32 protein-coding genes, 1 other RNA gene and 1 pseudogene (1 of these 34 running past the window's edge) are annotated in these 43,997 nt (G+C 38.4%); 8 read left to right on the top strand and 26 right to left on the bottom strand.

Features of this window, described 5'->3' with window-relative positions:
- Together WMO31_RS03570 and rnpB are read right to left on the bottom strand one after the other, a co-directional pair.
- Nucleotides 1-320, bottom strand: partial view of a starch-binding protein gene (locus tag WMO31_RS03570; RefSeq protein WP_367999213.1) — the beginning only. Its footprint begins 2,281 nt before the window's first position; only the first 320 of its 2,601 coding nucleotides appear in the window; the start codon lies at nucleotides 318-320; its stop codon lies beyond the left edge, outside the window.
- A gap of 228 nt (nucleotides 321-548) precedes the next feature.
- An RNA gene (gene rnpB, locus WMO31_RS03575) (RNase P RNA component class A) lies at nucleotides 549-894 on the bottom strand.
- Nucleotides 895-1,010: 116 nt separating this feature from the next.
- Here rnpB and WMO31_RS03580 point away from each other — a divergent pair.
- From WMO31_RS03580 to WMO31_RS03590, 3 genes are read left to right on the top strand one after another with little or no spacing between them, the layout of a single operon-like run.
- The gene (locus WMO31_RS03580; RefSeq protein WP_367999214.1) at nucleotides 1,011-2,183 is read left to right on the top strand and encodes an NAD(P)-dependent malic enzyme; all 1,173 of its coding nucleotides are present in this window, start codon (nucleotides 1,011-1,013) and stop codon (nucleotides 2,181-2,183) included.
- Nucleotides 2,184-2,231: 48 nt separating this feature from the next.
- Nucleotides 2,232-3,758 carry an ABC transporter substrate-binding protein/permease gene (locus tag WMO31_RS03585; RefSeq protein WP_304017984.1) on the top strand — a complete coding sequence of 509 codons (1,527 nt, stop codon included), beginning with the start codon at nucleotides 2,232-2,234 and terminating at the stop codon, nucleotides 3,756-3,758.
- Nucleotides 3,748-4,488, top strand: a complete 741-nt coding sequence (locus WMO31_RS03590; RefSeq protein WP_021883029.1) for an amino acid ABC transporter ATP-binding protein — start codon at nucleotides 3,748-3,750, stop codon at nucleotides 4,486-4,488. Before WMO31_RS03585 ends, WMO31_RS03590 begins: the two co-directional genes overlap by 11 nt.
- 52 nt (nucleotides 4,489-4,540) lie before the next feature.
- Here the strand turns inward: WMO31_RS03590 and WMO31_RS03595 are convergent, their stop codons facing one another.
- Nucleotides 4,541-5,887, bottom strand: a complete 1,347-nt coding sequence (locus WMO31_RS03595; protein ID WP_367999215.1) for a CCA tRNA nucleotidyltransferase — start codon at nucleotides 5,885-5,887, stop codon at nucleotides 4,541-4,543.
- Nucleotides 5,865-8,252, bottom strand: a complete 2,388-nt coding sequence (locus WMO31_RS03600) for an HAD-IC family P-type ATPase (RefSeq protein ID WP_367999216.1) — start codon at nucleotides 8,250-8,252, stop codon at nucleotides 5,865-5,867. Before WMO31_RS03600 ends, WMO31_RS03595 begins: the two co-directional genes overlap by 23 nt.
- Nucleotides 8,253-8,427: 175 nt before the next feature.
- Here WMO31_RS03600 and spoIVB point away from each other — a divergent pair, with 175 nt between their 5' ends.
- A complete protein-coding gene (gene spoIVB, locus WMO31_RS03605) occupies nucleotides 8,428-9,450 on the top strand; it encodes a SpoIVB peptidase (RefSeq protein WP_187299881.1) in 1,023 nt (340 codons plus the stop codon).
- 148 nt (nucleotides 9,451-9,598) lie between these two features.
- Entirely contained in the window at nucleotides 9,599-10,369 is a 771-nt protein-coding gene (gene spo0A / locus WMO31_RS03610; RefSeq protein WP_367286174.1) for a sporulation transcription factor Spo0A, read from the top strand.
- Nucleotides 10,370-10,405: 36 nt separating this feature from the next.
- Here the strand turns inward: spo0A and purD are convergent, their stop codons facing one another.
- The 13 genes from purD to WMO31_RS03675 all read right to left on the bottom strand — a co-directional run bounded on the left by purD (nucleotide 10,406) and on the right by WMO31_RS03675 (nucleotide 28,913).
- Complete coding sequence (purD, locus tag WMO31_RS03615) at nucleotides 10,406-11,671, bottom strand: phosphoribosylamine--glycine ligase (RefSeq protein ID WP_367999217.1); 1,266 nt, start codon at nucleotides 11,669-11,671, stop codon at nucleotides 10,406-10,408.
- 13 nt (nucleotides 11,672-11,684) lie between these two features.
- Nucleotides 11,685-12,863: a phosphoribosylaminoimidazolecarboxamide formyltransferase gene (locus WMO31_RS03620; protein WP_117950870.1), complete on the bottom strand. Its 1,179-nt coding sequence runs from the start codon at nucleotides 12,861-12,863 to the stop codon at nucleotides 11,685-11,687.
- A 26-nt stretch (nucleotides 12,864-12,889) separates the two neighbouring features.
- Nucleotides 12,890-13,606 carry an IMP cyclohydrolase gene (locus tag WMO31_RS03625; protein ID WP_015523912.1) on the bottom strand — a complete coding sequence of 239 codons (717 nt, stop codon included), beginning with the start codon at nucleotides 13,604-13,606 and terminating at the stop codon, nucleotides 12,890-12,892.
- 12 nt (nucleotides 13,607-13,618) lie between these two features.
- Entirely contained in the window at nucleotides 13,619-14,245 is a 627-nt protein-coding gene (purN, locus tag WMO31_RS03630) for a phosphoribosylglycinamide formyltransferase (protein ID WP_367999218.1), read from the bottom strand.
- On the bottom strand, nucleotides 14,245-15,282 hold the full coding sequence (gene purM / locus WMO31_RS03635; RefSeq protein WP_367999219.1) for a phosphoribosylformylglycinamidine cyclo-ligase: 1,038 nt from the start codon (nucleotides 15,280-15,282) through the stop codon (nucleotides 14,245-14,247). Before purM ends, purN begins: the two co-directional genes overlap by 1 nt.
- A 13-nt stretch (nucleotides 15,283-15,295) precedes the next feature.
- Nucleotides 15,296-16,750: an amidophosphoribosyltransferase gene (gene purF / locus WMO31_RS03640; RefSeq protein WP_303663338.1), complete on the bottom strand. Its 1,455-nt coding sequence runs from the start codon at nucleotides 16,748-16,750 to the stop codon at nucleotides 15,296-15,298.
- Nucleotides 16,747-17,244, bottom strand: a complete 498-nt coding sequence (purE, locus tag WMO31_RS03645) for a 5-(carboxyamino)imidazole ribonucleotide mutase (RefSeq protein WP_046432059.1) — start codon at nucleotides 17,242-17,244, stop codon at nucleotides 16,747-16,749. Before purE ends, purF begins: the two co-directional genes overlap by 4 nt.
- Nucleotides 17,245-17,473: 229 nt before the next feature.
- Nucleotides 17,474-18,985, bottom strand: a complete 1,512-nt coding sequence (locus tag WMO31_RS03650; RefSeq protein ID WP_367999220.1) for a putative ABC transporter permease — start codon at nucleotides 18,983-18,985, stop codon at nucleotides 17,474-17,476.
- A gap of 79 nt (nucleotides 18,986-19,064) precedes the next feature.
- Nucleotides 19,065-19,970, bottom strand: a complete 906-nt coding sequence (locus WMO31_RS03655; RefSeq protein WP_294039176.1) for an SPFH domain-containing protein — start codon at nucleotides 19,968-19,970, stop codon at nucleotides 19,065-19,067.
- A 10-nt stretch (nucleotides 19,971-19,980) separates the two neighbouring features.
- A complete protein-coding gene (locus WMO31_RS03660) occupies nucleotides 19,981-20,421 on the bottom strand; it encodes an NfeD family protein (protein WP_117979251.1) in 441 nt (146 codons plus the stop codon).
- Nucleotides 20,422-20,865: 444 nt separating this feature from the next.
- Nucleotides 20,866-21,450, bottom strand: a complete 585-nt coding sequence (locus WMO31_RS03665) for a hypothetical protein (protein ID WP_367999221.1) — start codon at nucleotides 21,448-21,450, stop codon at nucleotides 20,866-20,868.
- Between the two features lie 652 nt (nucleotides 21,451-22,102).
- Complete coding sequence (locus WMO31_RS03670) at nucleotides 22,103-28,249, bottom strand: amidase domain-containing protein (protein ID WP_367999222.1); 6,147 nt, start codon at nucleotides 28,247-28,249, stop codon at nucleotides 22,103-22,105.
- A 355-nt stretch (nucleotides 28,250-28,604) separates the two neighbouring features.
- Nucleotides 28,605-28,913, bottom strand: coding sequence for an NfeD family protein (locus tag WMO31_RS03675; protein ID WP_367999223.1), 309 nt, complete (start codon nucleotides 28,911-28,913; stop codon nucleotides 28,605-28,607).
- A 266-nt stretch (nucleotides 28,914-29,179) separates the two neighbouring features.
- Here WMO31_RS03675 and WMO31_RS03680 point away from each other — a divergent pair, with 266 nt between their 5' ends.
- The gene (locus WMO31_RS03680) at nucleotides 29,180-30,571 is read left to right on the top strand and encodes a restriction endonuclease subunit S (protein ID WP_195231951.1); all 1,392 of its coding nucleotides are present in this window, start codon (nucleotides 29,180-29,182) and stop codon (nucleotides 30,569-30,571) included.
- Here the strand turns inward: WMO31_RS03680 and WMO31_RS03685 are convergent.
- On the bottom strand, nucleotides 30,568-31,101 hold the full coding sequence (locus tag WMO31_RS03685; RefSeq protein ID WP_366556816.1) for a restriction endonuclease subunit S: 534 nt from the start codon (nucleotides 31,099-31,101) through the stop codon (nucleotides 30,568-30,570). The genes WMO31_RS03680 and WMO31_RS03685 overlap by 4 nt on opposite strands.
- 153 nt (nucleotides 31,102-31,254) lie before the next feature.
- Here WMO31_RS03685 and WMO31_RS03690 point away from each other — a divergent pair, with 153 nt between their 5' ends.
- A complete protein-coding gene (locus WMO31_RS03690; protein WP_117972041.1) occupies nucleotides 31,255-32,064 on the top strand; it encodes a tyrosine-type recombinase/integrase in 810 nt (269 codons plus the stop codon).
- A 36-nt stretch (nucleotides 32,065-32,100) separates the two neighbouring features.
- Here the strand turns inward: WMO31_RS03690 and WMO31_RS03695 are convergent, their stop codons facing one another.
- From WMO31_RS03695 to hsdR, 3 genes are read right to left on the bottom strand one after another with little or no spacing between them, the layout of a single operon-like run.
- Nucleotides 32,101-33,690: a restriction endonuclease subunit S gene (locus WMO31_RS03695; RefSeq protein ID WP_117972042.1), complete on the bottom strand. Its 1,590-nt coding sequence runs from the start codon at nucleotides 33,688-33,690 to the stop codon at nucleotides 32,101-32,103.
- Complete coding sequence (locus WMO31_RS03700) at nucleotides 33,690-35,195, bottom strand: class I SAM-dependent DNA methyltransferase (RefSeq protein ID WP_367999224.1); 1,506 nt, start codon at nucleotides 35,193-35,195, stop codon at nucleotides 33,690-33,692. The genes WMO31_RS03695 and WMO31_RS03700 overlap by 1 nt, the downstream gene beginning before the upstream one ends.
- Nucleotides 35,192-38,464: a type I restriction-modification system endonuclease gene (hsdR, locus tag WMO31_RS03705; protein ID WP_367999225.1), complete on the bottom strand. Its 3,273-nt coding sequence runs from the start codon at nucleotides 38,462-38,464 to the stop codon at nucleotides 35,192-35,194. The genes WMO31_RS03700 and hsdR overlap by 4 nt, the downstream gene beginning before the upstream one ends.
- A 555-nt stretch (nucleotides 38,465-39,019) precedes the next feature.
- On the opposite strand from hsdR, the gene WMO31_RS03710 reads away from it, so the two are divergent.
- Nucleotides 39,020-39,274, top strand: coding sequence for a hypothetical protein (locus WMO31_RS03710; RefSeq protein WP_195231947.1), 255 nt, complete (start codon nucleotides 39,020-39,022; stop codon nucleotides 39,272-39,274).
- A gap of 535 nt (nucleotides 39,275-39,809) precedes the next feature.
- On the opposite strand, the gene WMO31_RS03715 is transcribed toward WMO31_RS03710, so the two are convergent.
- The 5 genes and pseudogenes from WMO31_RS03715 to WMO31_RS03735 all read right to left on the bottom strand — a co-directional run.
- On the bottom strand, nucleotides 39,810-40,094 hold the full coding sequence (locus tag WMO31_RS03715) for a hypothetical protein (protein ID WP_195231946.1): 285 nt from the start codon (nucleotides 40,092-40,094) through the stop codon (nucleotides 39,810-39,812).
- A 161-nt stretch (nucleotides 40,095-40,255) separates the two neighbouring features.
- A complete protein-coding gene (locus tag WMO31_RS03720; protein WP_195231945.1) occupies nucleotides 40,256-41,311 on the bottom strand; it encodes a hypothetical protein in 1,056 nt (351 codons plus the stop codon).
- A gap of 455 nt (nucleotides 41,312-41,766) precedes the next feature.
- Nucleotides 41,767-41,901, bottom strand: coding sequence for a hypothetical protein (locus WMO31_RS03725; protein ID WP_279310033.1), 135 nt, complete (start codon nucleotides 41,899-41,901; stop codon nucleotides 41,767-41,769).
- A gap of 82 nt (nucleotides 41,902-41,983) precedes the next feature.
- Complete coding sequence (locus WMO31_RS03730; RefSeq protein ID WP_367999226.1) at nucleotides 41,984-43,279, bottom strand: ATP-binding protein; 1,296 nt, start codon at nucleotides 43,277-43,279, stop codon at nucleotides 41,984-41,986.
- A 505-nt stretch (nucleotides 43,280-43,784) separates the two neighbouring features.
- A pseudogene (locus WMO31_RS03735) lies at nucleotides 43,785-43,994 on the bottom strand (SPFH domain-containing protein); the annotation flags it as partial.
- Nucleotides 43,995-43,997: the final 3 nt, after the last annotated feature.

The following is a 43,997-nucleotide window of genomic DNA, read 5'->3' on the forward strand; positions in this document are numbered from 1 at the left end:
CCGATACTGAATGAAATTGGCTGATATAACCAATACCAAGTACCTGTTCCGTTTGGCTGTGCCGGAGAAGTCTGTATACTTGTAAATCCGGCTTTTGCAATTTTAGGCAATTCAGCCTTAATATCGTTATAAGTCCAGTCAAAACAATGTAAAATTACACCGTCCTGAATATTATCTTTGAGTTTGTACTTATTAGCCGATACGGTTGGCGAGCTTTCTGCCGCCTGAACACCGAGTGAACCGGATACAAAGGCAGATAGGCTTGCCGACAGGATGCTCACGCTCAATATTGCGCTGAGTATTTTTGATTTTGTTTTCAAATTTTTACACACCTTTCAAATTAATTTCAAAACTCTACTATGTGTCGAATCAGTCAGCTGAAACTAATCAAATTAAATCAATTTCAATAGATTTCAGCATAAAGCAAAGTACAATAAATAGCAGCATAAATGCAATGCATTTTTAAATTAATTGCAAATGTGCATAATATTTGTACAAATTGCTAAAATTCGACAATAATATTAAAGCACCCATAAAAGGTGCCTTAATATGCGACTGTGTCTGTAAGCCGGGTTTTGTCGTGAACAGCCATCTATCTTGGCAGACCGTTACCGAATCTGCTCGATGCCACCTCCTAAGGACACGCCGAGCAAGCGTATAATGTCCTACCACGGTGTTGCTTCAAATAGGGTTTACACGGCAGAGCAGTCTCCTGCCCTCCGGTGAGCTCTTACCTCACCTTTCCATCCTTACCATATAATGGCGGTAATTTTCTGTTGCACTATCCCTGGAGTCGCCTCCGGCGGCCGTTAGCCGTTATTATTGCTCTGTGAAGCCCGGACTTTCCTCGCACAGTACCTTTCGGCAGCTGCTCGCAGCTGTTCAACACACTCGCACATTTATTTTATACCTTTTTTGTACAAAAGTCAAATGAATTTTGTGATTTTTACTTGATATAACGGCTTTTTAGGGGTATAATGAAAGGGAATTAATTATAAGGAGTTACCGATATGGATATCAGAAAAGAATCACTCAAAAAACACTATGAGTGGAACGGTAAGATTGAAGTTGTTTCAAGAGTTCCGATTAACTCGGCTGAAGACCTCTCTCTTGCCTATACTCCGGGTGTTGCAGAACCGTGTCTTGAAATTCAGAAGGACTATGACAAGTCTTTTGAACTCACAAGAAGAAACAACCTTGTTGCCGTTGTAACCGACGGTACAGCTGTTCTCGGTCTTGGTGACATAGGTCCTGAGGCAGGTATGCCTGTTATGGAGGGCAAATGTGCGCTTTTTAAGGAATTCGGCGATGTTGACGCATTTCCTATTTGCGTAAGAAGTAAGGATGTTGACGAAATTGTAAACGCAATTTACCTTATCAGCGGTTCATTCGGCGGAATCAATCTTGAGGATATTGCCGCTCCGAGATGCTTTGAAATTGAAAAGAAACTCAAAGAGAAGTGCGATATTCCGATTTTCCACGATGACCAGCACGGTACTGCCGTTATTGTTGCCGCAGGTCTTATCAACTCACTCAAGCTTGTTCACAAGAAGCTTGACGAAATCAAGGTTGTTATGAACGGTGCAGGTGCGGCAGGTATTGCAATTGCAAAGCACCTTCTTAATATGGGTGTAAAGGACATTACGCTTTGCGACAGTAAGGGTATTATCTGCAAGGGTGATCCGAGACTTAACGCTGTTAAACAGGAAATGGCTGAAATTACTAACCTTTCTCACCTTGAAGGTTCGCTTGCAGATGCAATGAAGGGTGCTGATGTATTCCTCGGAATTTCTGCCGCAGGTTGCGTAAGCGAAGAAATGGTTAAGTCAATGGCTAAGGATCCTATCCTTTTTGCTATGGCTAATCCGACTCCCGAGATTATGCCTGACATTGCTAAAAAGGCAGGTGCGGCTGTTGTAGGTACAGGCAGAAGTGACTTTCCTAACCAGATTAATAATGTACTCGCTTTTCCGGGTATTTTCAGAGGTGCTCTCGACTGCCGTGCAAGCGATATTAACGAAGAAATGAAAGTTGCCGCATCTTTTGCAATTGCTTCACTCGTGAGCGACGAAGAACTTAATGCAGATTATATTCTTCCCGAGGCATTTGACAAGAGAATCGGTAAAACTGTTGCTGAGGCTGTTAAGAATGCCGCTGTTGAGACAGGCGTTGCAAGAATCTGATAAAGATTTGCAAATAAATATTTTAAGAGAAAGAAAAAGAGGAAAACAATGAAAAAGACAGTTACTTTATTGGTACTGATTTCAATGCTGTTCTCCACTGTTTTTCTGTTCACCGGATGCGGTGATTCATCGGTTAAGGAAATTAAGACTGCCGATGATATCAAAGGAGCGTCCGTAGGTGTTCAGACAGGTACAACCGGCGATACTTTTGTATCTGACTATGAGGCTGACGGCACCAAGGTTATGCGTTACAGCAAGGGTGCCGACGCTATCGTAGCTCTTACACAGAATAAAATCGACTGTGTTGTAATTGACAGTGAACCGGCAAAGGAATTTGTAAAAGCAAATGCAGGACTAAAAATTCTTGATGAACCTTTTGCGGAAGAGCAGTATGCAATCTGCATTTCAAAGGAAAATCATGAACTCACCGAAAAAATCGACAAAGCTCTTGCAGAGCTTAAAGACGAGGGCGTTCTGGACAAAATCAAAAGCTATTACATAGAGGGTAATACCGATACCGTACCCTATGAATCACCTAAGGATATCAAGTATGACGGTGAACTTCATATGGCTACGAACGCTGCTTTTCCACCGTATGAATATGTTGAAGGCGGTAAAATTGTCGGTCTTGATCCGATGATGGCTACAGCAATCTGTGACAAGCTTGGTAAAAAACTTGTTATTGATGATATGGAATTTGATTCTGTTATCACTGCTGTTCAGACCGGCAAAGACGATTTCGGTATGGCGGGTATGACCGACACACCGGAAAGAAGAAAAAATATCGACTTTTCAACTTCATATGCAAACACAACTCAGGTTATTATCGTAAACGACAGTGCATCAGGCAGTTTGTTCGGCAATCTCGGTGAAAGCTTTAAAAACACATTCATCACAGATAACAGATGGCAGCAGCTTTTAAGCGGTTTGCTTGTAACCCTTGAAATCACATTGTTTGCAGGTATTATCGGTGTTATTATCGGTTTTGTCATTGCTCTTGTAAGAGCTACTCACGATATTCAGCTTGACAAGAGAAAATGCAGGAGCTTCGGTGATTGTGTTCTGAAATTCTTTAATGTGATTTGCAACATCTACATTACTGTTATCAGAGGCACACCTGTTGTAGTTCAGTTGATGATTATGTATTACATTATTCTTGCATCTGTAAGAAACGGTATCTTTGCCGCAATCATTGCATTTGGCATGAACTCTGCCGCTTATGTTGCAGAAATTGTTCGTTCGGGCATTATGGCTGTTGACATCGGTCAGACTGAGGCAAGCCGTTCACTCGGTTTTAACAACAGACAGACAATGACAATGGTCGTTCTTCCGCAGGCAATTAAAAATGTTCTTCCTGCACTCGGCAATGAAATTATTACACTTCTCAAAGAAACTTCGGTTGCAGGTTATGTTGCACTTGCAGATATCACATATATTGGTAATATGATTCGTTCAAGAACTTACGAGGCATTCTTCCCGCTTATTACGGTTGCATTGATTTACCTTGTAATTGTACTTGTGCTTTCGTACATCCTCAGAAGATTTGAAAGGAGATTGAAAAAGAGTGAAAGATAACGCATTAATCTCCGTAAGAGGACTTGAAAAATCATTTGGTAAGGATATTCAGGTTCTTAAAGGTATTGATATTGACATTTTTAAAGGCGATGTAGTTGTTGTTCTCGGTCCTTCAGGCTCGGGTAAGTCAACTTTTCTCCGTTGCCTTAACAGACTTGAAGAACCGACAGGCGGTCACATTTTCTTTGAGGGTACCGATATTACGGATCCAAAGGTTAATATAAATGTTCACCGTCAAAAAATGGGAATGGTGTTCCAGCAGTTTAACCTTTTCCCCCACAAGACTGTTATTGACAACCTTACAATGGCTCCTGTCAAGCTTCTTGGCAAGAGCAAAGATGAGGCTAAAAAAGACGCTATGGATCTTTTGGAGCGTGTAGGACTTGCCGAAAAGGCAAACGCATATCCAAATCAGCTTTCAGGCGGTCAGAAACAGCGTATTGCAATTGTAAGAGCACTTGCGATGAATCCCGATGTTCTCCTTTTTGACGAGCCGACATCTGCACTTGACCCCGAAATGGTCGGCGAAGTTCTTGATGTTATGAAAGAGCTTGCCAAGGCAGGTATGACAATGGTTGTTGTTACTCACGAAATCGGCTTTGCAAAGGAAGTTGCAACCGATGTTGTTTTTATTGACGACGGTGTTATCAAAGAAAAGAACAATCCGCAGGAGTTCTTCAATAATCCGCAGGACGACCGTTTAAAGGAATTTTTATCAAAGGTTCTTTAATTTTAAACAAAAATCAGAGGATTTCAGTTTTCGCTGAAATCCTCTTTTTTAATTACTTATTTATTTGATTACCGTAAATATATTCTTTGGCTTTTGATATGAGTATTGATTTTTTGTTTGGGACATTTGCATCTACTACAAGCATTAGAAGATAATCGAGAATATTTCCGACATCTCTTCCCTCTTTTACGCCAAGGTTTAAAACATCTTTACCGTTGATATCAAGCTGACTCATCTTAAAACATTCGTTATCTTTGATTATTTCATTAAGATGTATTTTAGCCGTTTTAAGATATCCGAGCTTTTCTTCTCGCTGATATTCAGACTGGGCAGATATATCGGCATATTCGACCTCTAACAACTGCTTTGTAAGGTCTGTACCGAGTACATTCATAACCTTTTTCATAAGCTTTTTACTGCCGTTAAAACGGACATCATGATATTCAATAAGCAGAAGAGTTTTGTTAATAAAATCAGACGGTAATCTTAGTCTGTGCAGAATTCTGTCTGCAATTTTTTTACTTTCAAGCTGATGTCCCTGAAAATGCGATTGACCGCTGTTGTCGGTGGTTTTAACAGAAGGCTTGCCGATGCCATGCAGAAGCATTGTCATACGAAGTATGGGATTCGGCTCAATTGTACCGAGTGCAGTCAGGGTATGTTGCCATAAATCATACGAATGATGAATGTTGTTCTGATTGAAATTGAACATAACGGTAATTTCAGGGATAATAACAGCAATCGTTTCTCGGTAAGCGTCAAGAATTTTTACGGCATCCTTACCGCAGATGAGCTTTAAAAATTCCGAAGTCACACGCTCTGTTGCAATGTTTTTTAGCAAGTCTGCATTTTTAAATATAGACTTTGATGTGTTCTCTTCAATTGAAAATCCGTAAACAGAGGCAAAGCGTAATGCCCGCAAGATTCGCAGAGCATCCTCGTTAAAGCGTGTATCGGGATTTCCGACACAACGGATAATTTTATCTTTAAGATCATTTTTACCGCCGTATGGATCGACAAGACCGTATTCAGCGTTATATGCCATTGCATTTACCGTAAAGTCACGGCGTTGCAAATCTTCATTTATGTTTCGTGTAAAGCTTACGCTGTCCGGATGACGGTTATCGGAATAATCACCGTCAATACGGTAGGTTGTGATTTCATAGACTTCACCGCCGCATACAACGGAAATTGTGCCGTGTTTGATACCTGTATCAAAAGTATGATAAGCCTCAAAGCATTTTTTTGTCTGCTCGGGCAAAGCGTTTGTACAAATATCTGTATCATGCGGAGTCAATCCTAGAAGATAATCACGAACACAACCGCCTACTATAAAAGCCTCATAACCTTGATTATTCAGTTGTCTGATTAATTTTTCAGCGTTTTTGTTTATTTGCATTTCTTTTTGCAGTCAGTTTAAGATGACTTTCCTTTTTGAATTTTTCTATATAGTGCTGTGCTACATTGTAGAGTACATTAAATACAACAAATGTGCCTACAGCAAAGATTACAAGCAATATGATGTTTTCAAATGTAAGCGGTGCAAGTGAGAACAATCCGCCGAAGAAGATTGAACCGATTATTATTCCTGCGGAACATCCGATGACCATAACGGCTATGAGCGGATTGAACGGGATTGATAATCTGATTACAAGCAGCATACATGAAAATGCAGTAAGATATACGCAGAGAGTTGAAAACTGTGCCTGTGGCATATCTGTCATATACTTTAAAATTGCGAGTAATATTGTATCTGCCGAAATACAAAAAGCTGTTGGGAGTGATCTTGCTATTATATTTACGGTGAAATTACCTTTTACTATATCTTTATTCGGTTGAAGTGCGAGAACCAATGAAGGCAATCCAACCGTTAATGCACCGACAAGCGTAAGCTGTATCGGTTCAAAGGGATATCCTGTGCGGAAGAATATGAAGAAAATTGAGAGTATAACCGAATAAATCGTCTTAACAAGATAGAGTGCAGAGCTTCGTTCAAGGTTATTGATTGTTCGTCTGCCCTCTGCCACAACGCTCGGCATTGCGCCAAAGTCATTATTAACAAGTACAAGCTGTGACACATTTCGTGCGGCATCACTGCCTGACGCCATAGCTACGGAGCAATCCGCCTCTTTGAGTGCGAGAACATCATTTACTCCGTCACCTGTCATAGCAACCGAATGTCCGTGCTTTTTAAGGGCAACCACAAGCTTTTTCTTTTGAGCCGGAGTTACTCTGCCAAACACATTACAACGCTCTGCCGCATCTTCAAGCTCTTCATCTGTTGTTACGGTTGACATATCGATTGCATTTTCTGCACCCTCAATTCCTGTATCAATTGCAATATTTTTAACAGTTTTAACGCTGTCGCCTGAAATTACCTTTAAGGTGACCCCTTGTTCCTTAAAATATTTTACCGTTTCATTTACATTATCACGAAGTTTATCCTTGATAAGAATGAGTGCAAGCGGTTTTAAATCATCAGGCAATGAGTCTTTGTCCGGTTCACTATCGCTTTCAGCAAGAACAAGGATTCTGACGGTTTGATTTATCTTTTCAATCTCAGAATACACCTCGGAATACTTTTCTCTGCTTTTTAAAATACATTCAGTCGCACCGACTATGTAGGTCTTGCCGTTTTCAAATGTACCGCCCGACCATTTTGTTTCAGACGAAAAATCGCAGAATTTACTGCACTCATACGGTGAAACGGAATCCGAATAGTCACGCAGTGCATACAAAGTTGCATTCAGTTCATCGGACGCTTTTACAATTGAAGAAAGTGCTTTCTTGATTTTATTTTCATCAGCCCCAAACGGAATAACACCTGTTACCGTCATTTCGTCTGTTGTAAGCGTTCCCGTTTTATCAAGACAAAGCACATCGACTCTTGCAAGTGTTTCAATGCAATACATTTCTTGTACAAGAACCTTTTTAGATGAAAGCCTGATAATTGATACTGCAAGAACAGAACTTGTAAGAAGAATCATTCCCTTTGGAATCATACCGACAAGCGACGCAACAGTGCTGATTACAGCAGACTGCAATGTTGCATCGGGCAGGGTGAATTGTCGAATGAAAAATGCAATGCCAATCGGGAAAAGTACAAATGTACAGATTTTGATAATGAAATTGAATGACTCCATAATCTGAGAATTTACTTTTTTAATATATTTGGCTTCGTTATTTATCTTAGCGGCATAGCAATCGGCTCCGACCTTTACAGCCTGAGCATAGCATTTTCCTGCCGCAATAAAACTGCCCGAGAGCAGTTCATCTCCGACATTTTTTTCAATGAGATTTGATTCGCCTGTAAGCAAACTTTCGTTGACTCTGCAGTTGCCGTCGCATACAATGCAGTCGGCAGGAATCTGGCTTCCTCTTGAAAGCACAAGAATATCATCAAGAACAATCTCATCTTTACTTATTTCTGCAATTTTACCGTTTCTGAGAACATTGATTTTTTTCTCAGACAAAATAGTCAGCTTGTCAACGCTTATTTTGGAACGAATTTCCTGAACTATACCTATAATTATATTTGCGATAACAACACCGATAAAAAGCATATTCTTGTGTGAACCCACAAAAATCAGTGCCGCAAGCAAAATTACATTTATAAGATTGAAAAGCGTAAAAATGTTATCACAAAATATTCTTTTGATTGATTTAGTTTTAATATTAGTTGAAATATTTACCTTTCCCTCATCTATACGCTTTTGAACTTCGGAATCGGTAAGACCGACAAGGTTAGAATTTATGTTTTCCATATATACCTCATAATAAGAAAATGATATAATTTCAGAAAATAATTTACAATGCACGGCTGTTTATCGCCTTTTCGGAAAATCCTCTGCCAGTAACATTTTTAATATTTTCATCAACGCACTAATTTATATTATAAATGCAAATCATAATAAAGGCAACGGAAAGAAGGTGAATTTTTTGCGAAAATTTAAAGAAATTATATCAGTTGCCCTGATTTTCACATTATTATTTACTGTTTCGACTTTTTCGCCTTATGCCGCTGATGATAAAAATGAGGTTTACATTGGCGGTGAGGCTTTCGGAGTTAAATTTTATGCTAACGGAGCAATGATAATCAAGCTTGAAAGCTACTACGACGGTGAAAAATATGTTTGCCCCGCAAAAGACGGCGGACTTAAAGTAAACGATATTATAAAGAAAGTAAATAATACAAAGATCAGCACAAATGAAGAATTAAAGTCTGAAATTGAAAAATCAAACGGCAATGAAATTACTGTTGAAATTGACAGAAACGGCAAAACCGAAAATAAAACCGTTTTGCCGATTAAAAATACCGTGGGAGTATATCTCCTCGGTGCGTGGGTTCGTGACAGCTGTGCAGGCATCGGAACTATGACCTATTATGATGACAGCAATAATTATTTTGCCGCACTCGGTCATGGAATATGCGACTGTGACACGGCTGCTTTGTTACCGTTAAAATCGGGAGAAGCGGTTCGGGCTGAAATCAGCGGCATTGAAAAAAGCGTCTGCGGTAAAGCCGGCAGTTTCTGCGGATATTTTACCGATGTAAAGTTTGGTAATTTGAGCGTAAACTCCCCTTTAGGAATTTTCGGAGATTTAACGAATGGAAATTATAAAAGAAACAAGAAATATCTGATTGCAAATAACGATGAGGTAAAAACAGGAAAGGCTGTTATGGTAACAACGCCTGTCGGAGATACGCCGCAGGAATATGATATTGAAATCAAAAGAATATGCAACCGTGATATGACATCAAATGAAAATTTTGTCATAAAAATAACCGACAGCAGATTGCTCGAAAATTGCGGCGGTATTGTACAGGGTATGAGCGGCAGTCCGATAGTTCAAAACGGCAAAATTATTGGCGCTGTTACCCATGTTTTTCTGAATAATCCAAAAGAGGGTTACGGTGTATTTGCACAATATATGGCAAATCGCTACAATAATCAACACTAAATATATGATGGTTTGTTCATTTTTGATTTACTAACGCAAAATATAAAACTTTTTTCTCAATTTTTTAAAAAAGTTTTATGGAAGGTATTGCCATCTTTACCATTTTGTGGTAATATTAGTACAACAAAAATTACTGGGGGAAATCACAATGAACAACAAAATAAAACTAATCGTAACCGATGACGCTTCCGAATTTACGCAGGAAAATCTTAATATCTTACAGGGTAAGAATATTTCCGTGATTTTCTGCGCAAAAGACGGAGAAGAATTGTGCGATAAAATTAAAAGAGAAAGCCCTGATGTTGTACTGATGGATTCTTTTATGACAAGGCTTGACGCAATCGGTGTTATGAGAAGCATTACACGAGAAAGCACGAAAGTGCCTGTTTTTATGGTATATTCCTCTTTTCACAGTCCTGTTCTGGAGCGTGAAATTATGAATTCTGGCGCATCGTATTTTGTGTTGAAGCCGTATAACATTTCCGAATTAAGCACTATTATCAGCGATTTATCGGATTTGAGCAAGAAAAACAATTTTGGCAGAGGCAGAGTTATCGACGCTTTCGGAATTGAAATGAAAGTGACCGATATTCTCCATGAAATAGGAGTTCCGGCTCACATCAAAGGCTATCACTATCTGCGTGATTCAATCATTATGTCTGTTGAGCATCCTGAAATTATCAATGCCGTGACAAAACAGCTCTATCCGTCGGTTGCCAAAAAGTACGAAACAACCTCTTCACGGGTTGAAAGAGCTATAAGACACGCAATTGAGGTTGCATGGGATCGAGGTGACATTGATGTTCTGAACTCATATTTCGGATATACAATTCACAACGACAGAGGTAAGCCCACAAACAGCGAATTTATTGCCATGATTTCTGACAAATTAAGACTGCAGATTAAAAATGCAGGCTGAAAAAAGAGCCGCTCGTAATGAGTGGCTCTTAATATATTATTTAGTTTTGCCGATATCGTGTCTGTAATGAGCGCCTTCAAAGGAAATTTTTTCTACTGCTGCATATGCCTTTTCAAGTGCCTCATCAAGTGTATCCGCTGTTGCAGTAACACCGAGAACTCGACCGCCGTTTGTATAGAACTTTCCGTTTTCGTACTTAGTGCCGGCATGATAAACGATTGCGCCATCGACACCGCCGTTATCATTAAGACCGAACATCTCTATACCCTTTTTGTATGAAACAGGATATCCGCCGCTTGCCATAACAACACAAGCCGCAGCACCGTTGTCCCATTCAATGTCAAGGTCGGAAAGCTTTTCGTCAATAACAGCCTCACAGATATCTACAAGGTCAGTTTTAAGTCTTGGAAGAACAACCTGAGCCTCAGGATCGCCGAAACGGGCATTGTATTCAATAACCTTTGGACCGTTCGGTGTAATCATAAGTCCAAAGTACAGACAACCCTTAAAAGGTCTACCCTCTTTATTCATCGCCTCAATTGTAGGGATAAAGATTGTATCCATACATTCCTTGGCAATCTCATCTGTATAATACGGGTTCGGGCTGATTGTGCCCATACCGCCTGTGTTAAGACCTTCGTCATTATCAAAAGCACGCTTGTGGTCTTTTGAGCTGACCATAGGTTTTACGCACTTACTATCTGTAAATGCAAGAACAGAAACCTCGGGACCTGTAAGAAACTCTTCTATAACGATATTGTTACCTGAGTCGCCAAACTTCTTGTCCTCCATAATTTCTTTGACTGCTTCAATTGCCTCATCAACAGATTGAGCAATAATTACGCCCTTGCCGAGTGCAAGACCGTCAGCTTTTACAACAACGGGAGCGGTATTTTCGTTTTTTATATAGTCAATTGCTTTCTGAGCGTCATTGAATACTTCATACTTTGCAGTAGGTATGCCGTATTTCTTCATGAGATTTTTTGAGAAAACCTTTGACGCCTCAATAATAGCGGCATTTGCATTAGGGCCGAATGCTCTGATTCCAGCCGCCTGCATAGCGTCAACCATACCGTCAGCAAGCGGATCATCAGGAGCTACAAAAACGAGGTCAATTGCATTGTCCTTTGCAAACTTAACCATATTTTCTTTATCCATAACTCCGATATTAACAAGCTCGGCATCTCTTGAAATACCGCCGTTGCCGGGAGCGCAATAAAGCTTTGTGCATTTAGGACTTTCAAGAAGCTTTTTAATTAAAGCGTGCTCTCTGCCGCCCGAACCAATCATTAAAATTTTCATAACTGCACCTCTATCAGTGATGGAAAAGACGAATACCCGTAAATGACATTGTCATATTGTACTTATTGCAGGTTTCAATAACATTATCATCACGAATTGAACCGCCGGGCTGTGCAACAAATTTAACACCTGAACGCTTTGCTCTTTCAATGTTGTCACCGAATGGGAAGAATGCGTCAGAACCGAGTGAAACACCGTCAAATGTTGCAAGCCAAGCCTTTTTCTCTTCCTTTGTAAGAGGTTCGGGCTTAGTTTTAAAAAACTGCTGCCATATACCGTCAGCAAGCACATCCTCATAATCATCAGAGATGTAAACATCAATAGTGTTATCTCTGTCGGGACGGCGGATGTTGTCAACAAACGGGAGGTTCATAACCTTCGGATGCTGTCTGAGATACCAGATATCAGCCTTATTGCCAGCAAGTCTTGTGCAGTGAATTCTTGACTGCTGACCTGCGCCAACACCGATTGCCTGACCGCCCTTTGCGTAGCAAACAGAATTAGACTGAGTATATTTAAGAGTAATAAGAGCAACAAGAAGGTCACGCTTAGCTTCCTCTGTAAAATTCTTATTATCTGTTACAATGTTCTGAAGGAGCATTTCTTCGTCAATTTTGAGTTCATTTCTGCCCTGTTCAAATGTAATGCCGAAAACATCCTTATGCTCAATAGGAGCAGGAACATAGTTCGGGTCGATTTTTACGACATTATAGTTGCCTTTCTTTTTTGACTTGAGGACTTCAAGAGCCTCAGGAGTATAGTCAGGAGCAATAATACCGTCAGAAACCTCTCTCTTGAGGAGGATTGCAGTCTGAATATCGCAAGTATCGGAAAGAGCCACCCAGTCACCGTATGACGACATTCTGTCTGCACCTCTTGCCATTGCATATGCGCTTGCAATCGGAGAAAGTTCAAGGTCATCTACAAAGTAGATTTTCTTGAGTGTGTCAGAAAGCTCTGTTGCAACTGCCGCACCGGCAGGACTTACATGCTTGAATGATGCAGCCGCAGGAAGACCTGTTGCCGCTTTGAGTTCCTTTACGAGCTGCCATGAGTTAAATGCATCAAGAAAGTTGATATAACCGGGTTTGCCGTTGAGAACCTCAACAGGAAGATCTTTGCCGTCCTGCATGAAAATTCTCGAAGGCTTCTGATTCGGGTTACAGCCGTATTTTAAAGCAAGTTCGTTCATTGGATTCATCCTTTCCGAAAAATAAATTACTTGTTTTTATTGATAATTCTTGACTCTGCCTTATTTGAAGCAATGTCAATATAGCGTACAAAAAGTGAAACCTTGTTATCCTCATTGAGAGAATTCCAGATTTTCTCGGCAAATGTGTCAATATCATCGTTACCGATTTCTACGAGTGTAGGTTCACCCTCAAAGCTCGGAAGCGGATTGCCGTCACTCATATATGTGTGAATGAATCTGCCAAGACCGTTTATCGGCTTGTCATATGTAAATGTGTATCTTTCGCAACAATCGGGATTGCCGTCTGCACTTTTGAGAATTGACATTGCATAGTTCATCTTGCCGTTTTCACACTCAACGATACCTGAAATTCGTGGAGTGTAGTTAGGACCGTCAGGCTCAAATTCTCTTGTTGTGAGTGACTGTTCAAATGTCTGACCTTCATTCATAAGGTCATAAACAGTATCTGTCTGGTCACCGTTAGTAACGATGGTTTTGTTGCCGAGAACTCTTACGGGAGAATAGATGATAAGTGACGGATCAACAAGCTTTGACGGATCAAAAGCCTGAGTTTTGATGCCGTCCTCGGTTTCTGCAAACACTCTGTTTCTGCTGTTTTCGCTTCTGCCCATAATGAAGTATGCAATAACAGCCTTTGAGCCGTCTGCACTTTTGCCGATTACAATGCCTCTGCCCGGATATGAAGTTGAAGCAATGTCATTGTAAAGTGATACAGGTTTCATATTTTTCCTCCGTTAGTCAAGAATTTCGGTTTTATTGTCTTTTACTATAATTTTATCTTCGCAGAAAAGCGAAACCGCCCTTGGAAGAATCTTCCATTCAGCCTGTTCCATAACTCTTTTCTGAAGAATTTCGGGTGTGTCGCCGTTCTGAATTTCAACGGCTTTCTGAATGATAATGGGACCGCCGTCGCACACTTCGTTTACAAAATGTGCGGTAGCACCCGTTACCTTGACGCCTCTGTTAAGAGCCTCCTCATGAACTCTGAGTCCGTAATAGCCCTCGCCGCAGAACGACGGAATAAGCGACGGATGGATATTGATTATTCTGTTTTCAAAAGCAGAAATAAACTGCTTTCCGAGAATTGTCATAAATCCTGCAAGAACAACAAGGTCAACATCATGGGATTTCAAAAGCTCGGTTACAGCAGAATCATACTCATCAAATTCGGCGTAGTCTTTTCTTCTGATAACCTCAGTTGCAATCGAATTGTTTTTTGCTCTTTCAAGTGCATAAGCGTTTGGATTTGAGGACACAACAAGAGAGATTTTTCCGTTTTTAATCTCTCCCCTGTTCTGAGCGTCAATAAGTGCCTGAAGATTTGTGCCGCCGCCCGACACAAGAACTGCAATATTTTTCATTATTCAAACACTACTCCGTCATTACCGCTGATTACTTCACCGAGTACAACAGCGTCTTCACCGTTAGCCGCAAGAACTTCAAGAGCCTTGTCTGCCTCTTCCTTGGCAACGGCGATTATCATACCTACACCCATATTGAATGTGTTGAACATATCGTGCTCTGGAATATTACCTACTCTCTGCATAAGCTTGAAAATAGGAAGAACAGGAATATTGTCCTTTTTGATTTTGGCAGAAAGACCATCTGTAAGCATACGGGGAATGTTTTCATAGAAACCGCCGCCCGTGATGTGTGATACAGCCTTTACATCAACCTTTTCCATAAGAGCGAGAAGAGGTTTTACATAAATTTTTGTTGGAGTGAGCAATGTTTCACCGAGAGTTTTGTCAAGCTCAGGATACTCGGCATTGATTGTTTCCTCGTTGATATCAAAGATTTTTCTGACAAGCGAAAAACCGTTTGAGTGAACACCCGAAGAACGGAGTCCTAAAAGTACATCACCCTCGCAAAGCTTTGAACCGTCAATCATCTTTGGCTTGTCTGCAATACCAACGCTGAAACCTGCAACATCATATTCATCAACAGGCATAAGGCCCGGATGCTCTGCAGTTTCACCGCCGATAAGAGCACAGCCGGACTGAACACAGCCTTCTGCAATGCCTGATACAATTTCAGCTACCTTTTCGGGATAGTTCTTGCCGATTGCGATATAATCGAGGAAGAAAAGAGGTTTTGCTCCACAGCAAATTACATCGTTTACGCACATTGCAACTGCGTCAATACCGATTGTGTCATGCTTGTCAAGAAGAAAAGCAAGCTTGATTTTTGTACCTACACCGTCAGTACCGCTGACAAGTACAGGCTCTTCCATATCTTTGAAATCAGGGGCAAAAAGTCCGCCGAAACCGCCGATGCCTGAAATAACACCGTCAATTTTTGTGCGTGCCACATGCTTTTTCATAAGCTCTACAGACTTATAGCCTGCTGTTACATCAACACCTGCCGCTTTGTAGCTTTCGGAAAAGCTGTTGTTCATTGTAATCACTCCGTCACTTTCTGTTAATTTTTTTAGCGTATTTATCTACAAAGATTGTTCTCGGAATTTCAGCGTCATAGCTGCCCGTGAAACAACCGTCACAGAATTCTATATTTGCACCCTCAGCAATTTTTCTGAGACTGTTTATACTGAGATAACCAAGTGAATCTGCACCGATATATTCACAGATTTCACTTGTTGTCAACTTGTTTGCAATAAGACTTTCTTTATCGTGAATGTCCACACCGAAGTAGCACGGACATATAAACGGAGGTGAGCTGATGAGCATATGCACCTCGGCAGCTCCTGCCTCACGCATAAGACGAACAATATGCTTTGATGTTTCGCCTCTGACGATTGAGTCATCAATAATAACAACTCTCTTGCCTTTAACATTAGCCTTCAAAGCAGTAAGTCTTGTTCTGAGAAGTCTTTTCTTTTTATCTTTACCCGAGCCTACTGTTCTGCCGATATATTTGTTTTTGACAAAACCTGTGCTGAACGGGATACCCGAAGCCTTTGCGTAACCCTGTGCGGCAATAAGTCCCGAATCGGGAACACCGCAAACCATATCTGCCTCAATCGGGAACTCGTCATAAAGAAGTTCACCGGCTCTGAATCTTGCATTATGTACGCAGACACCGTTGATTACGCTGTCCGGTCTTGCGATATATACATATTCAAAAAGGCAGAATGATGTTTTATCGGGCAAAAGCTTTAATTTGTAGCTGTGAAAGCCTTCTTCGTCAACTACTACCATTTCACCCGGCTCAACATCACGGACAAATTCACCGCCGAGGCTGTCGATAACACAGCTTTCGGAAGTGAAAATCCAGCTGTTTTTGAGTTTGCCGATACAGAGCGGACGAAATCCGTGCATATCACGAAAGCCGATAAGACGGCTCGGTGCGCAAATTACAGTTGAGTAAGCGCCCTTGAGCTTTCTCATTGAAGAAAGAACAGCATCTTCAAGCGTGTCTGTTACACATCTTTCGGTTGCAATAACATAAGCCATAATTTCAGCATTAGAATTGGACTGAAAAACAGCACCGCCTGTTTCAAGCTCCTGTCTTATTTCATTGAAGTTTGTAATTGAGCCGTTGCTTGCAATACCGATTGAACCCTGAATATATCGCATAACAAGCGGCTGGTTAGATGCACGGTCGAGTGATTCCGATGAAGTATAACGGACATGACCGACTGCAATCTTACCGTTTGGAAGTTTTTCAAGTGCTTTGGGTGTAAAAATCTCGGACACCATGCCGAGTTCCTTGACAGTTGTAAATTCACCGTCTTTATTCACGGTGATACCTGCGCTCTGCTGTCCCCTGTGCTGAAGGCTGTAGAGTGCGTCATTTGCGGCGGCAACAACATCTATATCGTCATCATTACGGTAAATACCGAACACACCGCACTCGTCATTTACTTTGTCAAGTTTTGTGTCAATATCTACATAGTTCTTAATCAAAGCTCTGCCACCTTAGCCTGCATTGCCTTGTCTTTTTCGGCAACGCCTTTTTCCATATCAGCTTTCATATTTTCAAGCTTCTCTGCAAGAGAATCGTCGGAAAGTGCGAGCATTTCAACGGCAAGAATTGCAGCGTTAGCCGCACCGTCAACTGCTACTGTTGCAACCGGAATTCCTGTAGGCATCATAACCGTTGCGAGAAGAGCATCCATACCGTCAAGCTGAGCCGACTTACATGGAATTCCTATCACAGGAAGGGTTGTTTTTGCCGCAAGAACACCTGCGAGATGTGCCGCCATACCTGCTGCGGCAATGATTACGCCAAAACCGTTCTTTTTAGCCTCTGCCGAAAACTTAATTGCCGCATCGGGAGTACGGTGTGCACTCATTACATGAACCTCATACTCTACGCCAAATTCTTTGAGTTTACTGACAGCCTTTGATACTACGGGAAAATCACTGTCGGAGCCCATAATAATTGCAACCTTCTTCATAATTACTCATAGCCTTTCCGCCCACTTGATAAATTGCCGCAAAAACCGTGCCGTGGGCAGACAAAGTCAGGACAAATATGCCAATTTATGCTTTGAATCGACATAAATAAAGCATTACTAATTAATTATATAAAAAAATCGGTTAAAATTCAATAGTCAGGCGAAATTATTTTTAAAATACCGCCAAAAAGCAAAAAGTGACTGTGCAAAGCATAGCCACTTCATGATATTAATTAATCTCGGAAACATCTTTTCCCTGTTCGATTTTCATGCCGTTATCGGGATCTGTAGCATCAAGATACGGTCTTTCGTTGGAAATTATGCCCTCGTTTGTAACTCCCGCCTCTGCAGCCTTTTTCATACCCGGAAAAAGAAATTCCATCTTTTCATTATCGAATTTTTCATCGAGATATTCTTCAAAGCTGTTTGACGCAGGTACTCCCTCTGTTCTCTGAGTCCATCTTGCCGTAGCTGTTACGGACATAAAGCCGTTGAATGCCATGAATACAATCAGAAATGTTGTAATAATTGCACCTGCTCTTTTAGGGATTTTTTCAATAAGCTTTGCTGTCCACGGATACAGATAACGCACCCAGACAAGACCGAGGAATCCCCAGATAAGGGCATACATAAGATTAGTTCTGCCGTCAAGGTTAAACGGAGTGTCACTGTAGTCCCATGAAACCGTGCCGAACATCTGCTCCTGCAACCACGAACAGAAATACTCAAAACCTGCTCCGACAAAAGCACTTATCACAAAAACAAGCGTATCATTAAGCTTGTAAAGCTTATACAAAGCGGCTGTCAGAAAACACGCACCGCCGCCGTAAACAGGAATAAACGGACCGTAAACCATGCCGACACGCATTTCAAAATGTCCGTCAACGCAGAATGCCCATATTGTTTCAAGAATCGTGCCGATGAAAGAACCGATCACAAACAGATAAAAAAGCTTTGTAAAACAGAATCCGTAAGCAAACGGCTTGTCCTCTTTGCTTTCAAAGGTTTGTGTATATTCTTTCATATTATCCTGCTTAATCTCCTCAATTTTAGCATTAATTTGCTTTACATAAGCCATATGAGTGAGATCGGGATAAGCGTGTGCAAGTCTTTTTCTTAAAATATTTTCTGTAAAAAGTCGGTTATAGTTTTCTTCAAGTTCCTGAATTTCAACCTCTGTTGCACCTTTATCCATAAGCTCAGAAGAATTTTTAAGCTTTGCAATTCTTCTGAGCAGACGGATTGTTGTTATCATTGAAAAAACGTAATCAATTACAATAATTCCGCAGAAGCAAAGAACAAGAATAAGACTTACCCAGAAAGGAATTGCTTCAACGGCTGTGCGAAGCACCGGAATTATCAATCCGACAAGCAGCATACCGAGCAATCCGAGGAAAAGTGCATAAGGAAAAGTTATATAATTGCCTATGCTGAATTTCGACGAAGAAAAATCCCATGGCTTGAATTTGAGAGTTTTTTCTACAAGCACACCAACCACAACCATAAGTGCAGATAATATCAGAGTTGAACCGATGAATAAAATCAGCTTGCTGTTTTCAAACGGTTTTAGTGCCGTATAACAAATAACAGCCGAAAATCCGTACATAGGGCAAAACGGTGATGTCAGAAAACCGTTGTTACTAAATTTTTTCTCAAGAAGAAGCGAACGGAAACTGCTCGCCACCCAGCCAAAAAACGAGAAAATTACGAAGTACCACAACAGGTCGAGTAAAAATTGCATTTCCTATCCCCCACAATTTTATGCAACAAATCGGACACAGAATTCTGTGCCCGAAAAATTGCCGTAAATTTCACATTCTTTATGCCTTTGGCGCATCATCTTTCCAGAGTTCTTTAATTGCAGTAACATTACCCGCAAGTCCCTGAATATCTGACGGAATGATAATCTTTGTAGCCTTGCCGTCAGCGGCTTTACCGAATGCCTCAAGTGATTTAAGCTGAATAATTCTATCGGTAGGAGAAGCCTCATTGAGCATTTTAAGTGCGTCGGCATTAGCTTTCTGAACTGTGAGAATAGCCTCAGCTTCACCCTGTGCCTCACGGATTTTCTGCTCCTTAACAGCGTCGGCTTTAAGAATTGCAGATTCCTTCATACCCTCTGCAACGAGAATCTGACTACGTTTTTCACCCTCCGCATCAAGAATTCTTGCACGGCGCTCACGCTCTGCCTTCATCTGCTTTTCCATCGCATCCTGAATTTCACGGGGCGGAAGAATGTTTTTAAGCTCGACACGGATTACCTTAATGCCCCATGCGTCGGTTGCCTCGTCAAGAATCACTCTGATTTTACCGTTGATTGTATCACGGGATGTGAGTGTGTTATCAAGCTCAAGATCACCGATGATATTACGCAATGTTGTTGCAGTAAGATTTTCAATAGCGCTGAGCGGTCTTTCTACACCGTAAGTATAAAGCTTTGGATCGGTAATTTCAAAATACACAACCGTGTCAATCTGCATCGTAACGTTATCTCTTGTGATCACGGGTTGTGGAGGGAAGTCGATCACTTGCTCTTTTAGTGAAACTTTCTTTGAAATTTTGTCGATGAACGGAATTTTTACATGCAAGCCTGTTGACCATGTTACATGATATGTTCCGAGTCTTTCAATTACATATGCGTGTGCCTGCGGTACTACCTTGACATTGCTTACAATTACTATAAGCAGGATTAAAAGGATAATTCCTAAAATAATAAGTCCTAACATTATTTACCTCTCATTCTGTTACGGGTTCTACTATGAGCTTTACGCCCTCTATTGCAAGAACCTTAACTTTTGTTCCTTTTAAAAGCGGTGCTTTGTCAGACTTTACAGTCCATGTTTCCGCACCGACCTTTGCCTGTGCTGTTTTGTCAATATCGGTTAAATCTGTGAGCATAAACCCGACTTGACCGATGTGGCGGTCTGCGTTTGTTCCCGTTGTTTTGTTACGCCTTTTAAAGCGTTTTACAAGCGGTCGTGTCACAATCAGCGAAACTAGTGACACGACAAGGAACACCGCCGACTGGATTGTGATATCACTTGTGAATATAGTTGTTATTGCGGCACAAACCGAACCGAGAACGAACCATATTGACACAAGCTGCGTTGTAAAGCCTTCGCAAAGCAACATAAATATCGCAAAGCCTATCCACACTATCGGCATATACTGTTCCATAGGGCTGTCACCCCTTTTCGCATAATTTTAACACAATATTATATATTAGTCAAACTATTTTATGCATTCTTTGTTAGATAAATTCATTTGCCTAATCGGCAAAATGCAAAAAGTACAATAAAGTGACCTCATATGGCAATAAAAAATTACCATATGAGGTGTCATAAGAATATTTATTTATGAGTTCGAGTTCGCCGTTCTGTCTAATCTCGGTAATATTGCCGTTGCTATCATAAGAATAATCGTAGGATAAAACGCTGTCACCGCCATATGACTGGTTGAAATTGCTGATAAGATTAGTTGTTGAATTTTCAGCCCTACCGTCTGCATAATCATAATCGGTATTAAATATGTGATAATATGAGTTTTCTCTGGTTGAAGAATAAATCTTAGGACAAGGAGACTCAGAAGAGCCTCCTTGCAAAACTAATAAACTATAATCTTTTATGATGACAAATCAGAATCACATATGTATGAGTACCAATCAAATGAACTATCGGGATATTCCGAAACTTCATTTTTATTTGCAGTAACATAACTTGCACAGGAATAAATTTTATCCGATTCACCTGTTGCTATCTCACCAAAGATAAGATATGCAACATCACCGTTATCGGCATCAGAAAAAATGCAATAATAATACGGCTCAGTTTCTTCGCTATCAGAACTATCCACATTAAACTGCCTAAACTCAATTGATGAACACCAAGGTTTTAGATAAGAGATTTTAAACACATCACTGCTCAAAGAACCGTAACTTTTTATATGGTCTAAAAGGTCACTATAATCTTTGCTTGACAATTCATTAACTTTAAGTGGAGTGTTTTTATCTGTTACTACCGTATAATCCTGAATGTCATCAGACAGCACTCGGTTGGCGTCATCATTATCTGAAACTTTCTCTGTAACGGATGTTTTAGGCTGTTCATTAGAATTATTTTTATTTGTATTTCCTGAACAACCTGATAAAACAACCGCAAACGCAATTAATACAAATGTCGATATTACAGTACAAAAAAGTTTTTTCATATTCAAATTTACCCCCTACTTGTAAATTTTCATTTATTAGTAATAGTATGATGAGTAAGACTGCTATTTGATTATGTGCGGTATTCACTTTCAAGTGAATTGTCGAATATGTAAAGTTCTATGCTTAGAATATCAATTTATATTATTAAATCGTTAAGTCATCATACCAACTTAGACAATCTCATAACAATTAATTGCAAATAACTAGACTTCACTAGGATTTATGCTTAATAGTCCTAATGAGCGAGAACAATAACATAACTATTGCAAATATAAAAAAACAACATGAACAAATAAAAAATACAACTTTCTGCGGAGAAATATATAAATCACCAATTTCGAAAAAGTAATTTAATATATGAATTTCCCCACACATAATTATATTATTCGCTGATACTATAATAATTGATATAGGAATCCATATATTATATCGTTTTCTACATCTAACAAGGCACACTATAATAAATATCATCATAGCTATATTTATTAAAAGCAATCTTGTATTTATATCATTAGATTGTAACAAAGAATTAAATATAAAAGAGTCATTATTAGTAAGACAGTATATCTCTAATAAATATGAAATAAAATTAAATAATAAAACTGCGGTAGAAAATACAATCATTATTTTTTTCATAATAATCTATTCCTCTCAAACATGTAAAAAGAAGACAGCAATCATTGCAATTCCACCTTTTTTCTTATTATTAAAATACTCAGCAAAACCACTCTCTTTATCCAAAGCATTTCTACTATTTGTATGTGCATAATAATAGATATTGTTTTTGGTAATTTTTCCAACCAATACAGTATGGGTTAGTTCCCCATTATAATCAGTACTCATAAATGCTACTGCACCAATTTTTATAGATTTAATGTCTTTTTTCATAGACTTCCAACTTGTATATAAATGTTGTGTCAAATGCATCTTATTAACAAGCCAGAACCTTAACTTTTTTGATATTCTCCAAGTTTCTGAAACTGAATATGTATAACGACCATTCCAATTGGTTGATTTACTTCTATAGCTATACCAATCACCTCTCATCGGAGAAAATTTACCAGCATACAAGCACTGGGATACAAAATTTGCACAATCACCATTTCTATAATAATAGTACTGTGGATTTGGTTTGGCATAATATTTTTGTGCATATGTTATTGCTTTTATAGATAATTTAGTTGAAACTGTACCTGATACATCAGATTTATTTATACAATTATTCTCACAATAAGCAAACATATTAGTACTCAGCGTAGTTCCTGATTCGGTATCAGCATAAACATCAGCATTTAAAAATCTGCCTGTAAATGGATCGTAGTAGCGGGACTGGAGATAGTACAAGCCTGTTTCTTCGTCGTAAACATAACTGCGATAACGGAACGGGGTCAGCTTGCCGACTGTCAGTGTGCCGTTGTTTTCGGTGAGCATATTGCCCCACGCATCATAGGCATACTCTGCAACTGCTTTGCCGTCCTTATCAACAATTTCGGTAATATCGCCCTGCAGGTCTTTGATGTAGTAATACATTGTTCCGTTGCAGGAAACAGACATTACTTCGCCCGAATTATCGTAGTAGAAGAACAGCGTATCGTTGCCCTGAGTGAGTGCAAAAAGATTATTACTGCTGTCATAGTAATAGTTAGTTTTCACTCCGTCAACAGACTTCTGCGTTCTCATACCGTTTGAGTCATAACTCATCTGAATGGCTTTATCGTAAGTGGTTATATCCTTGAGAATTCTTCCGTTCTCCCACTCAAAAGTCATATCATCACGGTATGTCAATGGATTGCCGTTTTTATCATATGTAATACTGTCGCCGTCAAACTCGGTGAGTTTATCTTTCCAGTTAGTGTCACCATACGAATAAGTTCTTGTTTCAAGTAATTTTACAGGTGCCCAGTTAGTTCCGAGTGAATACGATTCCATTTTTTGAATGTTACCGTAGTTATCATAAACTATTCTGATATAGCGACCTGTTCGAGTATCTGCATACCATACAAGCTGATTTAGTTCATCGTATGTATATACGGCTACCTTTTTGCCGTTTTCATACACATTCTCTACATTACCTGTATCGTTGTAATTATAGCTGTAATCCAGAACCCTATCAGAACTCAACTTATAACTAATACCGCCAACCATATTGGTAGTAGAATTGCTTTCACTACCGTGATAATAAGAATACTGCTTTGTAAATACGGTATCACTCTTATTCTGTTTTGTTGTTACAGTTGACACTCTGCCGAAATCATCTGTTGATGTTTCGTTAGTTACACCGTCATTGCTTACAAATGACTTTCCGTCATCGTCTGAGCCTGTTGTAATAGTCTTTGTCTGACCGTTTACAGATGTTTTTTCAACTGTATTGCCGTTTGAATCGGTAACAATATAATGAGTAAGACTGCCGTCTGATGATGTACGATATTCGCTTTCAAGTGAACCGTCAAATGTATAATAGTAATATGAGGTTTCGCCGCTTGAATGATCAACTGCTTTTGTAACAAGACCTTGCTTGTTGTAAATCATCTCGGCAATTTTACCTGTTTCACCTGTGATTACCGAAATATTGCCATAGTTATCGTAAGCATATTCAAGATAATCACCGTTTGCATAAGCAGTCTTTGTAAGATTACCGTTACTGTCATATGTATGACTTGCAACAGTTACATTGCCGATTTTAGTTGACACAAGATTGTAGAAAACATCGTAGTTAAAGGAGTAGTTAAAACCATTGTGTGTGATTTTTGATACAGAGCCTAAACCGCTGTATGTATATGAGTTTTCAGAATCACCGCTTTTAACAGATGTAAGGTTGCCTGATGAATCATATGCGTAGCTTGTCACATTTTCATCAGCGTCAGTAACCGAAGTTACATTGCCGTTGACATCATAAGCATACTTTGTCGTACTTCCCTGCTCATTTGTTTCGGAAGTTACATAATTGCCTGTGCTGTCATATTCAGAACCAGTCTGCATAAACGGTTTTGTTTTGTCAACAGATTCGGACAATACTTCATAATCAACATAATTGTCAACCTCTGTATCATCTGAATCGTTACCTGCACTGACCGAAGAATCATCTTTTGAATCTTCTGATTGTTTAGTCACATACCCCGTTGCTAAAATATTCAGTTCAGCGTTGGTAACTGTCATTTCATTTTCATTATAACCATATACAAATGCAAATGCAACATAATCTATGGTTTCGTCACTATTTTCGGGACTTATTGACAAACTTACCTGCTGATTTTTGGAAGTATTGACATTAAATTCCTGATAGTGCATTTCAGGAGTGCTGTTGTTTTTGTAGTAAATATTGAGTGCAATGCCGAAAGTTCTGTTTTCGTTTGAAAGCGGAACAGAATCAGCCTTTGCAGTACCGTTGATTTTAAATGATACTCCCGCTCTGCCTACTTTTACATTCTGATAGATATATTTGTTGCCGAGTGATGGACTTGATGATGTGCTGTCATCTGTATCATCGCCGTCCTCATCGGTTGAAGTATCGGAAGATTCAACTTCGTAAGTCTTCTTTACTTCTCTGACTACAAATCCCTGTTCAGACTTGATTGCGTTGCCGTAATCGTCATATGAAGTAATGCTATCCATTGGAGCAGTTTCCGTAACTGTTTTGGTGTAGGTAGATGGTTCGGTGTTGCTTTCTGTGGTAGTTTCTTCTGTTGCCGATTCTGTGTTGGAATCATCAACCGCACCTGCTGTACCGCCTATTGTTACAGTTCCGTTGTTAGCTGAAATGCTCTTGTTTTCTTCTGTGAGCCAGTTGTTATTCGAGCTGAAATCGCTGTTTTGAAGAGCGTTGAAGTTGTTGGCACAATTACCCTCTTCAAACTGGATGCAGTCAAACCACGCTGTACCCGATGCGTATCTAATCAAGCCATACACACGGATTGACGCTGTTGTGCTCGGCACATTTGCTGTTACGCTTATTCTCTGCCAATCAAGTGTGCCTGTAAGTCCGATACTGTTGATTTCTTTTACAGTCTTGCCTGATGAATCAAGGCACTTAACTTTGAGGATTGCTCCGACTGAACCGCCACTATAAATTTGCTTTACATTCTTTGTCTTTACATATGCGGAGAAAGTTACATCTTTGCCGTTGAAAGTTGTTTCTTTGAACTGATGAGCAAAGCCTGTAAAGAATGCGGAGTTATTCTCACTTGTCGGATTTTCAACCTTGAGTGAAGTTGTTCCGAGATACTGATAATAACCGTCCTCTTCTGTTGCGGCAGAACTGTCAACCGTTACCTTACCGCCTGTGCTTGTTGTACTACCCTTTGCACCGTTTGATACAAAGTAATACTTACCGCCACCTACTTCTGTCTGCTGTGAGGACTCTGTAATGTAATTTTTAGTGTATGCGTTTGCACTGTTGTTAATTACAAGTCCTGTGTTTTCAGACGAAGTTGCATAACCGTTTGAATTGAGGACAGAAACGGTTGAACCGCTGTTATCGAAAATATGGGTTTCGCTGTGTCCCTGCTTATCCGTAAACACGGTTGTATTGTCGGCATTGTAGCTTATGTTAAGGTGATTTCCCTCTGTTCCGTCAGTACCGTATTCGGTGATGTTTGTTACTTTGCCGTTTGTGTAAGTGAACTTATATGTCGGCAGGGATTTCATATAGCTGTCGGACACACCCGAAATTGAAATCAGGTTATAATTATCGTCATATTCAAATCGTGAAGTGTGACCGTCATTGAATGAAATTGACGAAACCTTATCTCTGCCCGTTGAATAACCAATATCAATTTTTGTGCCGTCGGGCTTTGTAATTCTTGATACAACCTTTTTGCCGTCGGTACTGCTCTTGTATTTTAACTGAACTTCTCTGCCCGAACCGTCCGTGATTTTGGTTAAGTCACCGTCGGTATAGGTATATGTAATAGTATTCTTGTGTTTGTCTTTTTCAGAGAGAAGTTTACCGCCGTTTGCGGTTGAATCGTAAGTTTGTGTTGTTGAACCGTTATCAATGAAGATGTTATTTTCGTCTTTGGTAAGCGTAATGCCTAAGCCGTCTTCATCTTCCCATTTTGCGGTTTCACCCTCTGCAAGTTTAAGGTAATGGTCTGTACCGTCAGCATCGGTATAGATATAGTTGTAGCCTGCTTTGGTAAGGTTTTTGTCAGTCACTTCTCTTACATACTGATTAAATGAGAACTGCCAGCCGTAACCGCTTACTTGAGCATTTTCAAAGGCTGTGTCTTTGTTAATGCTGTTGTATGTTGCAGCAATGCTCAACGGCATTCTTGAGCCTGTTCCCTCATACAAAGTTTGGTTTATTACAAGGTTGCCGAGGTAATCCGATACAGCCGCCTGTGCGTTAGTGCCGACATTGATTGTGTGGTATGAGAGATTGCTCTCCATGCCTGTAAAATCTTTATAGATGAGCATTAAGGCAGGTGTTGTAGATGTTTTTGTATAAGACTTAAATACGACTTTTTTTGAACCGACTGTATCAAGAGCCTCCATGACAAAACCTTTGGTATTGGTATCGCTATACCAGCCTTTGAAGGTGCTTGTAAGGTCAAATGTCAAATACCGATTATCTTCATATGTAAGAGAATCATAATCAAGCACTTTTGAATCGTATTTTACATTCCCATTTGAAGCAGATGTAAGCTTATGAGCATTCACAATGATAGGGTTTTCGCCCTCATCAGCAAACAAATTACTGCCGTTTTCTGTTTCAAAACTATATTTGGCACTTATAACTTCTTCTCCGTTTTCAAGTTTCGGAAGACTATTTACAGTACAAATAGCATATGAATTTTTAGATGTATAGTACGGTCCGTAACTATTTACTGAGCCGTTAGCATTCTCATAAAATGTAAGCTCACTTTTGAGAGTAGTTGTAATCTCAGGATCAATCGTAACAGGGAATGCTCTGCCGATTGTATGAATGAAAGCATAGTCGGCGGTCAGCTTAACCTGAAGATTTGAGCCTTTTTGCTTTACAATCTCAATTTTCATCTGTGTGCTTGAACTGCCGTTTGCATCATACATATAAGGTGCTGAGATTGTGTATATTTCTTTTCCGTCCTTATTTGAAAGTGTGATTGTTTTATCATCTTTTTGCTTTGCGGTAAGGTTCGGAATTTTGTAATTCAATGTAAATTCATTCTGAGCCTTTGAACTCTCTAAAATTATATTTTCTTTAATGCCTGTTGTAGTGACAAAATACTGCAAGTCAACATCGTTGAAAACACCCTTATACAAAGTTTCTGTTGTTATATTTTTAAGCGTAGTAAATTTATCATTACCGCTTGTTTTTTCGTTATTTTTCTTTACATCAGCTTTGCTCTTGCCTGCATTGTCATAACCCCAGCTGATTTTATATTCGTTTGATTGCAGCGAAATCATATTTTTTGACTTTGCTTTATTTGAAAGATTGACCGAAATATCACTGCTTTTGTTTGTATATGAAGAATCGCCCGCTTCGTCCGGAGATGCAGTCTTATCCTCAGATAAAGTGTTGTTATACTCAACCCACTTACCCTTGCTGTCTTTGTAGTGGACAGGTTCGTTGTACTGAGCAATCATCTTTGTTCCGTCTTCAAGCAAAAATTCTTTTGAATTTTCCGTTCTTTCGCCTGTTAGTTCTTTGACAATTTTGCTCTCTTCGGGATTTTCTCCGACAACATTGTCGAATGACGAATATTGAGTTTCCGCCTTTGGCAGTGTCGCCGCTACAACATCAACAGGCAACGATAACCCAACCGTTGCACACAATGATATTGAAACTGCCGATAACATTTTCTTTATTTTTCCATTCATACTCTAACCTCCTGCTTTTTGATTTTGTTAATAAATTTAATGAAAAATTTTCCTGTGGTTGCTTTTTGTGCCTTAAACTATCCTCCTTTCATTTATAAATTATTTGGTAATTGTTCACTGTTTTTAACTGCTATCTTCCTACATTTTGTATGCTATTGTTATTATATATCACATCGAGCAAAGTTGTAAATATATTTTTATGAGTTATTTTATTTTTGTAAGTTTCACCAACACCGACCTCCGATATTTGTATATATTACCTGTTGCAACTACCCTGCCGCCTAATTTTAAGCATAAAAAAAGAGCCCAATGGCTCAGAGGTTAAAAATATTAAATAAGTAATTGTTATTGATTATTATAAATTTTCTAATAAATCTGTGAGCATAAAACCGACTTGACCGATGTGACAGTCTGCGTTTGTTCCCGTTGTTTTGTTACGCCTTTTAAAGCGTTTTACAAGCGGTAGTGTCACAATCATCGAAACAAGTGACACAACAAGGAACACTGCTGACTGGATTGTTATGTCGCTTGTGAATATAGTGGTTATTGCGGCACAAACCGAGCCGAGAACGAACCATATTGATACAAGCTGTGTTGTAAAGCCTTCGCAAAGCAACATAAATATTGCAAAGCCTATCCACACTATCGGCATATATTGCTCCATAGAACTGTCACCCTCCTTTTCGCATAATTTTAACACAATATTATATATAGTCAAACTATTTTATGCATTTTCTGTTAGATAAATTCATTTGGCTAATTTTCAATAATTTTTTACTGTTATTCCGCGTGTCCGTTAATCCTAATCCACTTTCAGCTGACACATTCGCTCTCAAATATGGTCATCCTAACTGTTGCATTTTGACGTAAATTTGGGTGATTTTATTTGATTTAAGCATGGTTGATTGAAACGGAAATGTAATATATCGGATGAGAAAAAAGGATTTAATTCCGCATAATTTTCTAAGTCATAATTTGCATTATGAGAAATTCTCCGATGGCACGGTAAAATGTATCGAAGATGAAATACCGTTTGAACTGCCAGAAGGCTGGGAATGGACAAGATTAGGATGTATTACTGATGTTATTCAGTATGGTTTAAGTAATTCCGCTGAGTCAACTGGCGATTATCGATTGTTAAGAATCACAGACATTCAGAATGGTTGTGTGAATTGGGATACTGTCCCATTTACAAGTACTGATGAACCAGAAAAATATTTGCTCCATAAAGATGATATTGTATTTGCTCGTACAGGAGCTACTGTGGGTAAATCCTTTTTAATTACTGATTTGCCATATGCTTCTGTATACGCATCGTATCTCATTAGAATTAGGCTTATCAATGGTATTTCAGCAAATTATATTTATCATTTTTTTAATAGTTATTGCTATTGGGAGCAAGTTACTGATAAGGCAGTAGGAGTTGGACAGCCAAACTGTAACGGAACTGCATTGAGAGAACTGTTTATTCCATTGCCTTCTCAAGCTGAACAGAACAGAATTGTTCCTGTTGCTGATAAGCTTTTAAAAATTGTGGATACCATTACTTCTGAGCAAGAGAGTTTATCAGAACTTATACAGACTACAAAGTCTAAAATTCTCGACCTTGCAATCAGAGGTAAACTTCTACCGCAAGACCCGAATGATGAGCCGGCTTCCGTTCCTCTTGAACGCATACGAGCCGAAAAAGAAGAACTGATTAAGCAAGGTAAAATTAAGCGTGATAAGAAGGACTCTGTTATCTTCAAAGGTGATGATAACTCTTATTATGAGAAGGTTGGCAATAAATTAAATTGCATTGATGAAGAAATTTCGTTTAAATTGCCGGAAGGTTGGGCTTTTATTCGTCTAAAGACTGCATGGGAGCTCATATCTGGACGAGATTTGTCACCATCAGATTATAACGATAAAAATGACGGGATTCCATATATCACGGGTGCAAGTAATTTCAAAAATGGTCATGTCAGCTTAGTTCGTTGGACTCCTGTACCGCAAGTTATTACTCAAAAGGGAGACTTGCTTCTGACTTGCAAAGGAACTATCGGGGAAATCGCATATAATAACTTTGGGAAAGCTCACATTGCACGACAAATTATGGCTATTCGCAATAATTACAGCCTCAATGTTGATTTTCTTGCATTATGTATTGAATATTCAATGACGAAAATCAAACAAGCCGCCAAAGGACTTATTCCTGGAATATCTCGTGAAGATATTCTTAATTTGGTTATACCTATTCCACCAACCAAAGAGCAAGAAAAAATTTGCGACAAGCTCAAAGTAACTTTTTCAGCAATAAAGCATATCGAGAAAGCGTCTTAATTGAGACTCTCTTCGATTACAGCAAAGTGGCTTAATGCAATATTTATAGATTTATCAATGCGTTTCTGTTCAGATAAAGGAGGAATTGCAATGAGCATTTCCTTCAACGTAAGCGGCTTCAATTCCTTTTGGTTTGTTGAACCTTCACCCTTCTTTTCAAGTACGCTTTGATGGGCTTTCATAAACGCATATAGGTAATGTGAGTTAATGCAACTAAAACTACGAATTACCGTAACATGAGAATCAGGAACAATTGAAAGACCTTTAGTATTGTCAGTATTCCTATAAATCCCCACTCGACCAAGAGTGCCGGTTCCGGTAGAATTGATTACCGTATCACCATCTTGCATGTATTCATCATCTGGGTAACGTTTCAATGCAGTTTCGTCAAGATACTGTGCTAAGCTTACATCAATGCTGTTGTGCTTTGTGTTACATTTTTGAGCAAATACAAGCACATTACTATTTTCTGTATATTTTGGAGATTTTCCACGGCGAATTTCTTTAACACAGCAGTTTTCTAATCGCATCCAAGTCCAAGTATCAGGAATATTATATGGTATTTCTTCGTCAATACAGAATACCTCTTCACCAATCTTCTCATAATAAGAGAAGTGTATACATCTTCGATATAATATTAGAGCGATATTCTCGCAAAAATAATATAACGGAGGTGTCTTTTTATGAAGACAAAACAAACATTTGAAGAATATTTGAGAAAGGAAAATCTGTCCGAAAATACAATTACATCGTATCTGTGGACAGTGAATTATTTTACTGAGCATTACGATACAGTAAATAAAGAAAATTTACTCACTTATAAAGGCTACTTAATGGAATTCTTCAAGCCCAAGACTGTAAACTTACGCATACAAGCAATAAACAAATATCTTGAATATTTAGGAAAAGAAAAAATAGCATTAAAGGCTGTAAAGGTACAGCAAAAAAACTTTTTGGAAAATGTTATCAGTAATGCAGATTATAATTTTTTGAAAAAGCAACTAAAAAAAGATGGCAATATGGAATGGTATTTTGTTGTTTGGTATTTGGCTGCTACCGGAGCAAGAGTAAGTGAATTGATACAAATCAAAATTGAACATATCGAAATCGGCTATTTTGATTTGTACACGAAAGGTGGAAAATTACGACGACTTTACATACCAAAAAAATTAAGGAAAGAAACTCTTGAATGGCTGGAGAAAACAAACCGTTCTTCTGGCTATCTGTTTCTAAATCGTTACGGCGACAGAATTACTACCCGTGGTATTTCACAACAGCTTAAAAATTATGCAGATAAATACGGTCTTGATAAAAAGGTGGTTTATCCTCATTCATTCCGCCACAGATATGCAAAGAACTTTCTTGAAAAACACAATGATATTGCACTACTTGCCGACCTTATGGGACACGAAAGTATTGAAACAACTCGTATTTATCTTCGTCGTACTGCAAGCGAACAACAGGCTCTTGTAGATAAAATTGTTACTTGGTAAAAAGATAGCCGCCTCCAATTTGATGGCGGCTGTTTGCTAAAGTAATGCATTTGAAATTAAATCAAGTTGTTTATATACGTTAGTGATTCGCTTAACTATTCTTTCTTGCTCCGCTAATGGAGGCAACGGAAAAATTGCTTTTTTACCATCTGCCGTTCCTAATCGTGGCATTTTTACACCATATGAACAACGGTCAGCATATGCAAGAAATGTTTTTGACATGATATAATAACGTGCGTACTCAGGAATTATACAATTTGCAAATTCTAACGGGAGAATTTCAGATGTACAGTATCCATCGTCATCTGATAAAACAACTTTATTCAGATAGGGACGCAGCTTACTATATAATACTTGCCCAGAATGAAATTGATGTTTTGTACTGATGGAATTCCTTTGAAATTTTTTAATTTTCTTGAAAATTCTACCTGTATCTTTTTCTATATCATCAAGGTCAAGAATCCAAGCATCATCTGCTATATCAGCAGTATCAACATTTATGCAGTCACCATAATTACATACTTCACCAAGGCGACATATTTCCCATGTTTCAGGGAGATTATCAAATTGCCAAGCATCAAAAGATTCTTCAAGTTTTCCAGTCCTCAGATAATAAGAGTTATCATCACCTTTGAAGATAACAGAGTCCTTCTTATCACGCTTAATTTTACCTTGCTTAATCAGTCCTTCTTTTTCGGCTCGTATGCGTTCAAGAAGAACGGAAGCCGGCTCATCATTCGGGTCTTGCGGTACAAGTTTACCACGAATAGCAAGATCAAGAATTTTTGATTTAGCATTTGTAATAGTTGCTTGTAAGACATCTTTATTAGATTGAATCTGAATTACTTTTACAAGCGCTCGTTGCGCTGCATCAACTATACGTAATTGTTCATTCTTTGGTGGAACAATGCATAAATAATTCGTTGCTGCAGAAATTGTAATTGTGTCAACCGTTGTACCTTTAGAGTTATCTCTCATTTGTGATTGAACAAAGCTTGACTCCAATAAGATTTTAGCGAATTGAGAAACAAGTAGTTTGTTTTTGTTTTCAAAACAAAGTACACTTGCATCCTTATAGTAAAATAGGTCTTCGGGCTTTACGATATAGACTTTTCCTATTGTACCTACACTAGAAACCATCAGATCACCCGATTGAGGTACACCATAATTTTTCTTCAATTCAAGATAATGTTCTTCTGAAATAAATAGTTCATTATCAATAAAATCATTCTCAGATAGTTTTACAATTTCTCGTGCTCTATAAAATGGAATTCCCTCATTTTTCCAATCGGATTGAAGAACTCGTTTACTTGAACATACATTCAATAAATCCTTCAACCTTGCCCATTCCCACCCCTCAGGTAGCTCAAAAGGAATCTCATCCTCAATACATTTTACAGTTCCATCCTGAAACTTCTCATAATGCAAATTATCATCAGCTTTAAAGATCACTGTATCGTTTTTTATATCCTTAGGCTTTAGCTTTCCGTCCTTAACCATTTGCTGTTTTTCGGCACGGATACGTTCTAACAAAGCAGAAGCAGGTTCGTCATTTGGGTCTTGAGGCACAAGTTTACCGCGGATAGCCAAATCCAAGATTTTTTGTCTTAATGCTTTGGTATCCATCACTCGTCCACCTCGCCTATTATTTTTTCCAGTTCAGCAACAGCATTTGCGATATTTGATGACTTCTCTTTAATTTCCTGAAGCAGTTCCGCAAGGGTGCGGTCATCTGTGCTGTCATTACTCTTCATCCATGTAATATCAAGGCTTGTCTTATCACGAGCCATAATCTCATCAATAGTAAATTTACGCCATCTGCCGTTAGGGTTTTCTTCACTGTATGTTTCCTTACGCTTGCTTAAATCTCCATCGGCATAGCATTCGATAAACTCATCAAAATGTTCTCTCTTAAGCGGATTTGTCTTACCGAAAGAAGGCATATCGGAACGCAAATCATAAATCCAAACTTCTTTTGTATTATTCTTATCGATCTTACCTCTTGTGAAAAATAAAACATTAGTCTTTACACCCTGTGCATAGAAAATACCCGTAGGCAAACGAAGAATCGTATGGAGATTGCACTTGTCCATCAAGTCCTTACGGATACGCTCTCCATCGCCATCAGCAAAAAGAACATTATCAGGCAAAATAACTGCCGCACGGGATTTACCGTCAGTTTTTAAGCTACGATAGATGTGTTGAAGAAAGTTAAGCTGTTTGTTGCTTGTCGGGAATGTGAAATCATCGCGTGTTGCACGCTCTCCGCTTTTCTTTGTTCCAAATGGAGGATTCGTTAAAATTAGGTTATATCCTTTCATTGATTTTCCGACATTTGAGAGAGTATCACCCAAAATAATCTGACCGTCAATATCGTGAAGCATAGCATTCATCAAAGCCAGGCGGTGCGTATCATGTACAAGCTCGCAACCGGTAAACGCTTCTTCTTTCTCAAATTTTGCCATATCAGCATCAAGTGAGAAGAAATCATCTGTGTTATCTCTGACATATTGGCTCGCAGAAATCATAAATCCAAAAGTACCGCAAGCAGGGTCGTTACAACGCTCACCCGGCTGCGGCTTCATAAGATATGTCATAACATCAATCAGTACACGAGGAGTGAAATACTGACCGGCTCCCGACTTCTTTTCGTTAGCATTCTTCTCCAAAAGTCCCTCGTATAGATTGCCCAATCCCTCTTCACGGGCAGAAAACCAATCCAGACCATCTATAGTATTGATAATCTTTTCAAGGTTCTTCGGTTCATCAATTTTAGTAGCCGCACCCTGATAAATTTCACGCACACGACCGGTACAGTAAGTTCCAAACAAGCGAAGTATAGTTTTGTAATAGTTATGAAGCTCTAAGCCTGACTTACTGACTAAATTATCCCAGCTATATGCCTGAACTATTTTCTTTTCGCTGTTCTGCGTTTCTTCTTCAGGTGTAAGGTTATCCCCTTGTTCAATAGTAACACCTTCGGCAAATCTACCCTCTGCGTTGGTTTCTTTTGCCATTTTTAAAAACAAAATATATGTAAGCTCTGTAACATACTCGTGATAAGTGATACCGTCGTCTCTCAGCACATTGCAGAGCTTCCAGAGTTTAGATACGATTTCCTGTGTATTCATGCAGTTTTTCCTCCGTCATCATAGAGATATGTATTTAATTCCAAAACAATGCTCTCAAGCTGATTTTGGAATACTCTGTCAATTTTTTTGAAGCCGCCTTGTTCTTTAAATCGAACATCTTCATCAAAGATTTTGACATTCAAAACAGATTCATTCATTAGATAGGTTTCCATTCGCTTAATCCAGTTCATTTCCTGTTTCGAGAATCTATGAGCCTTTACAAGCTTTTCAACTGCCTTACGAATTCGTGCTTCATGACTGATAAGTACTGAGCCAATAGCATAGCGGCGAATTAAACTGATAATGTCTGCCGCAATCTCCTCGTTAGTCATCTGAGAAATAGCAGTATTAAGCTGCTGTTGTGTAAATCCCTCCCTGTCCAATATTAATCGCAGAGATTTCAGGTCTTCACGAGTGAGGTCTTTAGATCTTGTGCAAACAATATTTAAAGCCGCAATTTCATTCATATTAGTATTAACATATGCCGAGAATGCATCAAGATAATCTTCAGGTTTTTCGCCGTTGCCATAACCACGGGTATGACTAATCAACTCATCTTCCTTATCGGAGATTACAATAGATCCACCGCTATGACCTTTCTTTTCATCAAGCAATCTGAAAAGTTCCTTGTTTGCGAGAATTCTATCCTTTGCCACATCGTTAGGCTCATTTTCCAGTTTTTCTATGAACTGAGTAGGATCCATACCACCAGACATATCAATAAAATGAGTTACCGTCTCACTACTCATTTTTCTCTTTTTACGCTGTAGCTTGGCAATAATCTGGTTGATTTGATTTTTAACCTTTCCCCCGTTATCAAGAACCTCTAATCCTTCGATAAGCTGCGTAAATGTAGTGTTTGGGTTAGTTACAACTGACTTCATGGTATTAACCGGTTCAAGGGAATCATAGACACCAACAGGGTCATAGATTTCAAAGTGTGTCTTATGTATATCAGGGCAAAGTCTTGTTGCACGACCGAGCATCTGCTCAAAAAGAATACGAGACTTCACTCGACGCATAAATACCAATGTAGTGATTTCAGGCACATCTATTCCTGTTGTAAGCAAATCAACAGTAACAGCTATGCTTGGATAGCGTTCATTCTTAAAACGCTTAATAGCCTCCTGAACCTTTTTCTTATTTCCGCCACCAACACTTCCTGTGATTTTCATGATTGCATCATTATCTACACCTGTCTCGGAATAGATTTCTTTAAGGATAGATACAATCATATCAGCATGCTGGTCGTTTACGGCATAGATAAGCGTTTTTCCCTGTTCTTCAGGAGATTCAGGGTCAATATCATGTGCGATTTCTTCAAGTACTGTTCTGTTAAAAGGTTCTGTAATCACTTTTCTATTAAAAGATTCAATATCAAAATCCAACTCATCATCCATAAGTTCACTGTTAGTAACCTCTCCTGTTACTGGATCATAGATAGTTACCGTATCGCCGGATTTATAGTGTATTCCTTCAGTGCTGAGTTTTGTTTTCAATTCGTGAGGTGCATCATGATCTACAAGATAACCTTCGATAACAGCTTCACGATATGTATACTTAAATATTGGTTCTCCAAAAATCTTGGTAGTCTGTAACGCCGGAGTTGCGGTAAGTGCAATCTTTACAGCATCAAAATATTCAATAACATAACAGTATTTACTCTGATAATCTGTCTGGTCACGATAAAGCACCTCATCCTCGCCAATCTCTTTATCAAGGATATAACCACGATGTGCTTCATCTACTATAATCAGGTCATAATCAGAAACAGCCGGCTTTGTATCTTCTGTATTGTACAGAATCCGCTTTATCATACTTTGAACAGTTGCAACATGAATACGAGTTTCTTTATCAATTTCCTTATCTTCAAGACCTTTAATATTATAAATCTCATCAAGAGTCATAAGATTTTCAAGCTTAACTTCTTCAAAGACATCCTGAGCCTGTTCGCCGAGTGATGTTCTATCGACAAGAAACAGAATTCTGCGAAATCGTTCTGTTTTTAAAAAACGATATATCATTCCAAGTACAGTTCTCGTCTTGCCTGTTCCTGTTGCCATAGCAAGCAAAACACTTTGTTTACCGTCAACAACAGCGTTTTCTGCTACCTTAATAGCATTGAGCTGGTAAGGTCTTAAATTCAAACCTTCTTTATCTGTCAAAAAGTCAAACGGCATCTGTTTTAGATTTTGATTCTTACTTTCTGTATCCTGTACCAAAAGTGCTTTGATTCCATCAGGGCTCATCCATCCACGTAATGCTCTTGGCAAATTACAAGAATTACGTAAATCTAAGAACCAAATACCTGATTTCGTCTTATACTGTTCCAAATATGGTCTGCCGTTCGTAGCAAAAGTAAACGGAACCCTATATTTGCCCCAAGTGCCAATCTGATACTGACTGTCCACCTCACGAATATTTTGAGGATATTCTTTACACTGATAATCAATAACCGAAGGAATATCCTTATGGATTGCTTTCGCTTCAATTATGGCAACCAACTTTGTTTCAACAAACAATGCATAATCAGCATAACCTTTATTACCAACCTGAGAATCGGTAGGCCATTCTGCAATTGCCATATTTCGACCCTTTTCAGGTCTTGTTCCTTTAGAATATCTAAGCTGTTCTGTATCAGCTTCCCAACCGACTTTACGGAGTTGCTCGTCAATAAGATAGCGAGTTTCCGCTTCAGACTTCTGACGATTTCCGGCAGCAACCGCAGATTGTTTCTTACGTTCTTCTTGAGAAATCTTAGGTGCAGATGCAGCCGCTTTTTCTGCTTTTTTTGTCAGATTGTCCTCAATTTTCTTTTCATTTTCCTTATCAACTTTAATATAATCTGTTGTTGAAGGTTCAACAGGTGTAACAAATTGTTGATTTTTATAATTCCAATCGCCGTATGTCTGCATGAACCATTCACAAAGACTGTATGTCATTTGCAAAAGAGTCTTTCCTTCATCAACAGAACCATAATTTTCATGAGTAGCTTTATTACGAGCTTTTCTTATAGCATGAAGAATGTCACAAAGGTCACGGGGAAGCAGTCCTTCTCGCATAAGAGTATTAATACGGGTAATGGCAGTATTTTCATAAGGCAGAGCAATACCATCATAAGTAAACATCAAATTGACAATGGTCTCACCTATCATTCCCAACTTAATCAGACATGAATTAGCATCAGAGTAACAGTATTGTTCAGCCAGCTTTCCAAAATTCGCTAACACAGGAAAATCCTTGCTTAAAAAGTCAAAATTTGATTTCATGTTTTACTCCTCCTCAGCTTTCATCGTATTTTAAGGTAAGTATGCCATCCGCGATACAGTCCAATTTTCCGCGTAGCTTTCCATTGATATATATCCAATTCTTTTCAGTCTTACGATGATATTTGCACTGAATCCACACATTTTCATTAACTGCGATGTTGTCCGTCTTCGGTCAATCATCATATGGAACAGTTTATCGTAACAAATTCTCATGACAAAACCTTCAAACTTCCGATAATACATAATTATGAGTGATATTATATCACTATTTATCGAATTTTGCAATGTTTTAGAATGTAGTAAGCAATACCGTAAATACACCAACAAGAAAATACAACTAAAGATTCTCCCTACTTATCAAAACTCTGTATTATTCACTTACAATTATCATTGCCCTTGATCCGACAATTTCAAAAATACATCACAACTAATCTGATGTCCTTCTTACAAATTTTTGTATTGCGGGTTGACAAATTTACGCTTAGATATATACTAATATTACTAAATGATGTTGGTTCTTGACTTAGTAATATTTTTTTGGAAGGTGATAAGATTATGAGTACCAATAAGATTACTTGTTCATTTACCGTTGACCGTGATATTTACAACGCTTATAAAAGCATTGTTGTAAAAAACGGCGAAAATGTAAAAGACAACCTTAACCGTTATATGTTAAATGTCATTAACTATGAAACTCCAAATGCAGATACAATTTCTGCAATAAAAGAGGTTGAAGAACTGAAAAAGAATCCAAGCAATAAAACCTATGCTTCATTTAGCGAGCTTTTAGAGGATATTACCAATGAGTAAATTAAGAATTGTATCGTCGCAAAATTCAACAGAGATGTTAAGCTGGCAATTAAGCGTGGATACAATATTCAATTACTTAACGGTGTCGTTGAAATGATAGCTGAACAGCATTAGTGATAAAAAACTTATTTTGCACTCCAAAAAGCCGGAACACAGCGATTTATTTTAGTTTTTTCAAGGCAAGGCATTTTTCGCCTTTTTAATGTCCAACAATAGTTTATGCAATATACTAACAAATAAAAGAAAGGACCTTCCCTAATGATAAATTCATCAGAGAAGGTTCTTGTTATTTTCTTACCATAACAACAGCCTGTTCACCAAGTCATGTGTAACGGAACTTACAATTATTTTTGAATATCGGATTAGCACATTTGTTTACAGATTTTTAGGTAATACATTTGAAGTCTTTCTGGGCTTTTTAACACTATATATACATTACAAACATTTTTTCGCCGTTGTTTAAAGTGTATGTTTCAAGCACCAATAGTCATATTCCGGAAAACTTATTGAGAAATGTTGAACCGTCAAAACACTGTCATTTCCATTCCTCTCCCAATTGAAGAGTTGTTTGAATTTCAGCTAGATGAGTTGCTGTAAAGGTTATTCTTTTGTCTCCAATAGGAATTTCTACATTTTCTACATTTTGTGTAAGAATTCTTGCTATAAAGTCATTCCATACAGAATCAATGTTCCTTAACAATATAAAATCTTTACTACATTTTAAGCATAGACTTAAATACATCTGTTCCCAGCCGTATTTAGGATTTTTTTGAACATTGTTTTTCTCAATATAAATCTTTGGAACAATTTCCTGACACATTTGGCAAAAACAATTCCGTTCATTTTCTTCGCTTCTATACATAGTTGTTGTATAGAAATCTTTATTGACAGGAAATTTAGGTTCATACACTATTCGGTTGTTTTCAATATAAGGATTAGGATTGTTTTTGAATTTATTTTGTATATGTTTTCTAAGTTTTACTAAATTAACAACTTTCTTACCTGGAATTCTTCATAAGAATAATTATAATCCGTCTTACTGAAAAAATATTGTAAATGGAATTTCTCTATTTGCTTATCCGTAATAATTTCATTACGAATTAGCCCTTCAAGAATTTCCATACCGTAAGTAAACTCATTCTGGAAGTCTTCAATATCAGTATCTGAAATGGATTTTAGTTGAAAATCAATATCATCATAGTGAATATCCAAAATATCAGAACAGCCTAAATATTTTGCAAGATTCACAAAATCATCAGAAACCACCAAGTTCTTTATAGTTTCACCAGAAAGAATCAATTTCTTATTATTGACGAATTTGTTTCCTTTATGATAATTTCCGTTAACAAATTTCATTGGAATTTCTGATATCATTCCTTTTAGAGTATTATGACATTTATTAAAGTTTTCAGAATTATTCTTATACTCATTAAGAACATAGATAGCTATTTCTTCATCAGTTCTATTCGATTCAATATATGCTATTAAATTCTTCTGATATATACTATCGTAGACTTCTTGTATAAGTTCATTAATCCTATAGTTTGGTCCGACAATATCCTGTGCACTTTTATAATCTAAAATCTTTGTTTCAAGAATCTTGAAATTCTTATCAGAAATTTTAGTATCATGAGTATATATGTTGTTGCTGTAGAATTCATACCTTACTCCACTTGAAGTACGAATTGGAAAAATCGGTAATTGCTTTACCATATCATAAAGTCCATTACTTTTAATTTCTTGCTGAGTAGAAAGAAGATTCAAATATGAATATAATACTTTTCTGACTTTTTCATCATTAATAAGTTCTTCAGAAGCCTTTTTAATACAAGATAAATTTTCTAGAATGTTACTTATACGGCATCCAATAGCTTTAAGCAACGGAATATATTGTGTTTTCTTATAAGTATCGATAACTACTGCGGTAGAGCTATTTTTAATATCTGTATTTTTATAAATATAAGATATGACTTCAGGCACAATTATACAGTTTTTGCTTTTAATCGAAACAAACTTGTTAGTATTAAGAACCGGCAATATATTTGCTTTCTTTAACCTATCTGTCCAATTAAATCTATTTAAGTAAGTATCTGAAAAATTACTATATGAGAAATCATCATTTTGCGATGTAAACTTGACATACCTATATACATCAATTCTTTCACTTTCTTTTTTTGTATTCCATTAGTTCAAAAATTGCTTTATAGATAGATCGTTCATAAAGCATTACTGCCTTTCTTTGATAATAATATTATGCACAATACTTATAATACATTAAACTGTTAAAATTATGTTCACAGGAATTTTAGGCATAAAAAAGAACCCTATGGCTCGAATGTTAAAAATATTAGATTTGCTATTGTTATTGATTATCCTCATTTTTCTGAAAATTCCTTGCTTTTGAGATTAAAAAAATGTAGCATTTTATTCACTCCAGGCTGAGCAGAACATTGATCATTTCACTTTCGCCTGTCTGTGCCTGCTCTACAACCTCACAATTTTCTCAAAAACTTCTTTTCCTCGCTTTCGTGTGGATAGTGGCTGTAAATACGGAAGCCACAAAAAGCCGCCGCACCTAACAGGCACACGGCGACAACCATACAGATGATTTTCGTATATTTCTTCATAGCGTTATCCTTTCTTATTCTGTTTTAGGGGCAAAAAATAACGCCCACATTTTCCGTGAGCGTTACTGTTGCAATATTGTTTTCAGATACAAAATGCGGCATAGAGAGGGACGATTTTTTTGTTATCCTCAAAGCCGAAGTTTTTGGCAGAAAGCTTGATAGCATAAGCGGGCTTGTAGATGTCCATATAGACCTTCAAGCTCTTTGCTCTGGTGTTGTCGGCGGACTTGACCTCAATAGGAATAAGCTGACCGTCACGCTGAATGATAAAATCAATTTCAGCTCCACGCTCGGACTCCCAATAATAGGTGTGGTAGCCGTTAATGGTAAGCTGCACATTGACATAGTTTTCCGCCATACCGCCCTTGAAATCGTTAATTTCCTCTACCATATAGAGAATATCATTGGCGGCTAAATCTTTCTTGGCACAAAGCAATCCTAAGTCGGACACATAAATCTTGAACGCATCAATATCACGGTAGTTTTCAAGCGGCTTTTTAATTTGCTCGACCTTATAGACCTGTGACACGATACCGGACAGGCAGAGCCATTCAATCGCATTTTCAAATTCGGAAGCCCGTCCGCCTTTCTTAATCAGCTTATATTGGAAACGGGTATTCTTCTTTGAGAGCTGAACGGTAATGTTATCGTAGGCAAGTCTGGTTTTCTTGATTTCATTCAAGTTGTTATACTTGCTCATATCATTGAGATAGCTTGCAAGTATCGTGTCCTGCGTATGGCGGACAAGGATATAGTCCTTTGTTTCGGCAAACTGCATCACGCACTCCGGCATACCGCCGACCACAAGATACTGACGATAAAGCTGCATTGCGGCATCGTGTAAGGCAGACGGCAGGGGCGTATCGGTTTGGAAGCACTTTTTAATCTGTTCTACCAAATCGTCCTCACCGAGAGCCAACATAAATTCCTCCATATCCATAGGATAAAGCGTTTTCATATCGACCTTTCCTACGGGAAAAGAGAATTTTGCTCTGTTGACCGCAACACCGAGCAAGCTGCCTGCGACGATGATGTGATAATCCGGAGCGTTCTCGCAAAAATATTTGAGCGAAGTCAACGCCCTTTCGCAGAGCTGCACCTCATCAAAGACTATCAGAGTTTTTTCCGTTACGATGGTCTGACCTGCGATATGAGATAAAATAGGTATGAGATAATCGGGGCTGATGTTTTCCTCGAAGGTTTCATTCAGCTTTGGATTGGTTTCAAAGTTGAAGTAAGCCACATTTTCATAGTGAGTACGCCCAAACTCCAGAATGGAATAGGTCTTTCCGACCTGTCTTGCGCCCTGTAAAATAAGGGGCTTGCGGTGTTCGCTTTCTTTCCACGCTTCCAAGAAGCCCATAATCTTTCTATACATAAGCAGTCCTCCTTAAAGGTACTGACCATAGTATAGCAGATATTCGTGTAAAAATCAATGAAATTTCCTGTATTTTTCGCACTAATCAACATGATTATTTTCGTCAACCTCTCACAATGCGACACGAACACCGCAATTTTTGCATTTTATTCCTCTCCAAACTTAGTCGTCATCGGCTTGTAAAGCTCGGTATTGCGGGGAACTTGTCAACAAACGGCACAAGAGAACTGCCGACCTTGAGAATCCCCTGTCCTGCGCCGACATTCGTGATATAGCTGATCTGAAGGTCGGAGATATTAAGGAGCTTGGTTGAGCATGAAGCTTGCTAAGTCCACCGTTTTTGTCACCCATTCTTGTAACACGAAAAATGAGTTTACAAGAATTTTAGGCATAAAAAAAGAGCCCAATGGCTCAGATGTTAAAAATATTAAATAAGTAACTGTTATTGATTATTCTCAATTTCTCGATATACTCTTGCTTTTTAAGATTTAGAAGAAGGTATCGTTTTATTCACTCCATGCTGTGGAGGGAAGTCGATTACCTGCTCTTTTAGTGAAACTTTCTTTGAGATTTTGTCGATAAACGGAATTTTTACATGCAAACCAGTTGACCAAGTTACATGATATGTTCCGAGTCTTTCGATTACATATGCGTGTGCCTGCGGTACTACCTTGACATTGCTTACAATTACTATAAGCAGGATTAAAAGGATAATTCC

The organism is Ruminococcoides intestinale, assembly GCF_040095935.1.
Classification (GTDB): Bacteria; Bacillota; Clostridia; order Oscillospirales; family Acutalibacteraceae; genus Ruminococcoides; species Ruminococcoides intestinale.

Coding starts and splice junctions, on each gene's coding strand:
- WMO31_RS03580 (WP_367999214.1), top strand. CDS start 1,011: ATGGATATCAGAAAAGAATCACTCAAAAAACACTATGAGTGGAACGGT.
- WMO31_RS03585 (WP_304017984.1), top strand. CDS start 2,232: ATGAAAAAGACAGTTACTTTATTGGTACTGATTTCAATGCTGTTCTCC.
- WMO31_RS03595 (WP_367999215.1), bottom strand. CDS start 5,887: ATGCAAATAAACAAAAACGCTGAAAAATTAATCAGACAACTGAATAAT.
- WMO31_RS03600 (WP_367999216.1), bottom strand. CDS start 8,252: ATGGAAAACATAAATTCTAACCTTGTCGGTCTTACCGATTCCGAAGTT.
- spo0A (WP_367286174.1), top strand. CDS start 9,599: ATGAACAACAAAATAAAACTAATCGTAACCGATGACGCTTCCGAATTT.
- purD (WP_367999217.1), bottom strand. CDS start 11,671: ATGAAAATTTTAATGATTGGTTCGGGCGGCAGAGAGCACGCTTTAATT.
- WMO31_RS03620 (WP_117950870.1), bottom strand. CDS start 12,863: ATGAACGAACTTGCTTTAAAATACGGCTGTAACCCGAATCAGAAGCCT.
- WMO31_RS03625 (WP_015523912.1), bottom strand. CDS start 13,606: ATGAAACCTGTATCACTTTACAATGACATTGCTTCAACTTCATATCCG.
- purN (WP_367999218.1), bottom strand. CDS start 14,245: ATGAAAAATATTGCAGTTCTTGTGTCGGGCGGCGGCACAAATCTTCAG.
- purM (WP_367999219.1), bottom strand. CDS start 15,282: ATGAACAACAGCTTTTCCGAAAGCTACAAAGCGGCAGGTGTTGATGTA.
- purE (WP_046432059.1), bottom strand. CDS start 17,244: ATGAAGAAGGTTGCAATTATTATGGGCTCCGACAGTGATTTTCCCGTA.
- WMO31_RS03650 (WP_367999220.1), bottom strand. CDS start 18,985: ATGCAATTTTTACTCGACCTGTTGTGGTACTTCGTAATTTTCTCGTTT.
- WMO31_RS03655 (WP_294039176.1), bottom strand. CDS start 19,970: ATGTTAGGACTTATTATTTTAGGAATTATCCTTTTAATCCTGCTTATA.
- WMO31_RS03660 (WP_117979251.1), bottom strand. CDS start 20,421: ATGGAACAGTATATGCCGATAGTGTGGATAGGCTTTGCGATATTTATG.
- WMO31_RS03665 (WP_367999221.1), bottom strand. CDS start 21,450: ATGAAAAAACTTTTTTGTACTGTAATATCGACATTTGTATTAATTGCG.
- WMO31_RS03670 (WP_367999222.1), bottom strand. CDS start 28,249: ATGAATGGAAAAATAAAGAAAATGTTATCGGCAGTTTCAATATCATTG.
- WMO31_RS03675 (WP_367999223.1), bottom strand. CDS start 28,913: ATGGAGCAATATATGCCGATAGTGTGGATAGGCTTTGCAATATTTATG.
- WMO31_RS03680 (WP_195231951.1), top strand. CDS start 29,180: ATGAGAAAAAAGGATTTAATTCCGCATAATTTTCTAAGTCATAATTTG.
- WMO31_RS03685 (WP_366556816.1), bottom strand. CDS start 31,101: ATGCGATTAGAAAACTGCTGTGTTAAAGAAATTCGCCGTGGAAAATCT.
- WMO31_RS03690 (WP_117972041.1), top strand. CDS start 31,255: ATGAAGACAAAACAAACATTTGAAGAATATTTGAGAAAGGAAAATCTG.
- WMO31_RS03695 (WP_117972042.1), bottom strand. CDS start 33,690: ATGGATACCAAAGCATTAAGACAAAAAATCTTGGATTTGGCTATCCGC.
- WMO31_RS03700 (WP_367999224.1), bottom strand. CDS start 35,195: ATGAATACACAGGAAATCGTATCTAAACTCTGGAAGCTCTGCAATGTG.
- hsdR (WP_367999225.1), bottom strand. CDS start 38,464: ATGAAATCAAATTTTGACTTTTTAAGCAAGGATTTTCCTGTGTTAGCG.
- WMO31_RS03710 (WP_195231947.1), top strand. CDS start 39,020: ATGAGTACCAATAAGATTACTTGTTCATTTACCGTTGACCGTGATATT.
- WMO31_RS03715 (WP_195231946.1), bottom strand. CDS start 40,094: ATGTGTCAGGAAATTGTTCCAAAGATTTATATTGAGAAAAACAATGTT.
- WMO31_RS03725 (WP_279310033.1), bottom strand. CDS start 41,901: ATGAAGAAATATACGAAAATCATCTGTATGGTTGTCGCCGTGTGCCTG.
- WMO31_RS03730 (WP_367999226.1), bottom strand. CDS start 43,279: ATGTATAGAAAGATTATGGGCTTCTTGGAAGCGTGGAAAGAAAGCGAA.